The 49606-nt window shown below is 62.8% G+C and carries 53 protein-coding genes, 1 pseudogene and 1 riboswitch; of the genes and pseudogenes, 27 read left to right on the top strand and 27 right to left on the bottom strand.

Going from position 1 to position 49606, the window contains the following annotated elements; all coding sequences use genetic code 11:
• Positions 1-133 precede the first annotated feature (133 nt).
• Entirely contained in the window at positions 134-313 is a 180-nt protein-coding gene (locus tag NKI21_RS26295; RefSeq protein ID WP_023814141.1) for a CsbD family protein, read from the bottom strand.
• 196 nt (positions 314-509) lie between these two features.
• On the opposite strand from NKI21_RS26295, the gene NKI21_RS26290 reads away from it, so the two are divergent.
• The 7 genes from NKI21_RS26290 (at position 510) to NKI21_RS26260 (ending at position 4030) form a co-directional block, all read left to right on the top strand.
• On the top strand, positions 510-1163 hold the full coding sequence (locus tag NKI21_RS26290) for a glutathione S-transferase family protein (RefSeq protein ID WP_023814142.1): 654 nt from the start codon (positions 510-512) through the stop codon (positions 1161-1163).
• Positions 1164-1588: 425 nt separating this feature from the next.
• The gene (locus tag NKI21_RS26285; RefSeq protein ID WP_010915421.1) at positions 1589-1798 is read left to right on the top strand and encodes a cold-shock protein; all 210 of its coding nucleotides are present in this window, start codon (positions 1589-1591) and stop codon (positions 1796-1798) included.
• 365 nt (positions 1799-2163) lie between these two features.
• Positions 2164-2391 (top strand): hypothetical protein, encoded by a 228-nt coding sequence (locus NKI21_RS26280; RefSeq protein WP_013532399.1) that lies wholly within the window; start codon positions 2164-2166, stop codon positions 2389-2391.
• Positions 2391-2798 (top strand): hypothetical protein, encoded by a 408-nt coding sequence (locus NKI21_RS26275; protein ID WP_013532398.1) that lies wholly within the window; start codon positions 2391-2393, stop codon positions 2796-2798. Before NKI21_RS26280 ends, NKI21_RS26275 begins: the two co-directional genes overlap by 1 nt.
• A gap of 1 nt (position 2799) precedes the next feature.
• Positions 2800-2967 (top strand): hypothetical protein, encoded by a 168-nt coding sequence (locus NKI21_RS26270; protein WP_023814145.1) that lies wholly within the window; start codon positions 2800-2802, stop codon positions 2965-2967.
• A 4-nt stretch (positions 2968-2971) separates the two neighbouring features.
• Positions 2972-3337 carry a YkgJ family cysteine cluster protein gene (locus NKI21_RS26265; protein ID WP_023814146.1) on the top strand — a complete coding sequence of 122 codons (366 nt, stop codon included), beginning with the start codon at positions 2972-2974 and terminating at the stop codon, positions 3335-3337.
• 81 nt (positions 3338-3418) lie between these two features.
• Positions 3419-4030 carry a LysE family translocator gene (locus tag NKI21_RS26260; RefSeq protein WP_031213900.1) on the top strand — a complete coding sequence of 204 codons (612 nt, stop codon included), beginning with the start codon at positions 3419-3421 and terminating at the stop codon, positions 4028-4030.
• A 102-nt stretch (positions 4031-4132) separates the two neighbouring features.
• On the opposite strand, the gene NKI21_RS26255 is transcribed toward NKI21_RS26260, so the two are convergent.
• On the bottom strand, positions 4133-4519 hold the full coding sequence (locus NKI21_RS26255; protein WP_023814148.1) for a nuclear transport factor 2 family protein: 387 nt from the start codon (positions 4517-4519) through the stop codon (positions 4133-4135).
• 16 nt (positions 4520-4535) lie between these two features.
• The gene (locus NKI21_RS26250) at positions 4536-4982 is read right to left on the bottom strand and encodes an OsmC family protein (RefSeq protein WP_352868076.1); all 447 of its coding nucleotides are present in this window, start codon (positions 4980-4982) and stop codon (positions 4536-4538) included.
• A 118-nt stretch (positions 4983-5100) separates the two neighbouring features.
• Here NKI21_RS26250 and NKI21_RS26245 point away from each other — a divergent pair, with 118 nt between their 5' ends.
• Positions 5101-5709 carry a TetR/AcrR family transcriptional regulator gene (locus tag NKI21_RS26245; RefSeq protein ID WP_352442935.1) on the top strand — a complete coding sequence of 203 codons (609 nt, stop codon included), beginning with the start codon at positions 5101-5103 and terminating at the stop codon, positions 5707-5709.
• Positions 5710-5791: 82 nt separating this feature from the next.
• Here NKI21_RS26245 and groL read toward each other — a convergent pair whose 3' ends face one another.
• From groL to NKI21_RS26230, 3 genes are all read right to left on the bottom strand, one after another.
• Positions 5792-7447 carry a chaperonin GroEL gene (gene groL, locus NKI21_RS26240; protein WP_127289069.1) on the bottom strand — a complete coding sequence of 552 codons (1656 nt, stop codon included), beginning with the start codon at positions 7445-7447 and terminating at the stop codon, positions 5792-5794.
• A 64-nt stretch (positions 7448-7511) separates the two neighbouring features.
• Positions 7512-7808, bottom strand: a complete 297-nt coding sequence (groES, locus tag NKI21_RS26235; RefSeq protein WP_006203049.1) for a co-chaperone GroES — start codon at positions 7806-7808, stop codon at positions 7512-7514.
• A 233-nt stretch (positions 7809-8041) separates the two neighbouring features.
• Positions 8042-8836 carry a class I SAM-dependent methyltransferase gene (locus NKI21_RS26230; RefSeq protein WP_352868073.1) on the bottom strand — a complete coding sequence of 265 codons (795 nt, stop codon included), beginning with the start codon at positions 8834-8836 and terminating at the stop codon, positions 8042-8044.
• A gap of 72 nt (positions 8837-8908) precedes the next feature.
• On the opposite strand from NKI21_RS26230, the gene NKI21_RS26225 reads away from it, so the two are divergent.
• Positions 8909-9760, top strand: coding sequence for an ATP-grasp domain-containing protein (locus NKI21_RS26225; RefSeq protein WP_023813508.1), 852 nt, complete (start codon positions 8909-8911; stop codon positions 9758-9760).
• A gap of 67 nt (positions 9761-9827) precedes the next feature.
• Here NKI21_RS26225 and NKI21_RS26220 read toward each other — a convergent pair whose 3' ends face one another.
• Positions 9828-10454 carry a TetR/AcrR family transcriptional regulator gene (locus NKI21_RS26220; RefSeq protein ID WP_023813509.1) on the bottom strand — a complete coding sequence of 209 codons (627 nt, stop codon included), beginning with the start codon at positions 10452-10454 and terminating at the stop codon, positions 9828-9830.
• A 123-nt stretch (positions 10455-10577) separates the two neighbouring features.
• On the opposite strand from NKI21_RS26220, the gene NKI21_RS26215 reads away from it, so the two are divergent.
• From NKI21_RS26215 to NKI21_RS26205, 3 genes are read left to right on the top strand one after another with little or no spacing between them, the layout of a single operon-like run.
• Positions 10578-11765, top strand: coding sequence for an MFS transporter (locus NKI21_RS26215; protein WP_023813510.1), 1188 nt, complete (start codon positions 10578-10580; stop codon positions 11763-11765).
• A 13-nt stretch (positions 11766-11778) separates the two neighbouring features.
• The gene (locus NKI21_RS26210; protein ID WP_023813511.1) at positions 11779-13056 is read left to right on the top strand and encodes a D-arabinono-1,4-lactone oxidase; all 1278 of its coding nucleotides are present in this window, start codon (positions 11779-11781) and stop codon (positions 13054-13056) included.
• The gene (locus NKI21_RS26205) at positions 13056-14195 is read left to right on the top strand and encodes a DSD1 family PLP-dependent enzyme (RefSeq protein ID WP_023813512.1); all 1140 of its coding nucleotides are present in this window, start codon (positions 13056-13058) and stop codon (positions 14193-14195) included. Before NKI21_RS26210 ends, NKI21_RS26205 begins: the two co-directional genes overlap by 1 nt.
• A gap of 4 nt (positions 14196-14199) precedes the next feature.
• Here the strand turns inward: NKI21_RS26205 and NKI21_RS26200 are convergent, their stop codons facing one another.
• Positions 14200-15033 carry an AraC family transcriptional regulator gene (locus tag NKI21_RS26200; RefSeq protein WP_352868069.1) on the bottom strand — a complete coding sequence of 278 codons (834 nt, stop codon included), beginning with the start codon at positions 15031-15033 and terminating at the stop codon, positions 14200-14202.
• 293 nt (positions 15034-15326) lie between these two features.
• Positions 15327-15533: riboswitch (cobalamin riboswitch) on the top strand.
• A 162-nt stretch (positions 15534-15695) separates the two neighbouring features.
• Between NKI21_RS26200 and NKI21_RS26195 the strand changes: the two genes are divergently transcribed.
• The 3 genes from NKI21_RS26195 to NKI21_RS26185 all read left to right on the top strand — a co-directional run bounded on the left by NKI21_RS26195 (position 15696) and on the right by NKI21_RS26185 (position 18599).
• Positions 15696-16484: an ABC transporter ATP-binding protein gene (locus NKI21_RS26195; protein ID WP_352442481.1), complete on the top strand. Its 789-nt coding sequence runs from the start codon at positions 15696-15698 to the stop codon at positions 16482-16484.
• Between the two features lie 45 nt (positions 16485-16529).
• Positions 16530-17477, top strand: coding sequence for an ABC transporter substrate-binding protein (locus NKI21_RS26190; protein WP_352442480.1), 948 nt, complete (start codon positions 16530-16532; stop codon positions 17475-17477).
• Positions 17478-17612: 135 nt separating this feature from the next.
• The gene (locus NKI21_RS26185; RefSeq protein WP_352799043.1) at positions 17613-18599 is read left to right on the top strand and encodes a FecCD family ABC transporter permease; all 987 of its coding nucleotides are present in this window, start codon (positions 17613-17615) and stop codon (positions 18597-18599) included.
• A 24-nt stretch (positions 18600-18623) separates the two neighbouring features.
• On the opposite strand, the gene NKI21_RS26180 is transcribed toward NKI21_RS26185, so the two are convergent.
• The 4 genes and pseudogenes from NKI21_RS26180 to NKI21_RS26165 form a co-directional block, all read right to left on the bottom strand.
• Positions 18624-19472 (bottom strand): metal ABC transporter permease, encoded by an 849-nt coding sequence (locus NKI21_RS26180; RefSeq protein ID WP_502895153.1) that lies wholly within the window; start codon positions 19470-19472, stop codon positions 18624-18626.
• The gene (locus NKI21_RS26175; protein ID WP_127267054.1) at positions 19472-20332 is read right to left on the bottom strand and encodes a metal ABC transporter permease; all 861 of its coding nucleotides are present in this window, start codon (positions 20330-20332) and stop codon (positions 19472-19474) included. The genes NKI21_RS26180 and NKI21_RS26175 overlap by 1 nt, the downstream gene beginning before the upstream one ends.
• Positions 20329-21188: pseudogene (locus NKI21_RS26170) on the bottom strand (manganese/iron ABC transporter ATP-binding protein). The gene NKI21_RS26175 and the pseudogene NKI21_RS26170 overlap by 4 nt, the downstream one beginning before the upstream one ends.
• A gap of 77 nt (positions 21189-21265) precedes the next feature.
• Positions 21266-22180, bottom strand: a complete 915-nt coding sequence (locus tag NKI21_RS26165; protein ID WP_502896775.1) for a metal ABC transporter substrate-binding protein — start codon at positions 22178-22180, stop codon at positions 21266-21268.
• Between the two features lie 177 nt (positions 22181-22357).
• Here NKI21_RS26165 and NKI21_RS26160 point away from each other — a divergent pair, with 177 nt between their 5' ends.
• Positions 22358-22786: a Fur family transcriptional regulator gene (locus NKI21_RS26160; protein WP_023813521.1), complete on the top strand. Its 429-nt coding sequence runs from the start codon at positions 22358-22360 to the stop codon at positions 22784-22786.
• Between the two features lie 64 nt (positions 22787-22850).
• On the opposite strand, the gene NKI21_RS26155 is transcribed toward NKI21_RS26160, so the two are convergent.
• The 6 genes from NKI21_RS26155 to NKI21_RS26130 are packed head-to-tail and all read right to left on the bottom strand — an operon-like array spanning position 22851 to position 28647.
• Positions 22851-23786, bottom strand: a complete 936-nt coding sequence (locus tag NKI21_RS26155; protein ID WP_352442479.1) for a phosphatidate cytidylyltransferase — start codon at positions 23784-23786, stop codon at positions 22851-22853.
• Complete coding sequence (locus tag NKI21_RS26150; protein WP_127289051.1) at positions 23786-24448, bottom strand: lysophospholipid acyltransferase family protein; 663 nt, start codon at positions 24446-24448, stop codon at positions 23786-23788. The genes NKI21_RS26155 and NKI21_RS26150 overlap by 1 nt, the downstream gene beginning before the upstream one ends.
• The gene (locus NKI21_RS26145; protein ID WP_352442478.1) at positions 24445-24888 is read right to left on the bottom strand and encodes a hypothetical protein; all 444 of its coding nucleotides are present in this window, start codon (positions 24886-24888) and stop codon (positions 24445-24447) included. Before NKI21_RS26145 ends, NKI21_RS26150 begins: the two co-directional genes overlap by 4 nt.
• A 4-nt stretch (positions 24889-24892) precedes the next feature.
• Positions 24893-26209, bottom strand: coding sequence for a phosphatase PAP2/dual specificity phosphatase family protein (locus NKI21_RS26140; RefSeq protein ID WP_352442477.1), 1317 nt, complete (start codon positions 26207-26209; stop codon positions 24893-24895).
• Between the two features lie 5 nt (positions 26210-26214).
• Positions 26215-27999: a bifunctional alpha/beta hydrolase/class I SAM-dependent methyltransferase gene (locus NKI21_RS26135; RefSeq protein ID WP_502896774.1), complete on the bottom strand. Its 1785-nt coding sequence runs from the start codon at positions 27997-27999 to the stop codon at positions 26215-26217.
• 39 nt (positions 28000-28038) lie between these two features.
• Entirely contained in the window at positions 28039-28647 is a 609-nt protein-coding gene (locus tag NKI21_RS26130) for a CDP-alcohol phosphatidyltransferase family protein (protein ID WP_023813526.1), read from the bottom strand.
• Between the two features lie 213 nt (positions 28648-28860).
• Here NKI21_RS26130 and NKI21_RS26125 point away from each other — a divergent pair, with 213 nt between their 5' ends.
• From NKI21_RS26125 to NKI21_RS26115, 3 genes are all read left to right on the top strand, one after another.
• Positions 28861-29340 carry a MarR family winged helix-turn-helix transcriptional regulator gene (locus NKI21_RS26125; protein ID WP_023813527.1) on the top strand — a complete coding sequence of 160 codons (480 nt, stop codon included), beginning with the start codon at positions 28861-28863 and terminating at the stop codon, positions 29338-29340.
• The gene (locus NKI21_RS26120) at positions 29337-30518 is read left to right on the top strand and encodes an HlyD family secretion protein (RefSeq protein ID WP_352442475.1); all 1182 of its coding nucleotides are present in this window, start codon (positions 29337-29339) and stop codon (positions 30516-30518) included. The genes NKI21_RS26125 and NKI21_RS26120 overlap by 4 nt, the downstream gene beginning before the upstream one ends.
• 301 nt (positions 30519-30819) lie before the next feature.
• The gene (locus NKI21_RS26115) at positions 30820-32352 is read left to right on the top strand and encodes a DHA2 family efflux MFS transporter permease subunit (protein ID WP_023813528.1); all 1533 of its coding nucleotides are present in this window, start codon (positions 30820-30822) and stop codon (positions 32350-32352) included.
• A 9-nt stretch (positions 32353-32361) separates the two neighbouring features.
• Here the strand turns inward: NKI21_RS26115 and NKI21_RS26110 are convergent, their stop codons facing one another.
• Both NKI21_RS26110 and NKI21_RS26105 read right to left on the bottom strand, forming a co-directional pair.
• Positions 32362-32871 carry a CAP domain-containing protein gene (locus tag NKI21_RS26110; protein WP_352442473.1) on the bottom strand — a complete coding sequence of 170 codons (510 nt, stop codon included), beginning with the start codon at positions 32869-32871 and terminating at the stop codon, positions 32362-32364.
• Positions 32872-32930: 59 nt separating this feature from the next.
• Positions 32931-33287, bottom strand: coding sequence for a winged helix-turn-helix transcriptional regulator (locus NKI21_RS26105; RefSeq protein WP_352442472.1), 357 nt, complete (start codon positions 33285-33287; stop codon positions 32931-32933).
• 106 nt (positions 33288-33393) lie between these two features.
• On the opposite strand from NKI21_RS26105, the gene NKI21_RS26100 reads away from it, so the two are divergent.
• A complete protein-coding gene (locus NKI21_RS26100) occupies positions 33394-34110 on the top strand; it encodes a glutathione S-transferase family protein (RefSeq protein ID WP_352442471.1) in 717 nt (238 codons plus the stop codon).
• A 134-nt stretch (positions 34111-34244) separates the two neighbouring features.
• Here NKI21_RS26100 and NKI21_RS26095 read toward each other — a convergent pair whose 3' ends face one another.
• Positions 34245-35468: a TadE/TadG family type IV pilus assembly protein gene (locus tag NKI21_RS26095; protein ID WP_128304793.1), complete on the bottom strand. Its 1224-nt coding sequence runs from the start codon at positions 35466-35468 to the stop codon at positions 34245-34247.
• A 300-nt stretch (positions 35469-35768) separates the two neighbouring features.
• Here NKI21_RS26095 and NKI21_RS26090 point away from each other — a divergent pair, with 300 nt between their 5' ends.
• Positions 35769-36593, top strand: a complete 825-nt coding sequence (locus NKI21_RS26090; RefSeq protein ID WP_023813533.1) for a DUF2189 domain-containing protein — start codon at positions 35769-35771, stop codon at positions 36591-36593.
• A 48-nt stretch (positions 36594-36641) separates the two neighbouring features.
• Here the strand turns inward: NKI21_RS26090 and NKI21_RS26085 are convergent, their stop codons facing one another.
• Positions 36642-37391 carry a CTP synthase C-terminal region-related (seleno)protein gene (locus NKI21_RS26085; RefSeq protein WP_023813534.1) on the bottom strand — a complete coding sequence of 250 codons (750 nt, stop codon included), beginning with the start codon at positions 37389-37391 and terminating at the stop codon, positions 36642-36644.
• A gap of 81 nt (positions 37392-37472) precedes the next feature.
• On the opposite strand from NKI21_RS26085, the gene NKI21_RS26080 reads away from it, so the two are divergent.
• A complete protein-coding gene (locus NKI21_RS26080; protein ID WP_164892996.1) occupies positions 37473-38342 on the top strand; it encodes a LysR family transcriptional regulator in 870 nt (289 codons plus the stop codon).
• Positions 38343-38381: 39 nt separating this feature from the next.
• Here NKI21_RS26080 and NKI21_RS26075 read toward each other — a convergent pair whose 3' ends face one another.
• Together NKI21_RS26075 and NKI21_RS26070 are read right to left on the bottom strand one after the other, a co-directional pair.
• Positions 38382-39014, bottom strand: a complete 633-nt coding sequence (locus NKI21_RS26075) for a LysE family translocator (RefSeq protein ID WP_023813536.1) — start codon at positions 39012-39014, stop codon at positions 38382-38384.
• A gap of 131 nt (positions 39015-39145) precedes the next feature.
• Positions 39146-41131, bottom strand: coding sequence for a TadE/TadG family type IV pilus assembly protein (locus NKI21_RS26070; protein WP_023813537.1), 1986 nt, complete (start codon positions 41129-41131; stop codon positions 39146-39148).
• Between the two features lie 230 nt (positions 41132-41361).
• Between NKI21_RS26070 and NKI21_RS26065 the strand changes: the two genes are divergently transcribed.
• Both NKI21_RS26065 and NKI21_RS26060 read left to right on the top strand, forming a co-directional pair.
• Entirely contained in the window at positions 41362-42222 is an 861-nt protein-coding gene (locus NKI21_RS26065) for a TIGR01459 family HAD-type hydrolase (protein ID WP_023813538.1), read from the top strand.
• A gap of 6 nt (positions 42223-42228) precedes the next feature.
• Positions 42229-43209, top strand: a complete 981-nt coding sequence (locus tag NKI21_RS26060) for a bifunctional riboflavin kinase/FAD synthetase (RefSeq protein ID WP_023813539.1) — start codon at positions 42229-42231, stop codon at positions 43207-43209.
• An 18-nt stretch (positions 43210-43227) separates the two neighbouring features.
• Here NKI21_RS26060 and NKI21_RS26055 read toward each other — a convergent pair whose 3' ends face one another.
• Complete coding sequence (locus tag NKI21_RS26055; protein ID WP_023813540.1) at positions 43228-43782, bottom strand: HdeD family acid-resistance protein; 555 nt, start codon at positions 43780-43782, stop codon at positions 43228-43230.
• A gap of 194 nt (positions 43783-43976) precedes the next feature.
• On the opposite strand from NKI21_RS26055, the gene NKI21_RS26050 reads away from it, so the two are divergent.
• Positions 43977-44783: a MipA/OmpV family protein gene (locus NKI21_RS26050; RefSeq protein ID WP_023813541.1), complete on the top strand. Its 807-nt coding sequence runs from the start codon at positions 43977-43979 to the stop codon at positions 44781-44783.
• On the opposite strand, the gene NKI21_RS26045 is transcribed toward NKI21_RS26050, so the two are convergent.
• Entirely contained in the window at positions 44773-45030 is a 258-nt protein-coding gene (locus NKI21_RS26045) for a hypothetical protein (protein ID WP_127257956.1), read from the bottom strand. The two genes, NKI21_RS26050 and NKI21_RS26045, sit on opposite strands and share 11 nt — an antisense overlap.
• A 43-nt stretch (positions 45031-45073) precedes the next feature.
• Between NKI21_RS26045 and ileS the strand changes: the two genes are divergently transcribed.
• Positions 45074-48067 carry an isoleucine--tRNA ligase gene (gene ileS / locus NKI21_RS26040; protein ID WP_352868061.1) on the top strand — a complete coding sequence of 998 codons (2994 nt, stop codon included), beginning with the start codon at positions 45074-45076 and terminating at the stop codon, positions 48065-48067.
• A 206-nt stretch (positions 48068-48273) separates the two neighbouring features.
• Positions 48274-48954 (top strand): hypothetical protein, encoded by a 681-nt coding sequence (locus NKI21_RS26035; RefSeq protein ID WP_023813543.1) that lies wholly within the window; start codon positions 48274-48276, stop codon positions 48952-48954.
• A 40-nt stretch (positions 48955-48994) separates the two neighbouring features.
• On the opposite strand, the gene NKI21_RS26030 is transcribed toward NKI21_RS26035, so the two are convergent.
• Complete coding sequence (locus NKI21_RS26030) at positions 48995-49444, bottom strand: nucleoside deaminase (protein WP_023813544.1); 450 nt, start codon at positions 49442-49444, stop codon at positions 48995-48997.
• Between the last annotated feature and the right edge of the window lie 162 nt (positions 49445-49606).

Below are 49606 nucleotides of genomic sequence, written 5' to 3'. Positions count from 1 at the left end.
GGGCGATCATGCCCCCGTGTCGTCAAAAAGCTACCAGCCAAATATCCTGTCAGAACACTGAAGGTGCCTAAGTGAACTGCATTAGCCTTCGCGACCGCCTTTCCCTCGATAACAACGCGTTCCTCGATGCGGATCAGAGCGCCTTCCTGACCTTGTCCTTGACGTCGCCATAGGCCTTCTGCACCTTGCCGGCGATCCTGTCGGCCGTGCCTTCGGCCTGGGTCTGCCGGTTGCCGGTTGCCTTGCCGGCGGCTTCCTTGACCGAGCCCTTGACCTGCTTGGCCACGCCCGCGACCTGATCCTTGTTCACCATTTTTGCGCATCTCCCGGGATTTTGAATTCGGGGGAATTCATTTGCGGGTGCTAACGAGCCGATGTCGGTTAGGTTCCAGGCGTCGCCCGGACGGCAGATCAGGTCGCGCGGCCGCCGCCTGGGGCAAGGTCGGTGGGCTAGGCTGTGAACACGCGTTGGCAATGGGATTTTGGAGGCCGTGCGTGCGGGGAGAAAAATGGCAGAATTTACGCTCTATATCGGCAACAAGTGTTTCTCCTCATGGTCGTTGCGGCCATGGGTGGCGATGAGGCATCTGGAGATCCCGTTCGAGGAAGGTTTCGTACGGCTGCGCACGCCTGAAACTTTTGCCAATCTGGCAAAAGTGTCGCCGACCGGTCAGGTGCCGGTGCTGAATCACAACGGCAAGATCGTCTGGGAAACCCTTGCCATCCTTGAATATCTCGCCGACCTGTTTCCCGAGAAAAAGCTCTGGCCCGCCGATATCGACGCCCGTGCGCTGGCGCGTTCGGCCGCGACCGAGATGCATTCCGGCTTTCGCGAGGTTCGCTATGGCTGGCCGATGAATTTGCGTCGGCCGAAGGGCCACAAGCCGCTTGACGCCGAGGGCGAGGCGCAACGCGCCCGCATCGAGGCGCTGTGGCGCGAGTGCCGGGAAAAATACGGCAAGGGCGGCCCGTTCCTGTTCGGCCACTTCACCGTGGCTGATGCCATGTATGCGCCTGTCGTCACCCGTTTCGATACCTATGGCGGCACGCTGGCGCAGGATACGCGCGCCTATGTCGATGCCGTGCTGGCAACGCCGGCGATGCGCCACTGGTATGCCGAGGCGGCCAGGGAGACGTGGCCGGAACCCGGCCCGGACGAATAGGATCCAAACGAAAACGCCCCTCGCACCTTTTATCGTGCGGGGGGCGTCTTTGCCATCAACTGTTATTCGATTGCTCTCATGAACTGCTGATGACACCGAATAAATGCGCGTCTGCGCAGATGGTTCCTGGATGCCGGAAAACTTTTTTCAAGTTGGCGCAAGCGCGCTGTTTGGGGTCCGATTTGCCGTCATGTCAGGTGTTTTGGCCAGGTGGTTTGGGAGAATTCCGCAGCTGTGGCTTTATGCAAATTTGACAGCGCCCCAAAAGAAGCCTATAAGCAAATCGTCGATATTTGTTTGACTGACTTTTGTTATCCGCGCTTTCGAGCGCGCCTTTGACGAACTTCCCACATCAAAAATCGGGACAAACGACGTTGTGCATCCGCATGGCGTCGAACGAATATTTGCCATGGAAAGGGTTCGTCATGAGCACCGGCACAGTTAAATGGTTCAACGCCACCAAAGGTTTTGGTTTTATTCAGCCTGACGACGGCTCGGCCGACGTTTTTGTCCACATCTCGGCCGTAGAGCGCGCCGGCATGCGCGACATCGTCGAGGGCCAGAAGCTCGGCTACGAGATGGTCCGCGACAACAAGTCGGGCAAGATGTCCGCCGACCAGTTGAAGGCGGCCTGAAAAACGAATTCAGCTCTCCCGGTGACCACGGATGTACTGGCACCGGTGAGTGGCGAATTCGGGCGCATGGCCGCGGAGACCTGAGTTTCCACGGCATATCATGTGCATAAGCAGGGCGTTCCCGTGCACCCCCGGTGCATCCTTTTGGATGTCGTCTGGTTGCGCGACGCTCTCATGGAAGGTCAGGCGGTGCCTGGCCTTTTTCATTTTGCGCGCCGTACCGCCGAAAGTGCGCTGCGCGCCGGCCTGGACGTGCTAAGGGACGCTCCAGCAATTTGAATTCGCCGCGCGTATTGCTTTGTGCGTGATCCTGACCGAAGACCCGGTCTCGCTCCATCGGCACAGGCTCCTGACAGGAGAAAGATTTGACCACCAGTTCAAAGACAACCGTCGATCAGGCCGTGTCCCTGTTCAGCAAGACGCAAACCCAGTCGATGTCGCTCAACCGCATCAATTCCGAGCGCGACGCCGTCAGCGAGGCACGCGAAGCCAAGACCGCGCGTCTGCGCGAATTGCGCCTGGAAAAGGAGGCCGACGAGATGGCCGCCGCCGCCGCGCTAGCCGCTTTGCCGAAGCGGGCCGGAAGACGCTGATGGCCACCAAACGCGTACCGCCAACACCGATCGCCGCCGACGCAACCATTGCCGACATGGTCGAAGGCCTCGACAAGCCGGTCGAATTCGTCCGGCGTGTGCTGGAAAAGCTCGAACGCTGCAAGCGTGCCCACGGTGATGCCCAGGTGCGCGTCGGCGTGCGCGGCCGCGCCGAATGCCCGAACTACCTGATCGAATATGTCCGTGAAGACGCCAAGACCCATGAGCGGGTGACTTATCAGGACGCCGCCTACAGCGGCAGCACGCATCGCGAGCTGGCGGCCCATCACATCGAGGCGGTGAAAAACTGGTCGCCCGAGGAAATGAACATCACGGCCGTTTCGGCGCTGATCGGCCGCCTGCGCAATCCGCGCGCCCCATCATCGCGCTTCGCCGACGAGGACTGACATGGCCATAAAATTCTCCTCCAAGGATCAGCCGGCAGCCTCGGGTGCCGCGGCAAAACCGGCTAAGCCAGTTGCCGCGCCGAAGGCCGGCGACGCCATTGAGGCCGCGACCGATCTGTTCAAGTCGCCGGCGGATTCGCCGAAGGGCAAGACGGCTAAGAAGAAATAGCGCCTTGCCGCAAGACGCCGATCGCAACCCCGCCGCGCCAGGGCTGTCCGCCCTGGTGGCGAGCGTTTTGTCGTCGCAACAGGGCACCTTCGATTGCCAAAGCTGCGGTGCCTGCTGTTCCTATTCGGCCGAGTGGCCGCGCTTTTCCACCGAGGATGACGCACAGCTCGACCGTATCCCGGAAAAATATGTCGCATCTGACCTGTCAGGCATGCGCTGCGAGGGCGTGCGCTGCTCGGCGCTGTCCGGCGAGATCGGCAAGTCGACCGCTTGCGGCATCTACGACGTCCGGCCAGACGTCTGTCGCGCCTGCATGCCCGGCGACGAGGAGTGTCTGATGGCACGCCGAGCGCTCGGATTGCCGGTGTAGCCAAGCTCCGATCACCTCCGCTTGTGCGCCGACCCGCAGCCCGATACGTTCCTGGCCGGGTCGGGTGCCGGAGGAACCATCGTGAGCATCGAATTTCTGTTGACGTCGCTGATCGTCGTGGCTTCGCCCGGCACCGGCGTTCTCTACACGCTGAGCGCCGGCCTTTCGCGCGGCGCGCGGGCCAGCGTCATCGCCGCCTTCGGCTGCACGCTCGGCATCATCCCACACATGGCCGCCGCCATCACCGGCCTTGCGGCGCTGCTGCACACCAGCGCCCTCGCTTTCGAGACGCTGAAATATCTCGGCGTCGCCTACCTCCTCTACATGGCCTGGAACACGCTGAAGGAAAATGGCGGCCTCAGCGTCGAGCAGGATGTGACGCCGCGCTCGGCCGGCAAGGTGATTGCCACCGGGATCCTCGCCAACGTGCTCAATCCGAAACTGTCGATCTTCTTCTTCGCTTTCCTGCCGCAATTCGTCAGCACCACCGAGCCCAATGCGCTGTCGAAGATGCTGGAACTGAGTTCCGTCTTCATGCTTTTGACCTTCGTGGTTTTCGTCGGCTACGGCATCTTCGCCGCCTCGATCCGCAGCCACGTCGTCTCGCGGCCAATGGTGTTGACCTGGATGCGCCGGACCTTCGCCGGCGCCTTCGTCATGCTCGGCGCGAAGCTGGCGCTGGCCGATCGGTAGCGCCACGGGGAGCGGTTCAGTCTCGCTGATCCGCTCCTCTAGGTTGCGCTATTCCGGGCGAAAAGCCGACGTTATGCGCTTTCGGGGAATTGCTCGGGCACGCTACCCCTTCACATAGCCCATCGCTTCGACGATCCGCCCGTCGGCCACGCGCATGAGGTTGACGCCGCGCAGCGAATTGCCGTCGGTCATGAAATAGCGCCAGCGGATCGTTGCCCGGTCGCCGGCAACGAAGGTTTCCTCGATATCGAAGCGCGTGCCGGCCTGGGTTGCTATCGCCGCCCAAAGCCCGACGCACGCCGCTTGACCGGCATAACGGGCGCCGTCCGGCGCTGGCACGGTGTTCTCGATCACGCAATCCTCAGCCACCAGCTCGGCGAGTGCCGAAGGATCATGGCGTTGGAATACGTCGTTGTAGCGCCGCATGATCTCGGCCGTCTGCTGGGACAGGTCGTACGCGGCTGCGTCCATGACAAGCTCCTGTGTCATCTTCTTTCTCCTGGCTTCATTGGGCTTTGGTGGCTTCGACGAGTGTTGCCTTGAGGGTGATCTGGGACACGCCGGCAAGGGCCCGCGAGACGAGGCAGCCCGCCTTGGCGGACTGTGCAAGGCGCTCGAATTCATCTTCGGCAAGTCCCGCGACCTCTGCCTCGGTTTCGAGTTCGATGCGGGTGATCGTCGGACCGGTAGCGGTTGCGCCAAGATGCACCTTAGCGACGGTGCTGATGCTTGTCGGAACATGATTGGCGTTGCCCAGTATGGCGCTCAGCGCCATCGAGAAGCAGCCTGCATGCGCTGCGGCGATTAGTTCCTCCGGATTGGTGCCCGGACCGTTCTCGAAACGCGACGGGAAGGAATAGGCGCCTTCGAAGACGCCGCTGCCGAGCCGCAACCGTCCCGAACCTTCCTTCAGCGTCCCCTGCCATTTGGCCGAGGCTTCACGAATTGTCATTGTCGTTCTCCCTTCGCATGGCATTCCTCAGGAATATATAGACTGATCTACATATTATGTAGACCGATTGTCATATTCTGCGCAAGGCCTATAATGATTCCTGCTGACAGAGGTTGACATGGCCAACGACACCCGCACCCGCATACTCGAGACGACTGGGCTGCTGCTCAGGCAGCGCGGCTATCACGGCACCTCGCTCAACGACATATTGAGCGCCAGCGGCGCACCGCGGGGCTCGCTCTATTTTCATTTTCCCGGCGGCAAGGACCAACTGGTCATCGAGGTGACGCGCGCTAGCGTTGCCGACGTGACGGAGAGGCTGGGCGAAGCGCTGGCTGCCGAAAAGAATCCGGCGGTGGCCGTCCATCATATCTACCAGTCGGTGGGGCGCATGCTGGAAGACAACCAGTTTTCGCTCGGCTGTCCGGTCGCGCCTGTCGTGCTGGACTCGCCCACCGACGTGCCGGAACTGGCGGAGTTGTGCCGCTCGGCCTTCGAACAGTGGATAGGCCTGCTGCGGGACGCCTTCGTCAGGGCGGGGGTGCCCGAGCGCCGCGCGCATGCATTGGCACTGCTGGTCGAATCGTCGCTGGAAGGACTGATGGTGATCGCCCGCGCCACCCGCGACCGCGCTCCGATACAGGCCGTGGCCGATGAAGTGGCGGCGCTGATCGAAGCCGCGGTGCTTGCCGGCGAGGTAAAGCAACGCGCGGATGCCGCCGTCTGAGAGGCCACGACGACCGCTGCGCAAAACAAAAAGGGCGGCATCTCTGCCGCCCTTTCCGTATCTGAAGGCTGATAGGGCTGGATTAGAAATCCATACCGCCCATACCGCCCATGCCGCCGCCCATGCCGCCAGGCATGCCGCCGCCGCCAGCCGACTCCTTCTTCGGAGCCTCCGCGATCATGGCTTCGGTGGTGACCAGCAGGCCGGCGACCGAGGCCGCGTCCTGGAGAGCCGTACGGACAACCTTGACCGGATCGACGATACCCATGGCGATCATGTCGCCATATTCGCCGGTCTGGGCGTTGTAGCCGAAGGTCAAGCCCTTGTTCTCAAGGATCTTGCCGGCAACGATCGATGCTTCCGCACCGGCGTTGGCCGCGATCTGGCGGGCCGGAGCCTGCAGCGCACGACGAACGATGTTGATGCCGGCGGCCTGGTCGGCGTTGACGCCGGTGGCCTTGATGTTGGCCGAAGCGCGCAGCAGGGCTACGCCACCACCAGCAACGATGCCTTCTTCGACGGCCGCGCGGGTCGCGTTGAGGGCGTCATCGACGCGATCCTTCTTTTCCTTGACCTCGACTTCCGTCGCGCCGCCGACGCGGATCACCGCAACGCCGCCGGCGAGCTTCGCCAGACGTTCCTGCAGCTTCTCCTTGTCGTAGTCCGAAGTGGTCTCTTCGATCTGCTGCTTGATCTGGGCGACGCGGCCCTGGATCTCGGCCTTCTTGCCGGCGCCGTCGACGATGGTGGTGTTCTCCTTGGAGATCGACACCTTCTTGGCGCGGCCGAGCATGTTGAGGCCGACGTTCTCGAGCTTGATGCCGAGGTCTTCCGAGATGACCTGGCCACCGGTGAGGATGGCGATGTCTTCCAGCATGGCCTTGCGGCGATCACCGAAGCCCGGCGCCTTGACGGCGGCGATCTTCAGGCCGCCACGCAGCTTGTTGACGACCAGCGTGGCCAAAGCCTCGCCTTCGACGTCTTCCGAGATGATGAGCAGCGGCTTCGAGGTCTGCACGACGGCTTCGAGAACCGGCAGCATGGCCTGGAGGTTGGACAGCTTCTTCTCGTGCAGGAGGATGTAGACGTCCTCGAGCTCGGCAACCATCTTGTCGGCGTTGGTGACGAAGTAGGGCGAGAGGTAGCCGCGGTCGAACTGCATGCCTTCGACGACTTCGAGTTCGGTCTCGGCGGTCTTGGCTTCTTCAACCGTGATGACGCCTTCGTTGCCGACCTTCTGCATCGCTTCCGCGATCATCTTGCCGACCGACTCGTCGCCATTGGCCGAGATCGTGCCGACCTGGGCGACTTCCTCGGAGGTCTTGATCTTCTTGGCAGCCTTGCCGAGAGCCGCGACGACTTCGGTCACGGCCAGATCGATGCCGCGCTTCAGGTCCATCGGGTTCATGCCGGCGGCAACGGCCTTGTGGCCTTCCTGGACGATCGACTGTGCCAGAACGGTCGCGGTCGTGGTGCCGTCGCCGGCGATGTCGTTGGTCTTCGAAGCAACTTCGCGGACCATCTGCGCGCCCATGTTCTCGAACTTGTCTTCAAGCTCGATTTCCTTGGCGACGGTGACGCCGTCCTTGGTGATGCGCGGGGCGCCGAACGACTTGTCGATGACGACGTTGCGGCCCTTGGGGCCGAGCGTGACCTTCACCGCGTCGGCGAGGATGTTGACGCCGCGCAGCATGCGCTCGCGGGCATCACGGGAGAATTTTACGTCTTTGGCAGCCATTTTTAGCTCCTGGCAGGGGCTTTGATCGAGCCCGGGAATTCAGTTGACGGGGAAAGGCCTGATATCAGCCGATGATGCCCATGATGTCGGATTCCTTCATGATCAGAAGGTCTTCGCCATTGAGCTTGACTTCGGTGCCCGACCACTTGCCGAACAGGATGCGGTCGCCGGCCTTGACGTCCAGCGGGACCAGCTTGCCAGCTTCGTCACGAGCGCCGGAGCCGACAGCGATGATCTCGCCTTCCTGCGGCTTTTCCTTTGCCGTGTCGGGGATGATGATCCCGCCAGCGGTCTTGGATTCGGATTCGACCCGGCGAACGACCACGCGGTCATGAAGCGGGCGGAACTTCGACTTTGCCATTTTTTCTTCCTCGATGAGAACGGTGAGAAACAGTTCCTCCATCCGGCGGCGCCGGACATATGAGTTAGCACTCACCAATGGAGAGTGCTAACGTGGCGCTGAAATAGGCTGACGGCTTTTGAGAGTCAAGGTGCGCGAAGGCCGCGATGCGAGCGAAATTTTTCTCATGCTGCCGCACGATTTAACAAAGCCTGGGTTGCGCCTGCCCCGGCTCGAGCGCCGTCCTGCTATCTTCAGTGTCTTGGCGCCCGCAGCACCAACAGCGGGCATCGCTCGGCGAGCCCATAGCTCCCGGTCAAAGCGATGCGAACATCACCAAAGAACGCTTCCGCCTCGCTCGCCAATGCAGTCGCCGGCGCGAAGGTGTAGATGGCCGGCGAGTTCCGATAGACATCGATGGTGCCGATGGTGGGCAGGTCCCAGCCCGTGCGAGCCGAAAGCTCTTTGCGGTCAGGAAACAGTGCATCGAACCTTTCCGCGATCGTCCTGACCGGAATGGCATGGTCGGGCGCGTCGCCCGTCGCGGTCATTGCGACGCGCCATTTGAGTTCGTGGAAGGTCGAGACACCGCCCGACAGTGCAAGCGCCCGCACCGCCGCCGGATCGTCCGGTGTTTCGGGACCGGCAAAGAGACGCAGTCCCGCTCGGCCGCCGGTGCGCAGTACGCCGGCGATCGCCGCAAATAGCGCCCGGCGCGCGGTTGAAAGGCCGAGCGCCGACAGGCAGCCATCGCCGATCACCGCATCTATGCTTGCGTCCGACACCGGCAAGTCGAGCCAGTCGCCGTTGATTGCCTTTCGCAACGCGGTGTCGCCTGGCCAGATACCGGCGATCATGTCGGAGGATTCGTCGACGGCCATCATCGTCGTCCCGAGCCCGGCGAGTTCCGGCGTCACGCCGAGCAGAATGACGTGCGCCTTCGAAAGGTCGAGCTCACGCTCATAGGCCTCAACCGCTTCCGCTGGCGGCCGCAACGGTGGCCCGAGCAACTGCCAGTGCCCTCGAACGGCATTCCAATGGTCGGTCATCCACACCCCCAAGCCGGCATTGTATTTGCAGGCATAATGGAGGACGCTGATGAAGCCAAGCTCGGGGGGCGCATGACACGCATCGCGGTTATTACGCATGAGTTCGACAGGTTCGAACGCCGGCGTGGCCTGCTGTTTCGCCGCCGGAGCTCCTATATGCTTTTCGGTTTGCTGGAGGAACTGAAGCGACGCGGTCATTCCGTCCGCATAATCCCCGGAACGTCGGCAAAGCCGGAGGCCGACATCGCGGTGCTGCACGTCGATGCGACTGTGACGCCCCCCGAATATGTCGAATACGCACGCGCTTTTCCCTTTTGCCTGAACATCGGAGCCGCCGACATCTCCAAGCGACGCGTCAGTGGCGCGGTGATCGGCAAGGAGGACGACTGGCAAGGACCGGTCATCGTCAAGAGCAATCTCAACAATCTCGGGATGCGGGAGCAAGCGCTCAACCGGCGATCGCTGCGAGCCGGGAAGCCGAAGCCGTTTCCCGGCGTCGAGCTCATCGAGGGTTATCGCGTCTATGCATCCCTTTCGGATGTTGCGCCGGAGGTCTTCGACCGCAGCGATCTCGTCGTCGAAAAATTCATTCCCGAGCCGGAGGCGGACGGCTTTGGAGCCCGCTTCTGGATATTCTGCGGCGAGCGCGAGCGCTGCACCCGCCATGTCTCGCCGCAGAGCCTCGTCAAGGGCGACGACACGATCCGACGTGAGCCGGTTCCGGTTCCCGACGAGCTTCGCACGTTGAGGCGCCGGCTTGGCTTTGACTACGGAAAGTTCGATTTCGTCATGCATGAGGGCAGGGCGGTGCTGCTTGATGCCAACAAGACGCCCGGTGGCGCCCGCAATCTTTCTGCGTTTCTCGCTGCCGGCAATGCCAATCTTGCCGACGGCTTCGAAGCCCTTGTCCGCCAGGTCGCATAGCGGGCGTTCTGATGCTTGCGATGCCCGACACCTCTCATTCGCGGCAGCTTGCTGACGATCGCCACGGCTACAAAAACAGCCGCAGCTGGGTGTGAATGATAGACCGGTAATCCTCGATGGTCTGGCGGCTTTCCGGTTCGCCCTCGGCGAGCGCCAGGCGCACCACGCCGCCGGCGAGCTGGAAGATCAGCAGAACCATGCGTTCGAACTGCTCGCGCCTCTCGGGCTTGAGCAAGGCGATGACGTGGTCGCAGAACATTTTGGCTTGGTACCGGGTTTCCGCGATGTCGAGGTTCTTGAGCGCCTTGTCGGCCTGGATGGCGTTCTGCAGATCCTGGATGGCCGGATCGCCGGCGACACGGTTGAGATAATCATCGAGCAGCCGGTCAGCGGCCACGATCACATCCTTCGCCTCGTGGATTTCGGCGATGATCGTCGTCAGCCGTGCCCGGCTGACCTCTGAAAACCGTTCATAGAGCATCGCCAGGATCGCCGATTTGTTGGGAAAATAGTGGTAGACGGTGGCGATCGGCCCGCCCGCCAGCATGCCGACCTCCTTCATGGTGACGGCGTCGATACCCTTTTCCCCGATCAGCCGCATGGTCGTCGACAGGATCGCGTCGATGCGCTCGCGGCTGCGTTCCTGCTTGGGCCTGCGCCTCGGCTCGGTCGCCATTCTTTTCAATTCGGTCATGCACCGATCTTTCGCACAGTTTTCAAATTCCGGTTGACAAGAAATATGATCAAGTATCAGTTTCTGAAATACTGACAGGTTGTCAGCTTTTTTGCCGCACGGCAAGGACGTTGGGAGGCGCCTTTGGCTTCGACAGACACCGGCCATGCAGGCAGTGGCGACTGGCTGGTCGGCAATCCGACCGGCTGGCAGCTTGCCTCGGCCCTGTGGATCGGTTCGGTGGGCCTGCTCATCCTCGGGCTGCAGCCCGTGTTGCTCGGCGCCCTTTACACTGAGGGTCATGTCAGCGGCGACGAACTGGCGCTGGTCGCCACCGCCGAGATGATCGCCATTGCCATCGGTTCGGCTGTCGTGGCGATGCTGCTTTCGGCGCACCACATGCGCTGGAAAAGTGCCGTCCTTCTGCTGCTGCTGGCGCTGGCCAATGTGTGGACGGCCTATGCCGCGAGCGCCGGCACGCTGATTGCGGCCCGCGCCCTGGCCGGGCTCGCCGAGGGCGGTCTGGTCGCCATCGCCACCGAACTGATCGCCCGCTCGCGGCGCGCCGAGCGCATCGGCGGCTATTTCGTCACCATGCAGACGCTGGCGCAATGCGCGCTCGCCCTGTTGCTGGCGCTCTATGTAATCCCGGCCGCAGGGTCGGCAGGGGGCTTCATCGTTCTTGCCGTCGTCTGCATCGCGTCTCTGGCGGTCGCCTTCACTGTTCCCGGTGACTATGCCGACCTGCCCAAGGAGGAGAATTTGGCCAATGTGCTGACGGTTCCTTCACTCACCGCGCTGCTGTCGGTCTTCTGCTATTTCATGTTCTTCGGCGCGGTCTGGGCCTTTCTGGAACCGCTTGGCGCACAGTATGGCATCGATGCCCGCACCGTCGGCCTGATCGTCTCGGCCAGCCTCGCCGTACAGGTCCTGGGGGCGATGACGGCGACGGCGTTCGAAGCACGCATCGACTATCGCCTTGCCATCGCGGCGATCGGCGTCGTCGCGCTTGTCAGCTCCCTGGTTCTTGCCAGTAGCCCTGGCCTGACGACGTTCTGGGTCGCTGCCTTGGCTATGGGCTTTATCCTGCTGTTCATCGTGCCCTACCAGATACGTCTGGCGATCACCGCCGACGAGACGCGGACCGCTGTGCTGCTGGTGCCGGCGGCCCAGCTTTTCGGCCTGGCGATCGGACCGATCGCGGCGTCGCTGCTCATCGATGGCAAGGATTTCCGGCCGGTGCCGGAATTCGCCGCCGCCAGCGCGGTGGCCAGCGTGGCGCTGCTCGGTCTGTTCGTCCTTGTGTCACGTCGCCGTCGTGCGGTTGCCTGAGCGGGGAGGTGGGATGTCAAACATTTGGAGCAACTGGTCGGGCTTTGTAAGTGCCGAGCCCAAGCTGATCGCCAGCCCCGGCGATGCCGGTGAGCTCGGTGATCTCGTCCGGACCGCGCCTGGCCCGGTGCGCGTCGCCGGCGCCGGTCATTCCTTCACGCCGCTGGTGAAATCGCGGGGCACGATCCTGTCCCTGGAGAGGCTGGAAGGGCTGGTCTCGCACGATGCGCAAAAACATCAGGCGCGGGTGCGGGCAGGAACCCGGCTCGGCGCGCTGATGGGCATCCTGCAAGGCATCGGCCAGGGCCTGCCCAACATGGGCGATATCGACCGCCAGGCGATCGGCGGCGCGCTGGGCACCGCCACGCACGGCTCGGGACCGACGCTCGGCGCCTATCACACGCAGCTGGAGACAGTGCGGATCGTCGACGGGCTTGGCAAGGTTCGCGACTTCAAGCGGGCAGGGGATCAGGACATGATCCATGCCATCGGCGTCGCACTCGGCGCTTTCGGCGTGCTCACCGAAGTGACGCTGAACAACATCGCGACCTACCGGCTGCGGCGCCGCAAATGGGTGCTGCCGATCACTGAGATGCTGCGGGAGTTCGAGACGATGATGGCCGCGCATCGCTCGGCCGAATTCTACTACATTCCGTTTTCCGGCTACGCGCAGTTCATCGCCAGCGATCTCAGCGGCGCCGCACCCACCGCACGGCCGCCGGAAGAGGACGAGTCGGGTTTGAGGACACTGCGCAGGCTGCGCACTTCACTTGCCTGGCTGCCATCGCTGCGTGGCCGTCTGATCCTGGGCGCCATCGCCAAATTGCCGGCCGAGGACTACGTGCAGGACTGGCTCAACGTCTATGCCAGCGACCGGCAGACCAAGTTCAACGAGATGGAATATCATTTGCCGTTCGAGGAAGGGCCGAAGGCGCTGGCCGAGATCATCGAGCTGACCGAGAAGCGTTTTCCCGAGGTCTATTTCCCGATGGAGGTGCGCACCGTTGCGCCCGACGAATTCTGGCTGTCGCCATTCTACAGGAGGCCGACCTGCTCGATCGCCATCCACCATGACGCGGCGAACGATCCGCTGCCATTCATGCGGGCGGCCGAACCTATCTTCCGCAGATATGGCGGCAGGCCGCATTGGGGCAAGATGCACAGCCTCAAGGCCGCGGAGCTGAAAAAGCTCTACCCGCGCTGGGACGACGCCATGGCGGTGCGCCGCGACATCGATCCGCAAAACCGCTTTGTCTCACCCTACATGGCCGGCCTGTTCGGCATCGAATGATGAGCACCTATTTTTCCACCCTGTCGGATGCGCTGAAGGAAGCCGGCATCTTCCAGCCCTGCCTGCTGCTCGATCGCGACCGGCTGGACAGCAACATTGCCCTGGTGAAAGACAGGCTCGACCCCGGCCTTGCTGTGCGGTTGGTCGACAAATCGCTCGCCTGCCTGCCGCTGCTTGCGCATATCGGCAAGGCGCTCGGCACCAATCATGTCATGACCTTCCATCCGCCGATCAGCGAGGCGGTGCTGAAGGCGTTTCCGGATGCCGATCTGCTGTATGGCAAGCCGATGCCTGTCGATGCGGCAAGGGCTGTGCTTTCGAGGGGCGCGGTCGACTGGTCGCGTGTCTGCTGGCTGATCGACAGCGAGGAGAGACTGGCGGAATATGGCGCCCTCGCTGGCGAACTCGGCATCGGCCTGCGCATCGCTTTCGAGATCGATGTCGGGCTGCATCGCGGCGGGTTCGCCAATCCTGAGGCCTTGTCGAAGGCGTTGAGCGCGTTGCCGGCCCGGCTGCATTGCGAAGGCGTCATGGCCTACGAGGCGCATGCGCCGCTCATTCCCGGCCTTTTCGGCGGACCGGCAAAGGCATTGGCCAAGGCGTCGGCGCAGGCCTCGGCGTTCGTCGCCTGTCTCGGCGCCGACCAGCGCCGTATCCTGAACATCGGCGGTAGCAAGACCGCGCTGCTTCATCATGGCGGCATGGCCAACGAGGTCTCGATGGGCTCCGCCTTCGTGCTGCCCAGCGACTTCGATACGCCAGGACTCGACGGCTTCCAGCCGGCGGCCTTCATCGCCACGCCGATCCTGAAAATGGTCGAGCCGATGCTGCCTGGCCCGCCGGCCGTCACCCGCCTGCTGCAGGCGCTCGGCCGCTTCCCGCGCAAGGGCTGCTATCTCTATGGCGGCAAGTGGATGGCCGAGCCCGTCTTCCCCGAAGGCATGAAGGCGAACGGGCTGCTCGGCCTGTCCTCCAACCAGCAATTCATGGGCTTGCCCGCCGACGCGACCGCAAAACCCGGCGACTACGCGTTTCTAAGGCCGACGCAGAGCGAAGCCGTGCTGCAGCAGTTCGGGTCGATCGCTGTGTTTTCCGGCGGCGGGATAGTCGATCGCTGGCCGGCGCTGCCGATGGCCTGACCGACTACGCCTTCACCGGTATCCAGATCTCCAGCCCGCCATTGCCGCTGCGTGGGTCGAACTCAGGGCCGTAGCGTTCGAATTCCGGCGCATCCGATATCTCGTGGCCGGAAGCCGGCAGCCATTTGTTCCAGATCGTATTGACCGTGCGGCGGATGGTCGAGATGTGTTCGCGGTGGGCAAAGACCGCATATTTCTGCGCCGGCACCCGCACCCGGCTGAATTCCCTCGGCAGGTCGGAAAAATCAGACACTTCGACGCCGGCGATGTAGTCGAAATTGCCGGCATCGTCGCCGTTGACGCAGACGCCATAGGCGACATCGCCGGTCTCGCCCGGAATGTTGCCGATATAGGGGCCGAAGCGCTGCCATTGCATCGGAATGGCGGCGCTGGTTTCGCAGCTGTAGCGTTCGCCGAGGCCGGCGATCAGGAACGGCCGGCTGGTCTCGAAACGCGGTGGTTCGAGATTGGTGAGGAAGGACTGGTCCATCAGGATCGGCTCCACGAGGTCGAGCTTGTCGAGTGTGCCTTGCGCGCGCACCAGTTCCGGCGTGGTGCCGAACTGATCGCGGAAGGCCCGGGTGAACGCCTCATGCGAGTTGTAGCCGGCGTCGAGCGCGACGCTGAGGATGTCGGGCGCCCCGCCGGCCAGCTTGCGCGCCGCCTCGGTCAGCCGGCGTGAGCGCATGTAGCCCATCACCGACCGGCCGGTGGCGGCCCCGAAAGCCCGCGTCACATGAAAACGCGACACCCCGCTGCTTTGCGCGACATCGTCGAGTGTAACAGCCTCCGGCAGATGACTTTCGACGAACCACAGCGCTTTCTCGGTCGAGTTCATTTTGCTCCTCGCATTGGCCAGATCATCCTGCCGTTTCCTGGCGCGGCCAGTTTGATCGAAATTGCGCATCCCGCGCAATCGCACCGATCCCGTCACAGTCGCACCGATATGGCGCAGCGTTGGAGCGCCCCTTGCCGCCGACGAGCCAAATTCGGCAGGCTTCACTTGACAGCGCCAGGCGGCATCCTCTAAATGCGTAATGTTATTACATATCGAGAGCGGGAAATGCATGTTTCCCCTAGCCGGCCCACCACTCCGTCCGAGAAATCCATTGCGAAGCGATTGGGGGAAATCTACGCTGAAGCGGTGATGGTCCCCGAGTCGAAAGGCGAGGGGTGAAAAGGGAACACGGTGAGATCCCCAGGGGTCGAGGCCGTGGCTGCCCCCGCAACTGTAAGCGGCGAGCAAAATCCGTGAATGCCACTGGCCGGCAAGGCTGGGAAGGCAGGATGGCGCAACGACCCGCGAGCCAGGAGACCTGCCATCACTGAGTTGACCGGACGGGGTGTGCCGGGAGGAAACGCGAATCCCGGTCTTGTCGGCCGCTTCGCCAGCTTCCTTCCGTCGCCAGTTTTGGAAAGTGACGGAAAGTTGGACGGCTCTATCGATCATCGCATCATCGTGAGCACGCTTTGCCATCCCGGCAATCTGGCGGGCAGCCGATGCCCGTAGCGCTTCTCGAAGCCCGTGACCTCTGCGCCATGGCGAACGGGCGGGATCTGGTCCAGGCGGTCAGCTTCTCGGTGGCCGCTGGCGATCGCCTAGCCATCATCGGTCCCAACGGCGCCGGCAAGACGACGCTGCTGCGCATGCTGTCGGGCATGCTGCGGCCAAGTTCCGGCGAGGTGAACCTCGGCGGGCGCCGGCTGGACAGGATTTCCGCCGCCGAGCGGGCACTGCATATCGCCGTGGTCGGCCAGACCGACCAGCCCGATCCGCGGCTGGCGGTGATCGACTATGTCGAGCTGGGCCGGGTCCCGCACGCTCGGCTACGGCGCAGGAGCGAGGAGCGTGACATTGTCGTCGATGCGCTGCGCCGGACCGGCCTGCTGCCGCTGCTTGGCCGCACCATCGGCTCGCTGTCGGGCGGCGAGCGCCAGCGCGCCCAACTGGCCCGCGCCATCGCCCAGCAGCCAAAGATCCTGTTCCTCGACGAGCCGACCAACCATCTCGACCCGCGCGCCCGCGGCGAACTGCTCGACCTCGTGGCAGGCTTCGAGATGACGGTGATCGCGGTGCTGCACGATCTGGCGCTGGTGGCACCGTTCGCCACCAGGGTGGCGGTGATGAACCATGCCCGTCTGCAAGCGCTCGCCGCACCGCGCGAAGCGCTGACCCAAAAGCTGATTCGCGAAATTTTCGGCATCGATGTGCTGCGTCTGCGCCATCCGACCGAAGACCGCGAACTGACGGTGTTCGATGTTCCGAACCGTGCCGCGCCGCCATCCTGATTGAAGCCGTCCCATATCGATCATCCCGTCCACAGGAGCAAACCCTTGAAACGCCTTGCTTTTTCGCTTGCCTTCTCGCTGCTGGCCTCGACAGCCCTGGCCTTCCCGGTAACTGTCGACAGCTGCGGCAAGCCGCTGACCTTCGATGCGCCGCCGAAGCGCGCCGTCATCCAGGATCTCAACATGGCCGAGATGGCTTTCGCGCTGAAACTGCAGCCGTCGATCGTCGGCCTGACCGGCATCACCGGATGGTACAAGGTGGGTCCTGAGTTCAAGGCCGAGCAGGGTTCGATCCCGGAACTGGCGCCGAAATATCCGACGCTCGAAAACCTCGTCGCGGTCGAGCCCGATTTTTTCTTCGCCGGCTGGTATTATGGCATGAAGCCGGGTGGTGAAGTGACGCCCGACACGCTTGCTCCGCACGGCATCAAGACGCTGGTGCTGACGGAAAGCTGCGTCCATCTCGACAAGAGCCGCCCCGCCGCCTCGATGGACCTGCTCTATGGCGACGTCGAAAAGCTGGGCACGATCTTCGGCAAGGAGGCCGAAGCTGAGAAGCTTGTCTCCGGCTGGAAGACGCGGCTCGCCGACATCACCGCCAAGGTCGGCGACGCCAAGGGAACGCGGGTCTTCCTCTATGATTCCGGCGAGGACAAGCCGTTCACCGCAGGCAAATTCGCCATCCCCAGCGCCATGATATCAGCCGCCGGCGGCGACAACATTATGGCCGACATGGACACCAGTTGGGGCAATACGGACTGGGAAACGGTGGCGTCGCGCAATCCGCAATTCCTCATCCTGCTCGATTACCAGGATGGCGGTGGCTACAGGAAACTGCTCGATTTCCTGAAGGCGCATCCGGCCATGAAGGAGACCGACGCGGTCAAGAACGAGCGCTTCGTCGCGCTGCGCTATGCCGAACTTACTCCCGGCCCGGCCAACATCGAAGCGATCGACAAGATCGCCAAGGCCATGCATCCGGAAGCGTTTTGATGCCTGTCGCCCAAAAGTGCGCAGCGGTTTTGGGGCAACGACATGCATGAACAAGAGATCCTGGAAGTGCGTCGCACGCGTCCTGACAGACGCGACGCATTTCCAGGCTTGCGCCATCCGGCATTTGCACTGGCCATGCTGGCGGGCGCGGCGGCGATCGCCGCTCTCGCTCTGCTGTCGATCGCCTATGGTTCGACACTGATCCCGCTGACCGATGTTGTTGCCGCGCTTGGTCGTGTAATCGGCTTCAGCGGGCACGACGTGGCAGGACCGGTCGGCAAGATCGTCGTCGACCTGCGGCTGCCGCGCACGATCCTGGCCATCTGCGTCGGCGTCGGTCTCGGCGTCGTCGGTGCGCTGCTGCAGACGGTGACCCGCAACGACCTTGCCGACCCGTTCCTGTTCGGCCTGTCGTCGGGCGCCGCCGCGGGTGCGGTTTCCGTTATCACCGTCTTCGGCGACAGTTTCGGCATCTGGACATTGCCGGTCGCGGCCTTCACCGGCGGCATATTGGCTGCCGGCGTCGTCCTGCTGCTGGTGGCGCGGGTGAGGGGGCAAGGCCCGGAGCGGCTGATCCTTGCCGGCCTTGCCGTGTCCTTCATGTTCACCGCCTTGACCAACTATCTTGTCTTTGCCGGCGATCAGCGCGCCGCCCACTCCGTGCTGTTCTGGACCATGGGCGGCCTTGGCCTGGCGCGCTGGGACAACATCTGGCTCGGCGCACTGGGTGCGGGGACCATTCTGGCTTACGCGCTGTGGAACCACCGCCGGCTCGATGCTTTCCTGGCCGGTGAAAATGCCGCCGAAAGCCTTGGCGTGCCGGTGGCGCGCATGCGCCGGATGACCTTTCTCGTCGCCGCCTTCTCGACGGCTATCCTTGTCTCGGTCGCTGGCGTCATCGGCTTCGTCGGGCTGATGATCCCGCATCTGTCACGGCCGCTGGCGGGCCCCTTGCACCTGCGCCTGGTTGCCAGCTGTGCCGTGTTTGGCGCGGTGCTTTTGCTGGCCAGCGACCTTCTGGCCCGAACGCTGCTGCCGCCGCAGGAACTGCCGATCGGCATCATCACCAGCTCGGTCGGCGCGTTCTTCGTCGTCACCATGCTGATCCGCAACCGGCTTTGAGTGCGGCCTGGGTCAGGGCCGCGATTACTCTCCCGAAATGCCCAGTTGCACCCGTTGCTTTGGGCGCTTCGACTGGAACAGGGCAAGCAAAAAAACGCCGGCCTGAACGACGACGATCGTCGGGCCGGTGGCTGCGTCGATGTGATAGCTGAGGATCGTTCCCACGACGCTCGACCCGATGGCGGCCGCGGCGGCAATGGCGAGCATGCGCTCAAAGCTCTTCGTCAAAAGAAAGCCGATCGCTCCCGGCGCGATCAGCATGGCGATGACAAGGATGATCCCGACAGCCTTCAGCGAGGCCACGATGGTCAACGCGAGCAGCGTCAGCAGCCCGAAATGCAGCAGGTTGACGGGCAGGCCGATCGCGCGCGCATGGGCCGGATCGAAACAATAAAGCAGCAGATCCTTGCGTTTTGCCAGAACGATGAGGATCGCCGGCACGACGATGACCGCCGCCTCGATCACGTCGCGCCACTGGACGCCGAGCATGTTGCCGAACAGGATATGATTGAGATGCTGGTCGGTCTCGACTTTGACGAACAGCACCAGGCCAAACGCGAACATGCCTGAGAAGACGATGCCCATGACTGCGTCCTCCTTGATCCGGCTGTGCTGCTTGAGGTAGCCCGTCGCCAGCGCGCAGCCAAGTCCTGCCACGAAGGCGCCGAAGGCAAGCGGGATCCCGGCGATATAGGCGAGCACGATACCCGGAAGCACGGCATGCGAAACGGCGTCGCCCATCAGCGACCAGCCCTTCAGGACGAGATAGCAGGACAACACTGCGCAAATGGCGCCGACCAGAACGGCGACGGCGAGACCGCGACGCATGAATTCGTGACTGAGCGGTTCGGCGATCCAGGACCAGATCGTCATCATGACGCGACCTGCGATGCGGCACGTGCCGCCCGGCGTGCGGCGAGCCGCCCATGTTTGGGTGCGAAGACGAAGGCAGTCAGAAAGACCACGGTCTGCAGCACCACGATCAGTCCGCCAGTCGCGCCATCGAGAAAGAAGCTGAGATAGGCGCCAACCGCGCTCGTCGCCGCGCCGATCGCCATCGCGAGCAGGATCATGACGCCGAACCGATCGGTAAGCAGGTAGGCGGTGGCGCCAGGCGTTACCACCATCGCGATCACGAGGATCGCGCCGACGGTCTGGAGCGCGGCGACGATGCAGGCGCTGAGCAGCACGAAGAACAGGACCCGCAGCCGCCACGGATTCAGGCCGACGCCGCGCGCATGGTTCTCGTCGAAGAACACCAGCATCATATCCTTCCATCGAAGCCCCAGTACAGCCAGCGAAACCGCTGCGATGAGGATGACCTGGGTTACATCCTCGTCGGAGATTGCGAGGATGTTGCCGAGTACGATGGACTGGATGTTTACGGAGGTCGGACTGATCGACGCAATCAGCAGCCCGCCAGCGAACAGCGTTGTAAAGACAAGGCCGATCACGGCGTCCTCGCGAAGTTGCGTCACGCGCCGCACCAAGGTGATGCCGAGTGCGGCGATGAGGCCGGAGGCGAATGCGCCGGCGGCATAGGGAAGGGCCAGCATGTAGGCGGCCGCAACGCCCGGCACCACCGAGTGGGCAAGCGCGTCGCCCATCAGGGCCCAGCCCTTTAGTATGAGATAGCAGGACAGGAACGCGCAGACCATGCCGACCAGGGCGCTGACCCAGATGGCCTTGGCCATGTAGTTGTAGGTGAAGGGTTCCAGCAGGATGTCGATCACGGGGCTGGCGATCCGCTGTCGGGCTTCATCATCTTCTCTTGATCCCGCTCGCCGTAAAGCACCAGAGGACGCTCGTCATCGGTCAGCACGGTCAGGTGGCGAGCGTCGGGGTCGTCATGAAGATCGGCGCCGCCGAGGCGCAGATGCCTCAGCACGCCGCCAAAAGCTTTCGCAACATTGGCTTGCGTAAACGTTGTCTCTGTTGGTCCGAAGGCCAGCACCGTCTTGTTGAAGATGACGACATGGTCGCAGAAATTGACTATGCTGCGAGATTGTGCGTCGACACCAACATCAGCTTGCCGTCGTCGCGCATCGACCGAAGGAGATCGATGATCGCTGCTTCGGTCTGAACGTCGACGCCGGTGAACGGCTCGTCGAGCAGGATGATTTCGCCGCCCTGCGCCAGAGCGCGCGCCAGGAACACACGCTTCTTCTGGCCGCCGCTCAGTTCGCCGATCTGGCGCTTGCGAAAATCGGTCATGCCGACCCGTTCCAGTGCCGCGTCGACCGCCATGCGATCGGCTCTGCCTGGGATACGCAGAAAATTCATGTGGCCGTAGCGGCCCATCATGACGACATCTTCCACCAGCACCGGAAAGTTCCAGTCGACATCCTCGCTCTGCGGCACATACGCGACTAGGCCGCGCTTCAGCGCTGCGTGGACGGGCAATCCGGCGATAAGCACTGTTCCGGTCGACGGCGTCAGGAAGCCCATCAGCGCCTTGAACAGCGTCGATTTGCCGGAGCCGTTGACGCCGACCAGCGCGCAGATGGTGGAGGCGCCGAGCCTGAAAGAGGCGGAGTGTACGGCCGTGACCCCGCTTGAATAGCTGACGGTGACGTCGTCCACGTCGATGGAGGCAACGACCCGGCCGCTACCGGTCGATGTTCGATCATGGCTGCTGTCCGGAGCGAGCGCGGTGCGAACCCCGGTCACCCGCCGAACCCCTGGACGATCGTCTCGACGGTGGTTTCGAGAAGCTTCAGATAGGTCGGAACCAGGCCGTCTTCCTCGCTCAGCGAATCGACGTAGAGAACGCCTCCATAGGTGGCTCCGGTTTCGCGCGCGACTTGCTTGGCCGCCTTGTCGGAAATGGTGCTTTCGCTGAACACCACCGGAATCTTGTTCTCGCGCACCAGGTCGATCAGCTTGCGCGCCTGTTGCGGGGTGCCTTGCTGGTCGGCGTTGATCGGCCACAGATAGGCTTCGCGCAGGTCGAAGTCGCGTGCCAGGTAGCTGAAAGCGCCTTCGCTTGTAACCAGCCAGCGTTGGTCCGTTGGGATCGCCGACAGGCGCTTGCGCATGGGCTCGTCGATTGCCTTGATCTTTTCCGAATAGGCGGCGGCATTGGCGGCATAGACCGGGGCGTTTGCCGGATCCGCCTTGGACAGCGCCTTGCGGATGTTCTCGACATAGATGAGGGCGTTCTTCGGCGACATCCACGCATGCGGATTGGGCTTGCCTTCGTAAGGTCCCTCCTTGATCCCCATCGGCTCTATGCCCTCCGTGACGACGGCACTCGGCACGTTCTTCACGTTGTCGAAGAATTTCTCGAACCAGCGTTCGAGGTTCATGCCGTTCCAGAGCACGAGGTCGGCCGATTGCGCCCTCACCACGTCGAGCGGCGTCGGCTGATAATCGTGGATTTCAGCGCCGGGCTTGGTCACCGACTCTACGATTGCCGCGGTCCCGGCCACGTTTTGCGCGATATCCTGGATGATCGTGAACGTCGTCACGACGCGCAGAACCTTCCCTGCCGAAGGCTGAGTCTCCTGTGCCATGACCGGAACGAGGCTCGCCATCGTCGCAAAACCGATGGCCACAAGGCCGCCAAGCGCCCGCAGCATCGTCCTGCGGGTTGGGGAAGCAGAAACAGTCATCGGATGCCTTTCGACTGGAGTTGATCGTCGCCCATGCGCTGCTCACGTCATGCTAATGCAAGTGATTTGCATCTGATATTGCAGTTGCAACTGATTTGCAAGTAGCTAATTGCAGTCGCGTGGCAACGCGGCTAAGTATGACGGATGAAAGCGGACAACGACCTTTTCGAGCGATTCCGGAGCAATTTGAAAGCCGCCGGTGTCCGGATGACCGAACAACGCAAGGTGATCTTGCGGCTGCTGGCGGATGCGCACGACCATCCGGACGCGAACGAATTGTATTCTCGTGCCCACCAGATCGACGGCAGCATTTCCTTGTCGACCGTCTACCGGACGTTGCGGCTCCTGGAGGAGAAAGGCGCCATCCAGCGTCATGCCTTCGACGAGGGCCGCGCCCGGTTCGAAAACGCGGACCGTGAACATCACGACCATCTCATCGACCTCGACACCGGTCAGGTGATCGAGTTCCGTTCCGACAAAATCGAGAAACTGCAGGCCGAGATAGCGTCGGAGCTTGGCTTCGAAATCGTCCGCCACAAGCTGGAACTGTATGTCAGGAAACGCGCTAAATAGCGTGGTTTCTGGTCGTCACCATGCTCATCCGCAACCGCTTTGAGCGCGGCAACAGATCGCCGGATCACACGGTCCAGAAATAGCGCACGATGTGGAAGAACACCGGGGCGGCGAAGACCAGGCTGTCGGTGCGGTCCATCATGCCGCCATGGCCTTCGATCAGATGACCCCAGTCCTTGACGCCCTGGTCGCGCTTGATGGCCGAGGCGACCAGCCCGCCGAGGAATCCCATCGAGCAGGCGACGAAGGCCACGGCTGCCGCCTGCTGCGGCGAAAACGGAGTCACGAACGACAACAGCGCGCCGAGCAGGCTCGCCGACACCAGTCCGCCGATCAGGCCTTCCCAGGTTTTCGACGGCGAGACGTTCGGCGAGAAACGGTGTTTTCCAAACAGCTTGCCGAAGATGTACTGCAGCACGTCGCTGCCTTGCACGACGATGATCAGGAAGGCGATCAGCAGCAGGGTGCGGCCTTCGAAGCCCGGCACCTCGAGTGTCAGCAGGGCAGGGACATGGCTGACGCAATAGACCGAGATCATCACCGCCCATTGCTGCGCGGCGATCCGCTCGAGGAAGCGTTCGGTGTCGCCATGCAGCGCCGTTATGGCCGGCATCAGCAGGAAGCAATAGACCGGAATGAAGATGACGAAGAGACCGTACCAGGCGGTCCACACCAGCCAGTATTGAAACGGGATGATGATGCCGAACATGCCAAGCAGCACCCAATGGTCGCTGCGGCGGGTGTGCGTCAGCGTCACGAATTCGCGCAGCGCGGCGAAGGAGATCAGAGCGAACAGAATGGTCATTCCGTAACGCCCGAAGAAGAAGGCGACCGTCATCAGCGCCACCATCACCCACCAGGCGTTGATGCGCTGGGTGAGATTGACCAGCGTCGAACTGAGCGGCTTCGGCGCTCGCGCCGAAAGTAGGGTGGCGACGATGCTGGCGGTGGTCAAAACCGCCAGCAGGCCGATGATCAGGATGGAGATTTCGTGGCGCATCAATCGTCTCGCTCGGGACGCGGGTTGAGCGCCAGAAGCGCGGCGTGGGCGCGTTCGAGGAAGGCGCGGCGTTCTTCGCCCGGACCGATCGCCACCGGCGCGCCGAAGACGACGCGGCACAGCAGCGGCACCGGCAGGAACTGGCCCTTGGGCAGCACGCGCGACATGTTCTCGATCCAGCACGGGATCAGCTCGACCTCAGGCCGCGCCGTCGACAGATTGTAGAGCCCGGAGCGGAATGCCAGCAGCGGCTCTTCGGTCATGTTGCGTGTGCCTTCGGGAAACAGGATCAGCGAGTGCCCCTGGTCGAGAACCGACAGCATGATCTCGATCGGATTTTCCTCAGGTCTCGTCCACTGCCGGTTGATCAGCACCGACGACAGCATGTCCTGCGCGATGAAGCGGCGCAGCCGCGACTTCCCCCAATATTCGCCTGCGGCAACAGCATGGGTGATCGCGCGCTCCCTTTCGCTGAGGCAGGCCGACAAAAGGATGAAGTCGCCATGGCTGGTGTGGTTGGCGAAATAGATGCGCTGGCGGTCGGAGGGCAGGCTGCCGTTCCAGATCGGCCGCACCCCGGTTACCATCCGGGCCAGCGCCGACAGGCCGACGGAGGTTACCGTCTGCAGCAAGGTGAAGGTCTTGAGCGAAAGCCTGTTCATCGCGGCGCCCAAAACCCTGCCGCCAGAAGTGCTGCGGCAAACAGAGCCAGGGCGGCACGCTGCTTGAGCAGCAGACGACGCGTGCCGGCCATGCGGTCATCAAGCGAACGTGTCGCGGACGGGGCCGTTTTCAGGCGCATGCGCGCCAGCATGTCGTCCACTGCGGCACCGCCGGAAGCTTCGTCATCATGGCTGGCCATGATCCGGAACAGCAGCGCGTCAAACGCCAGCAGTGTCGACAGCATCAGCACCGCCACCGCGCTCGCGGCGGTGATCGACAAAGCAACGGCCGCGGGCAAGTTTTCGAAAGCGCCGCGCGTCGAGGCAGCCAGCGGCGCAAGGATATTCGCGGCCACCACGATTGCGGCCGGCCACTCTGCCTGCCGCATCAGCATGCCGGCGAAGCGGTCGGTGCGGTCCTGATAGGCATTGCCGGTCATGACGCTACCGGATCCGTGGCTCTGCAAGATGAACCGGCCGGCCGAGGGCCGCGAGCATCTCGCGGGCGAGCGTCGACGTTTTGGCCCTGCCGGTCACCACCAGCCATTCGGCGACGACGCCGGCGCTGCGCTGGAAGCCGAGCGCGCAGCACACCAGCACGGTGCCATCCCGGCGCGCGCTTTCCAGCGCGCCGGCTGCCTGTTGCTGTACCGACACGGGCGGCGGCAACAGGTCGATCATCGGAAAGCTGATCCAGCGGCAATCGGCTGCCGCCGGTCTTTCGAGTTCGGCGGCGAGGTCGATGACCGTGCCGAAGCTGTTGGCTTCGCGTGTAGTGGGAAAGCGCCCGAGAAAGACGCCGTCGGCAATCGCCACTTGAGGAGCGAGATTGCGCGTCCAGGCCCATATGTTTGCCCTGGCGCCGAGGCGGTAAGGCAAGAGCAGGACACGGCTTGCGAGCGTGATGCTGCCATCGACGGATTTCTGGAACACTTTTTCGCCTGCCCCTGCATAGGCGAGGGCGACGATGGCCAGCGCCAGCGCCGGCCAAAGCAGGAACAGCGCGACAGCGCAAACGAATGCACCGAGCGCGACGCCCGCCAGCGCGAGCACGGCGCCCAGCGCATAGAACCGCGCCAGCCGCCGCGCTTGCACATCGCTGGTTAGCCGGAAGCCTGAAAACGGCAACGCGCCGCTGCGCGGAAACAGCCACAACGCAAAGAGCCCGAGCAGCGCGCCGGTCGGGATGTCGATGAAATGATGCTGCCAGGTCGTCAGCACCGAGGCGCCGATCAGGAAGCACCAGCCGTGCCAGAGCGCCAGGAGAAAACCGCCGAGCCGACGGCGCCAATGATCCCAGATGATCACCAGAAGGGCGATGTGCAGCGAGGGCGCCTGGTTGAACGGCTTGTCGAAACCGCCGAGCACGGCAAACAGGAAGCCGGGCAGGCCGGTCGTCGCCGGTCGCACGAATGTCGCGGTCAGCGGGAACAGGATGAAGCAGGCAACGGCGACGATTTGCGCGGTGAGATAACGCCCGGCCAGGCGGTCCACCCCTTGCCTGTCGTTGTTGAGCAGCAGCGACAGGCCGTAGAACAGGTTGATCGACCAATAGGGCACGATGGTCCAGGCGACGAACGGGATGCCGTGCTCCCACGAGAACACGATGCTGCCGACATCGTCGCGCCGCGAGGCCAGCCAGTTGGCGAAGCCGTAGCTGAGATAGAAGAACGGCGCCAGCAAGGCCAGCCAGAGCGCCGCCCTGACGACCACCCGTCCATAAGGCTCGGCGCGCGCGGTGGGTGCAGGCGATGAGACCATGCTGTTCAGCGGCGCCGCGCGACCGAGACGGTGAAGATGCCCCATTGGTCGATGCGCTGGTCGAGCTTTTCGAAACCGGCGGCTTCGACGAGCTGGTCCATCTCGCCTTGCGTACGACGCCGCATGACCCATGCCTCGCCGCCGCGATGCGAGGTCAGGCTGCGTGCGATCATCTCGAGCTGCGGATGCCAGGGCTGGTTGGTGTAGAGCAGCAGGCTGCCCGGCTGCATGGCGCTGGCCAAACCACCAAGCGAGCGGGCGATCATCGCATTGTCGGAGAACAGCTCGTAGAGGCCGGAAACGATGGCGAGGTCGGGGGCCGGATCGACGTTGGCGAGCATGTCGGCATCGAAGGCATCGGCGCGCTGGAACGAGACATCAGCCGGCAATTGCCGCTCAGCGATCAGCTTGCGGCCAAGCTGCACGTTGAGGTCGGAATAATCCTGCAGGCGAACGCTCGCTGGCTGGTCGGGGCTCTTCGCGATGGCATCGAGAACATAGCGGCCATGGCCGGCGGCGATGTCGAGAATGTGCGCCGGCCGACCAGCGGCCTTGAGCGTCGCCAGGCAAGAGCCGATGAGCTCTTCGAGATGCAGCTTGCGCTGGCGGATGCCGCGCCAGCCGATGGCTTCCAGGAAAATGCGGTCGACGACGCGGCCAAGAGGTGTAAGACCCCGCGCGTCGTTCTCGTAGACGTAATCCAGCGTCGAGCCGGAATCGAAGCCGGTGGCGATGCCGGTCTTCATGCCCTGCGAGACCCAGGCGCCCATGCGGATGGAGGCACGGCTGAATGCCCAATAGAGACCTTTGGGCGACAACAGATCGAGCGGCGAGGCAAGCCTGTCGGCCTCGTCGCGGGTGTAGCCCGCAATATCCGCCTGCTTCAGGTCGACCGGCGCGTCCGGTGCCGCGAACTGCCTGGCCAGGAACGGCCGGATCAGCTCGAGGGCCTGCGCCCGGTCGCGTTCGCCCAGCGTGTCGTGAAAGAAGCCCGGCAGCACATGGCGTTCCTTGGCGCGGCTGCCGAGATTGACGAAGAACTCGTGCTGCGGGCCGTGGCGCACCACCCAGTCGCTGCCCGAAAGCAGAAGCTGGGTCGGCACGCGGATGGCGCGGGCGTCAGCGACGATGCGTGCGGCATGCTGGTAGAGTTCGACCAGGATGTTGGAAGCGATCGGCCGCGTGATCAGCGGATCGCTCTCGAAGGAGGCGATGCGCACGGGATCATGGGTCAGGAATTTCGCCTTGACGTAGGAATTGACGAAAAAGCGGCCCTTGATCTTCTGCCAGAGTGCGATGCCTTCCTTGGCGAAGGGCACGTAGAGTTTCACCGAGAAGGCCGGTGAGGCCAGCACCATGGCGCGCAACTTCGGCGCATAGTCATGCACCCAGGCGGCGGCAAGCACAGCGCCGAAGGATTGCGCGATCAGCGCGATATCCCCAGTGGCGAAGCCATCCCTGGCGGCAATCTCGCGCATGAAGCAGTCGATGTCGCGCACCAGGGCCGAGAAGGAAGGGGCATAGCCGCGCTCGCCGGACGAACGGCCATTGCCGCGGGCATCCCAGGCATAGAAGGCGTGGTCCGGCATCCGCAATTCGTCGACGAGATGGGCCATGCGGCCGCCATGCTCGTGGCCGCGATGGAACAGCACCACCGCGCCTTTGGCATCGGCCGAAGCCGCAGGCCAGAATCGGTAGAAGATCTCCGCCCCGTCATGGCTGCGGAAGACCCGCTCCTGCGCTTGCCGCGCAAAGCTTTGCGTGGCCGCGGCGGCGATCGGTTCGTGCATCATGGTCTTTCCCTCTGGCGGCATGGCGAGCCTCGATGCTCAGCTGGCGCTGCCAATAAGGCCGGCGCGTATCCGGTTTATGGCGGTCAGCAGCGAAAGCGTTGCCATGGCCGGAAACACAAACGGTGCTATCGATGCCGGCCAGAGCCCGGCGGCGCACAGCACGGCGACCACACCGAGCGCCAGCGCTCTGTCGCTCTTGCCGAATGGCCCGGCATAGTTGCGTCCGATCTTGGCGGCGATGCCGAGCACGCCGGCGAATTCGGTCAGCACGGCCGATATCGCGAAGGCGACGACGCCCCATGCGCCAAATTCCGGAAAGACGGCAAAAGGAAGAATCAGTGCGAGGTCCGAAACGACGTCGCACAACTCGTTCAGATACATGCCGAGCGTCGACGCCTGCCCATGTTCCCGTGCCAGCATGCCATCCACGGCATTCAGCGCCATGCGCACGAACATCACCACGGGGATAAGCAACAGCAGCCAGCGCCATTCGTGCAGGATCGCGATGGCCGCGCCGGCGGTTATCGACATCACGGCCGCCAGGATGGTTATGCTGTTTGCGGTGACCCCGATTGCCGCCAGCCGATTGACCAGCGGCCGCAGCCGTCCCTGGAAGGCCGGCTTGAGAGCGTAGAGCGTCGGCATTTTCGTGATCCCCCGATCCTGACCAACGGCTGTACATCAATATGTCAGACCCGACCAGCATGACGTGGCGGAGCGGCGAAGCCGGCTGGCATGGCGACAGGCGCTCACCAATCGGTAACCATGCCTGCATCGCATGACTGTCGTGCATATCTGCCGGCTTCTTATGCAACGCGGCATCTTGAATAGTGAGCACGCTTATTATATATCCCGCTCATGGTTTCCGATGGCATCGACAGATTGGGCTTCTTGATTCACGACGTGCAGCGCCTGATGCGCAAGCGCTTCGAGGCGAGGGCCAGTGGCTTGGGGCTTTCTTCGGCGCAATGGCGGCTTCTGGTCCGCGTTGCCAAGGAAGACGGCGTCGCGCAGGCACGGCTGGCCGAACTTCTCGAAATCGAGCCGATCAGCGTTTCGCGCCTGGTCGACCGCATGGAGGAGGGAGGCTGGATCGAGCGTCGTGCCGACGCCGCCGATCGTCGCGTCCGCATGATCTTCCTGACGCCCAAGGCGAGCGACGCCTACGCCGTGATCAAGAGCATTGCCGGGGAAGTCTATGAGGAATCGCTGGTCGGCGTGAAGCCGGAAGCCCGTCGCGTCCTCGTCGAAGGGCTCGAGGCGATGGTCCGCAACCTGACCGACGACGAGACGCCGTCCATTGAAAAAGTGAAGAATACAGAAGGCGCAGCAGCATGAACGCGGTAGCCAAGATAGACAAGAACACGACCGAACTGGAGATGGAAGCGCCGGCGCAGCCGGCCGCGGCCCCGGTGGCGGTTGCTCCCCCAGTGCAGCCGGCCCCGGCGCCGGTGAAGAAAAAGCGCCGGCTGGGCCGCTTCCTGCTGATGGTCGCGCTGCCCGCGGCACTCGCTGTCGGGGGCGGCTACGTCTGGGTCACCGGCGGCCGCTACCAGGAGACCGAGAACGCCAACCTGCAGCAGGCCAAGGTGTCGATCGCTTCCGACACGGCAGGCCGCATCGTCAAGGTCGACATCTTCGATAACCAGCTGGTCAAACAGGATGACGAGCTGTTTGCCATCGACCCCGAGCCATACCGGATCGCGCTGGCGCAGGCCGACGCGGCGGTGGCGGGCGCGCGTCTCAATGTCGAGCAGCTGCGCGCGGCCTATGGCCAGTCGATGGCTCAGCAGAAGTCCGATGCCAGCCAGGTCGTCTTCGCCCAGTCGCAGTTCGACCGCGCCGCCGATCTTGCCCAGAAGGGCATCAACGCCAAATCGTCGCTGGACGAGGCCAAGAACGATCTCGACAAGGCCAAGCAGCAGCTGGCCGTTGCCGAGCAAGGCATCATCAGCGCCAAGGCAGCCCTTGGCGGCAATCCCGACATCGAGACCGACAAGCACCCGACCGTGATGGCCGCGCTCGCCGCGCGCGACAAGGCGGCCTACGACCTGGCGCAGACCACGGTCAAGGCGCCGGCGGACGGCATCGTCAGCCAGGCCTCGTCGTTCAAGGTCGGCCAGTATGTCGGTTCCGGCACGCCGCTGTTTTCGCTGGTCGAGACCGGCGACACCTGGATCGATGCCAATTTCAAGGAAACGCAGCTCACCCACATGAAGCCCGGCCAGAAGGCCGAGATCGTGGTCGACACCTATCCAGGGCGCACCTTCGAGGCGACGGTCAAGGCGATCGGCGCCGGCACGGGAGCCGAGTTCTCGCTGCTGCCAGCCCAGAATGCCACCGGCAACTGGGTCAAGGTCACGCAGCGCATCCCGGTTCGTCTCGAATTGACCGATGCGGACGCCAAGATGGCGTTGCGCACCGGCATGAGCGCCACCGTTACCGTCGACACCGGCGTGGCGCGTGGCCTGCCTTCGATCTTCGGTCACGCCACGGCTGGCGAGGCCGCGCAGTAACGTCAGAATGCCGCAGGACCAGCGGCGGAGGTGAATAGCAGGATTGGTCTGATGGGAGGAGCTGGAGGATCAGCGTTTGGGCGCGCCGCGTAGCGGCCTGGCCGAAATCTGAAATCTCCGACGCGGACCCGTCGGTCCTCATGTTTCCGGGCGGCAGGCATCCGCTCATCAGAGACTTTCAGTCGATGTAACCCCCACATCGACAATCGCGTCCCACCGCGACGAGGGTCTCTCAACGGAAGGCGTTGCCGCCCGGAAACCCCTTGTACACGTTTTTGTTACCTGCTGGAAGTTTCATGCCATGAGCACGCCCGAACCCTTCAAAGAAGTGCCGCATCGCGGCCTGATCACGGTCGCGCTCATGCTGGCGACGATCATGCAGGCGCTCGACACGACGATCGCCAACGTCGCGCTGCCGACCATGACCGGCGATCTCGGCGCCTCACCCGACAACATCAACTGGGTGCTGACCTCCTACATCGTTGCCGCCGCCATCATGACGCCGGTCACCGGCTGGCTGGCCGATCGCTTCGGCCGCAAGGAACTGTTCCTGGGGGCGGTTGTCGGTTTCACCGTGTTTTCGATGCTGTGCGGTATCGCCTGGAGCCTGGAGAGCATAGTGTTCTTCCGGCTGATGCAAGGCGTGTTCGGCGCCGCCATCGTGCCACTGTCGCAAACCTTCCTGCTCGACATCAACCCCAGGGAGCGCCACGGCCAGGCAATGGCCATCTGGGGCGCTGGCATCATGCTGGGGCCAATCCTGGGTCCGACGCTCGGCGGCTGGCTGACCGAAAATTTCAACTGGCGCTGGGTGTTCTTCATCAACCTGCCGGTCGGCATCATCGCCTTCCTCGGTATGGCCGCCTATCTGCCGGCGGTTGCCCGGCGAGTGCGCAGCTTCGATTTCTTCGGCTTCGCCATGTTATCGCTCGGTGTCGGTGCGCTGCAGTTGCTGCTTGACCGCGGCGGCGAGGTCGACTGGTTTTCCTCGGTCGAGATCTGGATCGAGCTTGCTCTTTCGATCACCGGATTCTGGGTGTTCATCATCCACACGCTGACGGCGGAACGTCCTTTCATCGATCCCAAGATCTTCCTCGACCGCAATTTCGTGACCGGGCTGGCATTCATCTTCGTCATGGGCGTGCTGATCCTGGCCTCGATGTCGCTGCTGCCGCCGATGCTGTCGACCATCTTCGGCTATCCGACCGTCACCATCGGTGTCGTGTTGGGGCCGCGCGGTGTCGGCACCATGATTTCGATGCTTGTCGTCGGGCGGCTCATGAGCAGGATCGACGCCAGGATTCTTGTCGTCATCGGCTTTCTGCTCACGGCGCAATCGCTCTACACCATGTCCAGCTTCACGCCACAGATGGACAATTGGCTGATCCTCAGCTCCGGCGTCATCCAGGGCCTGGGGATGGGAATGGTGTTCGTGCCGCTGTCGACCGTCGCCTTCGCCACGCTTGACGTGCGCTTCCGCACCGATGCCACGGCTTTGTTCAGCCTGGTGCGCAATCTTGGCTCATCCATCGGCGTGTCGGTCGTGACGGTTCTGATGGTGCGCAACACGCAGGTCAACCACACCGAGCTTTCGGCCTTCATCAACCCGTTCAATCCGAATCTGTGGGCGGTCTCTCCAGCCGCCGCGAGCGGCGATCCTATGGCGCTCTCACAGGTCGATCGCATGGTCAATCTCCAGGCGATGATGATCTCCTACGTCAACGACTTCAAAATGCTCATGGTGATGACGCTGCTTGCCATTCCGTTTGTTTTCCTGCTGCGCAAGCCGAAGCAGGCGCCTGCCGGCGGCGCGCCGGCAGCGCATATGGACTAGCTTTCCATCCTATTTTCCGAGCACCAGGCTCCAGTAACGGAGCTTGCTGTCGCCGCCGTCGCGCACATAGGCAAGGCCGAAGCGGGTGAAGCGCGGGTCGAGCATGTTGCGGCGATGGCGGGGCGAATGCACCCAGATGTCGAACAGCTTCTCAAGATCGAAACGGCCCTCGGCGATGTTCTCCGCCGCGGCACCGGAAATTCGATTGTCCCTGACGCGCGAGGCGAAATCCTTGCCCCAGCCGGTGGTGTGGCTCATGCGGCGGCGCTGCGCCATGTAGCCGGCCTGCTGCAGGGCGGCCTGTTCGAGCTGCCGGTCGGGGACCATCGGCGCCAGCCCGGCCGAGGCGCGGATACTGGCCAGCGTGCCGGTGGCGGAGGAGGAGACCCCGGCGCCTTCGCCGGTTGGCAGTGAAACAGTGCTGCAGGCGGCGAGTCCCGCTAGGGCGGCGAGGCCGGTCAACACCATGCGCCTGTTCAGATTCGGCATCGGGTAGGTTTCGATTTTCGCTATGGTCATGCCCCTGAGATAACGTCGATCATGGCTTTTGCCGGGCAGGGCGGCGAAAATCGAAGATGTTAGGCGGCAGTATCGAGATCTGCGTCCGAGGAACCGCGCATCCGGTCGTCTTCCGTATGCACCCACCACGAGCCCAGCGCGTCGATGAGCGGTACAAGCTTGCGGCCAGGGGCCGTGAGGTCATAGTCGACCCGCAGCGGATAGCCCGAGCGGGCCGTTCGCCTCACGATACCGGCGTCCTCGAGCTTGCGCAGTTCCAGAGCCAGAATGCGGTGCGACACGGTGGGGTTGTCGCGTCTCAGGTCACTGAACCGCTTGGTCCCGTCCTTCAGATAATAGAGCAGCAGCGTGGGCCAGCGGCCGCTGAGCACGCGCATGGTCTCTTCGATCGGGCAGCGTGAGACGACGTCTTTCATGGGCGGATCCTGGTTACAGAATTGTGCGTAATTTACATGGGACGACCAGCGTTTAGGGTCAAGTTTCGCTGCGCGGCGTGATCTCCTCAATCACGGAAGAAAACAAATGGAACCTATCCTGCTTTATGGCTTCCCGGCGGGAAGCTCGATGGGGCTCGTCGCTGCCTTCGAACGCGTCGGGCAACCCTATCGCCTGTGCCGCGTCGACATGCTCACCGAGATGAAAAACGATGCCTATGCCAGCATCAACGACCGTCAGGAAACGCCGGTGCTGATCACCGACGAAGGCCGGGTGCTCACCGAGACAATGGCCATCGCCGCATGGCTCGAAGCCCGCGACACACAGCGTCGCATCAGCTTCGAACCGCGCACGCCGCAAGCCGACCGCATGCACCAGTTGATGGCCTTCGTGAACACCGGTTTCACCGCCGCCTTCAGCCCGCTCTGGGTGGCATTGGAAATGGCGGCGGATGAACCCGCGCTGAAGGCGACCTTGCGGGAGTTCGGCCGCAAGGCCGTTGCGGAACGTCATGATCGGCTCGAGGCGATGATCGCCGGTACGGATTTCCTGGTCGGCGACGGGCTGACTCTTGCCGATACCACGCTGATCGGCGTGGCACGCTGGGCGGAATTTCACCAGGCGATCGACGGCGCTGCCTATCCCAAGCTGGCCGGATTGCGCCTTCGCATCGAAGCCGATCCGGCCGTGCGTTATGCCCTGGCTGTCGAGGATGGCGAACAACCCGCCGGTTCTGGCGCCTGCCTTGGCCACGTCCCCCTGACTGAGGTGATCGATCGCTTCGCTGCACCGGCGCAATCGTAGCGATACCCCATTTTCAACCAGGATGTGCCTTTGTGAGAGGCACTGATCTGCCGGAGTGCGGTCGCCGCACTCCGGCATTGTTAAACGCGACCGCCATTTTTCTCAACGCGACCGCTTGGGCCGCCTGTCGTTTCTCATTTCACCAGAGTGATCATCCGATCGGCATACATTGTGCGATTTCCAAGCGCCGCCGCGCAGTCCGACTTGACGGACGAGTTTCCGGTCATCTGTATCGTATTGCCGACAAGCCTGAGACAGTTGCCCTGGGCGCTCATATCAGAGTTGCCGGCGTAGGAAATGGGCGCGTCCGGCGCGTAGATAAAACCGCTGATCACGGAATTTGCGCCGCCATTCAATGTCAGAGCAGACGTGTTGCCGTGATCCTGAAAAATGGTGATACCGGCATAAGGGCCGCTGGTGGGCGGGGAAAGGTTCACCTTCTCATTGGCATTTATGTAGATCTGAGCGCTTTCCATGAGAAATATGGTCACGCCCTGGCCAGTCAGGCTGCCGTTTCCCCCTGGCTTTATGGTGGTGCCGCGCATGATGTAGACGCCCGGATTAAGCGTGATGTTTCCCGACAATGTCTTGTCGCAATAAGTGCCTGGCGACAGCGTGTAGGTTTTGCCGTTCGGGACCGGCAAACACAATGTGTAAGGGGGAGGAACGACGTCGGCCAGCGGATCAAAGGATGCGTACCGATGTTCGTGCGGCGTTCCGCAGGCGAGACTGGCGCTGGGTGGCAACAGCCCGCTGGTGCCGCCGACAGTTGAGACACAGCCCGCTGAAACCAGGGCGGAGCCGCCCCTGTTCACGGAATCGGGGGCGTCCGAGTTCGCCGCGATCACACAATTGTCCATCGAGACGTTGGTCGAGCCCTGCAGGTTCACGGCGGCGGACGCATGCGGATCGAGCGCCAGCACGCAGGCCTGCGCGCCAGGTTTTATCTTGACCGAGGCCGAGCGGTAGGCCTGCCAGGGGGCCGAGGCGCTGATGAAGCTTGGGCGGCTTATGCTGGACGACAGCGAGATAAAGTAGGCGCTTGGGCTGCCGCTTGCCGTTGCCGCGAAAGCGGAGACGCTGCCCAGATATTCCTGCTGGTCGGCCACGCTCATATTGGCGGCGAAGAATTGCAGCCCAAGCTGCTGGACATCGCCGGCCGCCATATCGGGAGAGAACTTCGTGCCGATGGCGAGCCCCGCCGCGTCAAGCGAGTTCTGTAGTTGCGAGGCGTCATGGCTCGTGCCGATCAGATCAACGGCGCCGGCCAAACCAATCATTATCGGCAGCATCCCGATGGCGGTCGTTATGGCAAAGTTGCCACGCTCCGAAGACCAAAAGCCTTTCAATGCGAACATAGTTCCTCGCCGAACTTCGTAAAGCTCAGGTGATACGCCAAAGATCCCTACGAGCAATTTAAGTAAATGCTAAAATGCGTAAATGCTAAAATGCAGCACAATGATTGGTCAAAATGAAGGACCGCCAAGGTACGCCATATGAGAGGCCATACGGAGAGTTGAACACTACGAGGAGTTGCTCCCCAGGCAATTGACGCGGCGACAATCGCCGCCAACTCTGCTATCGTGCCTCTCGTTCTTGAAGTGGCAGCTCTGGCGGCCATCCTGGCGGTGACCGCCCCGACACACGGGAGGAAGGTTATGGCCGGCTTTCATGTCATGGCGGACGCACGTGGAATGCATGTGCAGCCAACGGTGCGCCGCATCACCACGTCGGACCTTTGGGATGCGCTGCGCCTCGGCGTCGAGGATTTCTGGGCAAAACCTTCGCACTATGTGTTCCTGTGCTTGATCTATCCCATCGTCGGCCTGATCCTGACGCAGTGGACGTCCGGGGCCAACGCCATCCAGCTCATCTATCCCCTGATGTCGGGTTTCGCGCTGGTCGGGCCCTTTGCGGCGCTCGGCCTTTACGAGATCAGCCGCCGGCGCGAACTCGGCATGAACACCTCCTGGCGGCACGCGTTTGATGTGCGGCGCTCGTCCGCGGTTCCGTCGATCGCCGTCATCGGGATCATGCTGGTGGCGCTGTTCCTGTTATGGCTCTACACCGCGCAATCGATCTACACCGGCCTGTTCGGCGACCAGCCGCCGGCCTCGATCGGTGGCTTCATCCGCGACGTGCTGACCACCAGCAAGGGCTGGACGCTGATCCTTGCCGGCAATGCCGCGGGCTTTGTCTTTGCCGTAATCGTGCTGGCCACCACCGTGGTTGCCTTCCCGCTGCTGCTCGACCGTGACGTCGGCGCCGTTTCGGCGATCGAGACCTCGGCCCGGGCGGTAATGGCCAACCCGCTGCAGATGGCGCTGTGGGGCTTGCTGGTCGCCGTGCTTCTGGTGATCGGTTCCATCCCGCTGTTTGCCGGGCTAGCCGTCGTCATGCCGGTGCTCGGCCATGCCACCTGGCATCTCTACCGCAAGGTGGTCGAGCCCGAGCGGGCGCAGCAGACAAGGCGGCCGATGTAGGGTGCGCTGTCGCTAACTTCTTGCAATCACTCAACGACGATAGGCCGTTCAGCGATTGAGCTGGGAAACATCACCGCCCCAAAACGCGGCGCGCGGTCTTGACCGGGCGCTTTCCAGGAAGGCGACAATGATTGGATGCGGGTGCTGCTTTGTCGACGTCAGCTGCGGCACGAAGAGCGTGGCAAGGTAGAATGGGTGGGATGGCAGCAGGAGGACGCGAGCCTCGCCATTCGAATCCCTGCCGACAATGTGAAAGCCGCCGGCGTCCAGTTCTTTCTGGTAGGCTGGATTGATGCCGAAGTTGCAATAGTAGCGCTCTTTCGTGTTCGTTTGTCCATAAATCCGCGCTGCCCGGCTCCCTCGCGTCAGAAATACGTCCATGGTTTGCCCAACGAGTGAACAGGTCAGCTGTGTGACGAACAGGGTGGAAGCATAGGGATCGTATTCCGCATGCTCGGCGTCCTGGAAACCCAGCACGTTGCGGGCATATTCGACGACCATATGCTGGCAACCGCCGCAGGTTCCCAAAGCAGGAATTTCGTTTTCCCTGGCATGCCGGATGGCATTCAGAGCGCCATTCATGCTCCTGTACGGGCTGCCTGGAGCGATCCAGATCGCATCAAAAGGTGCCAGCTTGTCGCTGACCCCGGTGATCAGTTCTTCGGTCGAAATCCACTGGTGTTCGTACTGGATACCGAGCGTGGACCCGGCATGATCCAGCGCTTCGTCCATCTTGGCGTGTGGTTCGAAAGATGGCGTGTATTCACCGATCAGCGCCAATGCGAGTCGTTGTGTCATGAGAGCTCCTATGAATTGAAGTGAGCTTCCAGATGCGTTATCGGAGATGCATAAGTAAAATGCATTCGGATGATATCTATCATGACTATCACTAATATCACTCTCGCTCAGCTGCGGGTCCTGACCATGATTGTCGAAGACGCGAGCTTTTCGACGGCCGCTACGCGGATCGGCATGACGCAGTCGGGCGCAAGCCAGGCGATGAGAAGCCTTGAAGGCGTTCTTGGAGTGAAGCTTCTGGTTCGCGGCAAGAACGGGGTGTTTCCGACGGAAATTGGACAAGCAGTGCTTCAGGATGCGCGAGAGGCCGTTCTGGCCATCGAGCGAATCCAGCAAAGGAGCGCCGCAGCTTCAGGCGCTCAGACCGGGCGGTTGCGCATTGGAAGCGTGGCAAGCGCGGTAGAGCGTTTGCTGCCGCAAATACTTGCCCGCTTCCAGCGGCTTTTCCCCGGCGTCGAACTGGTTTTGCTGGAAGGAACCGATCATGAGGTTCTGGAATGGGTTGAAACAGCAGTCGTTGACGTCGGCCTGACCTCCGAACAATCAGCCGAAACTGTCGGGGATGTAGTCCTGGAGGATGATTTCGTCTTTCTTGCTGCTTGCGACCACCCGCTAGCAGCGACGGCGCGCGTCAAATTGTGCGACCTGGCCGACGAGAATTTCATCATGTCGGGCTCTGGTTGCGAGCCGGTCATCCGTCAGCTCTTCGCATCCGTGAACATCTCGCCTAAGGTTGTCCTTACGGTTCGCGATACGGCTGCCCTGGTGGAAATGGTGTCGCAGGGGATCGGTGTGACACTGATGCCTGAGCTTTCCACTCCGGAAGGAGACGCTCGCGTGTGTCGAATTCCCATTGTTCCTTGTGTTCAGAGGCGGCTGCTCGTTGTCAGTCTTGCAAGGGCCAATCGTTCGCCAGCCGCGGAGAAATTCGTGCAGCTGCTGGCGCCCTGACGTTTCTAGCTCAGCTCGCGATCATCGTCCAAGGCGAATTCAGCGCTGCGCCTCTGTCGCCATCTTCAGCGCAAGTGCCGCCAGCACGGTGCCCATCATCCAGCGCTGGATGACCAGCCACAAAGGCCGTCCGGCGAGAAAGGTGGCGATCGAGCCGGCCGTCACCGCGATGACGGCATTGACGCTGAGACTGATCGAAATCTGCGTCGCGCCGAGCACCAGTAGCTGCGACAGGACGTGGCCTTTGCCGGGGCTGATGAACTGCGGCAACAGCGACAGATAGAGCACGGCCACCTTCGGATTGAGCAGATTCGTCATCAGGCCCATGGCGAAAAGCTTGCGCGGCCTGTCCCTCGGCAATTCGCGCACTTCGAACGGCGAGCGTCCGCCCGGCTTCACCGCCTGCCAGGCCAGCCACAGGAGATAGAGCACGCCGGCAAAGCGCAGCGCGTCATAGGCGTAGGGCACGGCGAGCAGCAGCGCGGTGATGCCGAACGCCGCCGCCAGCACATAGAAGACAAAGCCGAGTGCCACGCCGCCAAGCGAGATGAGCCCCGCCTTCGGCCCCTGCGACAGGGAACGCGAGATCAGATAGATCATGTTGGGGCCAGGCGTCAGCACCATGCCGAGGCAGACCAGCGCGAAGGCGAGATGATTGGCCGTTTCGGGCATCTGTTCTTCCCCAGCGCGCCGCGAATGGATGCACGATCCGGCAGGCGGCCAACATGTGCCTGTCCCGGCAGGCGCGCGCAAGTGCATGGCGGCGCCAGCCGTTGTTCCAGCTAGCCGCCGGTGCCTACGGATCAGCCGACGACGCGCAGGTTCGACAGTTCGTTGCCGATTTCCTTGAAATCGTTCGACAAGCTGGCGCCGGTGGCGTTCCAGAACAGTTTTGCCGGCTTGCTCGCGTCCGTTGGATCCTTGCGGAAGCGCGAGTTCGACGAGCAGGATTTCAGCGCCTCGATCGCCTGCTGGTCGGCGATTTTAGTCGTCGACAGATCGAGCGCCACAGTCATCACCATGATGTTGGCTGCCTTGGCGTTGTTGCAAAGCGTCGCCATCTGCTCGTTGAGCGCGTTGGTATAATTGCCGTTAGAATAATCGAATTGGCCAATGGTGCTCGATGTGCCCATGAACAGGCGGCCCACCGACGTGCCGTTGTAGCCGGGTTTGAGATAGCCGAAGGACGCATAGGTCGACTTCGAATCGGCGGGGTCGGAATAGCCGAGCGAGGAAGGCGTGTAGTAGGTGTTGGCGCCGTCGGTCAGCACGATCACGACCTTGTCGTTGCCCCTCTCGGTTTCCGGGCGTCCTTGCGTGAAGGGCTCGCCGCTCGAAACCACGCGCCATCCCCAGGCGATGCCTTCGGGAACATTGGTGCCGCCATCGGGCTTCATCAGGTCGATCGCGGCCTTGATCGCCGTGAGCCCAGTGGCAACGCTGACATCGGTCAGCGGCGTGATCGGGTTGGTGGAGCAGCTGTAGTTCGGCCCGTTGCCGGCGGCCAGCGCCGGCGCATTGATCGGCCGCGGCTGGAAATATTTGGCCATGTTGCGCAACCGGGATTGGCCGGTGCTGCTTGTCGGGTCGTCATTCCACCAGCTGTTGATAGCGCCATAGGCCGTCGGCGCGGCCTCATCCGGATCCTGAGTGATCTTCCAATGGTTGCCGGGTTCGTCAGGGGCGAACATCGGCACGAACATCGTCGCCGGATCGCCAATCCCTATGCCGGTGTTCGCAGAGCCGCCGGAAGGCGCCGCGTCGTTGACATTGTAGGGATAGGGCCTGGCCTCGACGCAACCCTGCCAACTGGCGAACGGGCCATAGGAATCGATGTAGTCGTATTCGTCGTGGTCGCGTTTGCAGGTGTTGTTCGAGTTGTATTCGTCGCAAACCACGCGCTTGCTGTTGGTGACACGCTCATGGTTGGTGACGACCTTCATGTCTCGGTAGAGCGAAAACCGGGTCAGCATCTGGCCTTCGCCGGTACCCCATCCGGTGCCGCGCTTGTACCAGATACCGTTGGTCTGCTGGGCGTATTTGTCGACCGCGTTCAGCGTCGACCAGTCGAAATTCTCGTTCGATACCGGCGACAGTCCTTCGGTGTCCATCCAGGACGCGTTACCGTTGCCGGGTCCGACATTGACCGAGGCGGCAAACGGCACGAGGCCGAACTGCACCGGCCTGTCGACCTGCTTGATCATCGCCGCCTGCTGGGCCAGCGTGTCGACCAGCTGTTTGGCCGCGGTCTTGAGAAGGTCGATCCGCGTTTGCCCCGAGCCCGTTCCGGTCTTGGTCATCGACCCGGAATTGTCGAGCACCAGGGCGACTTCAAGAGTGTTCTTCAGCCGCACTTCCGAGGAGACGTTGAAGCTGATCTTCTGGTTGGCGTCGGTTTCGGATTTGCCGACGAGCTGACCGAAGACCGGATAGAAATAGGGCTTGTAGTCAAGCCGCGCGCTCATCTTGAGCAAGCCCCCGCCGGCGGTGTTGCTTGGCAAGGTGACGCTGAGCGTCGTGTTGGCAGGGTTGATCTTGTTGAGGTTGGCATTGAAGAAATCGAGCGCATAGGCTCTCAACTGGTCGTCGGTAGCACCTTCCGTCAGCCGGCGCGCCGTGGCGAAGTTTGCGGCATCGAGCGCATTCGAAACCGCCTGTTTTTCGCGGCTCATCTCGGTGAAGTCGACGGCCATCGCCAGGGCGCCCATGAGCGGAACCATCGCGACGACGGTCATAAGAGCATAGTTGCCGCGTTGGTCGCGGCAGAACTGACGCCAAAGTCCATGCATGTCTTGCAGCGGCCCCCGCCGGCGGATTCTCGATCAATGCCAGCTTTCCACAAAACGCTGAAGGCCGTGTTTGGGAAATCGCTCGATTGCCGGGGCAGCGCTTCACCAACCGCTAACCAATCGTGCCTGGCGAAAGCTGATGACAGGCCGGGGCGGTTCGGCTAATCCGAACCGGCTGCGGCGAACCGTCGGTCGCGGCGATCGCAACGATCATGACTGAAGGAAACGGCATGGCGGATTCGCCTGAAATCATCAGCTCGCTCGAAGACGTGTCGAAGGCCTATTCGGCAATCCTGTGCGACGTCTGGGGCGTGGTGCACAATGGTGAAACGCATTTCCCGGCGGCGGCCTCGGCATTGGCAAGGGCTCGAGAGGCGAAAATCCCCGTCGTCCTCATCACCAATTCGCCGCGCAGAAGTGCCGATGTCGTGGCGCAGATGAACGCGATCGGTGTTCCACCGTCAGCCTACGACCGGGTGGTTACCTCAGGCGACGTGACGCGGGATCTGATCGCCGAAGGGCCGCGCAAGATTTTCCATATCGGCGCCGACCGGGACTTCACCCTCTATGAAGGTCTCGACGTCGAGCTTGTCGAGGAGTTCGAGGCGTCCGGCATCGTCTGCACCGGCCTGTTCGACGACGAGGTCGAAAACCCCGAGGATTACACGGAGCTCCTGCGGCGGCTGCGCGCCCGGAACCTGCCTTTCATCTGCGCAAATCCCGACATCGTGGTCGAGCGCGGCGAACGCATCATATGGTGTGCCGGCGCGCTGGCGCGTGACTACGCCCAGCTCGGCGGCCGCACATTGATCGCTGGAAAACCTTACGCGCCGATCTACAATCTCGCGATGAAAGAGGTCGCCGAGATTCTTGGCCAGCCGGTCGAGCGCGGCCAGGTGCTGGCCATCGGCGACGGCATGATGACCGATGTGAAGGGCGCCGCCGACAATGGCTTCGATGTTCTTTATGTCTCCGGCGGCATCCATGCCCGCGACTATGGCGATGCCCTGTACCCGGACCCGGCAAGACTGGCGGCGTTCCTGGAAAAGCATGGCTATGGTCCGGTGGCCGTCATTCCCAGACTTCGGTAGGTGACGATGGCAGCCTTCCAACGCATCCTGGCAACCGCGCCGCTTCCCGCCGACCTGCGCGGCGGCGTGGTGGCGATCGGCAATTTCGATGGCGTCCATCGCGGCCATCAGGCGGTGCTCGAGCGGGCCTCTGCCGAGGCCGGACGGCGTGGAGTGCCGGCCCTGGTGCTGACATTCGAACCGCATCCGCGCAAGATCTTCAGGCCTGATATCCCGTTGTTCGTGCTGACGCCGCCGCCGATGAAGGCGAGGCTCCTGTCGCTGCTGGGCTTTGCCGCGCTGGTCGAACAGCCGTTCACGCGCGACTTCGCCTCGCTGTCGGCGGAAGCGTTCGTGACGGATGTGCTGGAAACGAACCTTGGCATTACCCACGCCGTGACCGGGTTCGATTTCCACTTCGGCAAGGATCGTCAAGGCGGCCCGGCCTACCTGATGGCGGCCGGCGAACGTCATGGCTTCGGCGTCACGCTCGTCGACGCCTTCCGGGACGAGGGCGCCGAGGTGGTGTCGTCCAGCCGCATCCGCGGATTGCTGGGCGAGGGCGAGGTGGCTGAAGCCGCCGGTCTGCTCGGCTACCGCTTCACCGTCGAAAGCGAGGTGGTCGGCGGACAGCAGCTTGGCCGCACCCTTGGCTTTCCAACCGCGAATATGAGGCTGTCGGCTGAAGCCGCACTCAAGGAGGGCATCTATGCCGTCCGCTTCCGCCGCGCCGACGGCACGCTTCACGACGGCGTCGCCAGCTTCGGCCGTCGCCCGACGGTCGACGACAATGGCGCGCCGCTGCTTGAAACCTTCGTCTTCGACTTCTCCGAAGACCTCTATGGCGAGGTCTGTCAGGTTTCCTTCTTCGGTTTCCTGCGCCCGGAGGTGAAGTTCGAAGGGCTCGATGCGCTGGTCGCGCAGATGAAGCGCGATGAAGCCGAGGCACGCGCGCTGCTTGCCGGCGTCAAGCCGCTCTCCGATCTCGACGCGGCCATGGCTTTTTGAGTCCAGGCGTGATCCCGGCTATTTTTTCAGCGCGAGGCCGACGGCGATGAAGGTCCAGCCCTGGAAGATCAGATCGATCGCAAGGAACAGACCGAGCACCCACAGGCTGTTGACCGGCCAGCCCATGGCGATGATCAGACCTGCAAGGGCGCTGATGACACCGGCGGCGACGATCCAGCCCCAGCCGCGTTCCGGCCGATGGCTGTAGCCGACCCAGGCCCTGAGCACCCCTGACGCGACCAGCGCGATCGCCAGCAGGAACGTCAGCACCGCCGAGGCAAGCAACGGATTGCCGAAAGCGAAGAAGCCGGCAACGGCGTACAGCAGTCCGCTGAGCAGCCAGTAGAAGAAGCGGCTCCAGGTCTTGACGCCGAACGCATGCACGATCTCGATGATGCCCGCCATCAGCATCAGCCATCCCACGACGTAGACGGAAGCCACCGTGGCGACGAACAGATTGGCAAAGGCAATGCCGCCGAAGATGAGCAGCAGCACACCGAGCGCGACAAACCATCCCCATTTTGTCCGTGTCTGTTCGATCGCGATTTTCAAGGCGTCGCCATGCAGGGTCATTGTCGCGGTCTCCATCGAGGGCTGCGGAATACTGCGAATGGAAGGTAATCCGGGCGCGGGCCAACGTCCAGTCGATGACCGGCAGCCGGATCGCGGCAAAGCGCGAGCGTATGTCTCGGGTTTAAATCAAATTTTACCAAACGGCCGTCAAAGCTGTCGTCGGTAACCGTGTGTGTTGTGTTAGTGGAGTGGCCATGAGTCCGGTCGGAAGAATCTCTCTGGTGTTGGCCGCTGCGATGCTGGGTGGCGCGGGCGTTGCCAATGCGGGCGAGGGCAGCTGGCTGTCCGGCGACTGGTATCTGACCGTTGGCGCCACTGGCATGGTGGCGCCGAATTTCGAGGGCGGCAAGAAGTACCTGCTCAGCGCCTCGCCGATCATTTCGCTGGGCAAGGCCGGACCTGCCGCCCGCTTTGTCTCGCGCAACGACAACATCTCGCTGGCGCTGGTCGATGATGGCGGTGTCCGCGCCGGCCTGACCGGCAAGTTCCTGTTTTCCCGCGACGATGACAACGCCGATGAGCTGAAGGGCCTCGATCCGGTGCGCTGGGGCGGCGAAGTCGGCGGCTTCTTCGAATTCTATCCGACGGACTGGCTGCGCGCCCGCGCCGAGCTGCGCCACGGCATTCGCGCCCACAACGGCTTTGTCGCCGACATCGCCGCCGACGCCTTTTACGACGTGACGCCGACCGTCAGGATTTCGGGAGGACCGCGTGTTTCCTTCGCCTCAGGCAACTATTTCGACGCCTATTATGGCGTCAACGCGCAGGAAGCGGTGGCCTCGGGCTTGAGCGAATACCATCCCGGTGGCGGGTTGAAATCGACCGGCCTCGGCGGCGCTATCACCTGGAAGGTGACCGAGCCGATGACTGCCAGCCTGTTTGGCGAATATTCGCGCCTGATGGGACCGGCGGCCGATTCCAGCCTGGTCAAGGAGCGTGGCGACCGCAACCAGTTTATGATTGGCGTGTCGACCACCTACCGCTTCGATTTCACGATGTAGGTGAATCGAACGAGAGACGCTTTATTCCTGCGTCTATCTCCGCTAAAAGCCCACCAATGACGAGCTTTTCGCGCCTTCGCGTGCTGACGATACGAATTACCGGCCCGGTGTTCCGGGCGGCCTGAGGGTCGCCGGAACCGCCGGGAATTCTGCGCGCGGCCTCTCGCGCTTTTTCCAGATCATCAGGCATGTCGCCCAAAAGTGGCCCCGGTTTTGGGAAAACGACATGCGCAAAAGTATAGTTCAACGCCCGAGCTCTTTTGCCGCCGGGCAATGCACATGGCAGACCAATGACCGATACAACTGAAACGATCGACTATTCCAAGACGCTTTACCTGCCGCGGACGGATTTCCCGATGCGTGCCGGCTTGCCGGAGAAGGAGCCGCTGCTGGTCAAGCGCTGGCAGGACATGGACCTCTACCGCAAGCTGCGCGAGAGCGCTGCCGGCCGCACGAAATACGTGCTGCATGACGGCCCGCCCTACGCCAACGGCAACATCCATATCGGCCATGCGCTGAACAAGATCCTCAAGGACGTCATCACCCGCTCGTTCCAGATGCGCGGTTACGACTCGAACTATGTGCCCGGCTGGGACTGTCACGGCCTGCCGATCGAATGGAAGATCGAGGAGCAGTACCGCGCCAAGGGCAAGAACAAGGACGAGGTGCCGGTCAACGAATTCCGCAAGGAATGCCGTGAGTTCGCCGCAGGTTGGATCACGGTGCAGGGGGCCGAGTTCCAGCGCCTCGGCGTCATCGGCGACTTCGAGAATCCCTATACGACGATGGCTTTCCATGCCGAGTCGCGGATCGCCGGCGAGCTTTTGAAATTCGCCATGTCGGGCCAGCTCTACCGCGGCTCCAAGCCGGTGATGTGGAGCGTGGTCGAGCGTACGGCGCTGGCCGAGGCCGAGATCGAGTACCACGACTATGAGAGCGACACGATCTGGGTGAAGTTTCCGATCCAGTCTGCTGATGGGGATACGATTTTACACGTCGAGGACGAAGGTGGTGAGCGAACTGGCAGGAAAATTGTCGTAAAGCCGCCGCACAGTTTGTCCCATGCTTCAGTTGTCATCTGGACGACAACGCCTTGGACGATCCCGGGTAACCGGGCGGTAGCCTATTCGCCACGCATTGCCTACGGACTTTACGAGATCGTGGCAGCCGAAAATGACTTTGGCCCTCAGCCCGGTGAGAAGCTGGTCTTTGCCGACGCGCTTGCCGATGAAAGCGCAGCCAAAGCCAAGGTGAATTTTAAGCGACTTCGCACCGTGACAAGCGAGGAACTTGCCAACGTAACGTTAGATCATCCGTTTTTTGCGTTAAACGGAGGGTATCATTTCGATGTGCCCATGCTCGTCGGCGACCATGTCACCGACGATGCCGGCACCGGCTTCGTCCACACCGCGCCCGGTCACGGCCGCGAGGACTTTGACGCCTGGATGGACGCGGCGGTGGATCTGCGCGCACGCGGCATCGATCCCGACATCCCGTTCACCGTCGACGATGGCGGCTTCTTCACCAAGGACGCGCCGGGGTTCGGCCCCGACCGCGAGGGTGGACCGGCACGCGTCATCGATGACAATGGCAAGAAGGGCAACGCCAACCAGGCCGTCATCGACGAGTTGATCAAACGCAACGCGCTGTTCGCGCGTGGCCGGCTGAAGCACAGCTACCCTCACTCCTGGCGGTCCAAGAAACCGATCATCTTCCGCAACACGCCGCAATGGTTCGTCTACATGGACAAGGACCTCGGCGATGGCTCGACGTTGCGCAGCCGGGCGCTCAAGGCCATCGACGACACCCGCTTCGTGCCCGCCGCAGGCCAGAACCGCATCCGCGCCATGATCGAGGAGCGCCCGGACTGGGTGCTGTCGCGCCAGCGCGCCTGGGGCGTGCCGATCGCCGTGTTCGCCGATGCCGACGGCAATGTGCTGAAGGACGAGGCGGTCAACCAGCGCATCATGGACGCCTTCGAGCAGGAAGGCGCCGACGCCTGGTTCGCGGCTGATGCCAAGGAGCGTTTCCTTGGCAATCACGACGCTTCGAAGTGGAAGCAGGTGATGGACATCCTCGACGTCTGGTTCGATTCGGGCTCGACGCATGCCTTCACGCTGGAGGATCGTCCTGACCTGAAATGGCCAGCCGACGTCTATCTCGAAGGCTCCGACCAGCATCGCGGCTGGTTCCATTCGTCGCTGCTGGAGAGCTGCGGCACCAGGGGCAGGGCGCCTTACGACACCGTCGTCACCCATGGCTTCACCATGGACGAGGATGGCCGCAAGATGTCGAAGTCGCTCGGCAACACCGTCGTGCCGCAGGACGTCATCAAGCAGTCGGGCGCCGACATACTGCGTCTGTGGGTGGTGACGACCGACTACTGGGAGGACCAGCGGCTCGGCAAGAACGTGCTGCAGACCAACATCGACGCCTACCGCAAGCTGCGCAACACCATCCGCTGGATGCTGGGTACGCTTGCCCATGACGATGGCGAAGAGGTGCCGATGGAGAAAATGCCGGAGCTGGAGCGGCTGATGCTGCACCGGCTGGCCGAGCTCGATGAGGTCGTGCGTTCGGGCTACGACGCCTTTGAATTCAAGCGCATCACCCGCATGCTGCTCGATTTCATGGTGGTCGAGCTGTCGGCGTTCTATTTCGACATCCGCAAGGATGCGCTCTACTGCGACGCGCCGTCGAGCCTGAAGCGCAAGGCTTCGGTGCAGGTGGTGCGCCATCTCTTCGATTGCCTGGTGAAATGGCTGGCGCCGATGCTGCCTTTCACCACGGAGGAGGCCTGGCTTGACCGTCATCCCGACGCCGTCTCGGTGCATCTCGACCAGTTCCCGCAAATCCCGGCGGACTGGAAGAACGAGGCGCTGGCGGAAAAGTGGCGCCAGGTGCGGCAAGTGCGGCGCGTCGTCACCGGCGCGCTGGAGATCGCGCGCGCCCAGAAGGTGATCGGATCGTCGCTGGAAGCGGTGCCGGTCGTCACAATCAACGACGCAGCGCTCGAAGCGGCGATTTCAGATGTCGACATGGCCGAGATGGCGATCACCAGCGATCTGGTCATCGCTCATGGCGAGGCACCGGCTGGTGCCTTCGCGATCGACGACGTCAAGGGTGTCGCCGTGGTGGTCGAGAAGGCCGAGGATCGTGGCCTGTTAAAATGTGCACGCTCCTGGCGCTACACCGCCGATGTCGGCCAGGATCCGGAATTCCCGGATGTTTCGGCTAGGGATGCGGCGGTGCTGCATGAATTGAAGACGCTTGGCCGACTTTAACGGTTAGTCGGCTGGATCGGTGCACAAATGCCACGCCGGGCGGGCGAAAACCGCCCGCGCGTTGCCCTTAACGAGTGGTTGAGGTAAACACGCGAAACTCCGGAAGACAAATTGTCGCCGGATTTCCGTCGCAAGTGCTTGGACGATGGGGACCGGCCACAAGGCCGGCGGCAATCGAGAGGCTGTCTAGAGTGGGACTTTTTGGCATGACCGAGAGATATAACGCGCGCTTGGCGCTGCTGGCGCCGCTTGTCGCGTCGGGCCTCGCTTTGTCCGGCTGCATGGGCTCTCCGACCTACGGCACCGACAAGACCGCCGGCGAACAGCTGGCCGGCGATATTTCAGGTGCCTTTTCATTCGCGCCGAAGCGCAAGGAACAGATCGACTACAAGCCGCGTCCGACGCTTGTGAAGCCGGCGCCAGGCCAGAAGGAAGCGCTGCCGGCCCCGCAGGACAGCATCGAGACGGCGAGCGCCGAATGGCCCGAATCGCCCGAGCAGCGCCGCGCCCGCCTGCGCGCCGACGCCACCGCCCATCAGAACGACCCGGCTTACCAGTCGGAGATCGTCGACGACGTGCAGACCGATCCGGCCTCGGTGAAGAGGGCAATGGCGGAATCAGGCTCGAGCCACCCGCCGGCATGGACACCGGCCGATTCCGACAAGGGTCGCGCCGCCGAGATCCAGCGCCGCCTTGCCGACAGCAAGCAGGGCGATCCGAACACCCGCAAATATCTGAGCGAGCCTCCAGTGCAGTATCGTGTCGCGGCCGGCACGGCGCCGCAGAACGAGCTTGGCGAGGACGAGTACAAGAAGGAACGCCGTCTCAAGAAAGAGGCGGAAGGCAAGAAGGGCAGCGGCTGGTTCGACTGGATGCCGTCCCTGTAAAAACCGCTTCTTTCTTATTTCTTGCCGAAGGGCGCCCGGCTCAGCCGCGCCGTTCCCGGAAAAATCCTTTGAGCAACAAGGCCGCCTCGGTCTCGCCCATGCCTGGATAGATGTCGGGCCTGTGGTGGCAGGTTGGCGATGCGAAGAAGCGCACGCCATTGACCACCGCGCCGCCCTTGTCGTCGGCGGCACCGAAATAAAGCCGGCGCAGCCGGGCGAAGGAAATTGCGCCGGCGCACATGGCGCAAGGTTCCAGCGTCACATAGAGATCATGGCCGGTCAGCCGCTCGGCCGACAGTTTGCGGCAAGCTTCGCGGATGACCAGCATCTCGGCATGCGCGGTCGGGTCGGCAAGTTCGCGTGTGCGGTTGCCGGCGCTGGCGACAACACCAGCGCCATTGGCGATGACGGCGCCGACCGGCACTTCGCCTCGCAAGGCGGCAGCCTCGGCCTCCTTCAGCGCCAGCGCCATGAAATCGGGCCGCTTCACGCGATTTCCACTCTGATTATCTCCTCGCCACCTGACGGTGATCCTGTTATGGAGCGCAGGACCTCGAAAATCGGGACTCGGTTTTCGAAAATGATCATGCGCCACATCAAAAGTGCTACAGCGTTCGTTGCGCGCCCGAAAGGATGCGCCACGCTGTAGCAG

This window comes from Mesorhizobium sp. M0715, from assembly GCF_040320355.1.
GTDB lineage: Bacteria > Pseudomonadota > Alphaproteobacteria > Rhizobiales > Rhizobiaceae > Mesorhizobium.
This window is presented reverse-complemented; position numbering and strand designations above follow the sequence as displayed.

Excerpts from the sequence above, each read along its gene's own strand:
- NKI21_RS26150 (WP_127289051.1), bottom strand. The coding sequence starts at position 24,448 with ATGAACAGGCTTTCGCTCAAGACCTTCACCTTGCTGCAGACGGTAACC.
- NKI21_RS26095 (WP_128304793.1), bottom strand. The coding sequence starts at position 35,468 with ATGTTCGCATTGAAAGGCTTTTGGTCTTCGGAGCGTGGCAACTTTGCC.
- ileS (WP_352868061.1), top strand. The coding sequence starts at position 45,074 with ATGACCGATACAACTGAAACGATCGACTATTCCAAGACGCTTTACCTG.
- NKI21_RS26200 (WP_352868069.1), bottom strand. The coding sequence starts at position 15,033 with ATGAACTCGACCGAGAAAGCGCTGTGGTTCGTCGAAAGTCATCTGCCG.
- NKI21_RS26145 (WP_352442478.1), bottom strand. The coding sequence starts at position 24,888 with ATGACCGGCAATGCCTATCAGGACCGCACCGACCGCTTCGCCGGCATG.
- NKI21_RS26275 (WP_013532398.1), top strand. The coding sequence starts at position 2,391 with ATGGCCACCAAACGCGTACCGCCAACACCGATCGCCGCCGACGCAACC.
- NKI21_RS26090 (WP_023813533.1), top strand. The coding sequence starts at position 35,769 with ATGGCCGGCTTTCATGTCATGGCGGACGCACGTGGAATGCATGTGCAG.
- NKI21_RS26155 (WP_352442479.1), bottom strand. The coding sequence starts at position 23,786 with ATGCGCCACGAAATCTCCATCCTGATCATCGGCCTGCTGGCGGTTTTG.
- NKI21_RS26285 (WP_010915421.1), top strand. The coding sequence starts at position 1,589 with ATGAGCACCGGCACAGTTAAATGGTTCAACGCCACCAAAGGTTTTGGT.
- NKI21_RS26105 (WP_352442472.1), bottom strand. The coding sequence starts at position 33,287 with ATGAAAGACGTCGTCTCACGCTGCCCGATCGAAGAGACCATGCGCGTG.
- NKI21_RS26270 (WP_023814145.1), top strand. The coding sequence starts at position 2,800 with ATGGCCATAAAATTCTCCTCCAAGGATCAGCCGGCAGCCTCGGGTGCC.
- NKI21_RS26210 (WP_023813511.1), top strand. The coding sequence starts at position 11,779 with ATGTCAAACATTTGGAGCAACTGGTCGGGCTTTGTAAGTGCCGAGCCC.
- NKI21_RS26225 (WP_023813508.1), top strand. The coding sequence starts at position 8,909 with ATGACACGCATCGCGGTTATTACGCATGAGTTCGACAGGTTCGAACGC.
- groES (WP_006203049.1), bottom strand. The coding sequence starts at position 7,808 with ATGGCAAAGTCGAAGTTCCGCCCGCTTCATGACCGCGTGGTCGTTCGC.
- NKI21_RS26205 (WP_023813512.1), top strand. The coding sequence starts at position 13,056 with ATGAGCACCTATTTTTCCACCCTGTCGGATGCGCTGAAGGAAGCCGGC.
- NKI21_RS26135 (WP_502896774.1), bottom strand. The coding sequence starts at position 27,999 with ATGCACGAACCGATCGCCGCCGCGGCCACGCAAAGCTTTGCGCGGCAA.
- NKI21_RS26125 (WP_023813527.1), top strand. The coding sequence starts at position 28,861 with ATGGTTTCCGATGGCATCGACAGATTGGGCTTCTTGATTCACGACGTG.
- NKI21_RS26130 (WP_023813526.1), bottom strand. The coding sequence starts at position 28,647 with ATGCCGACGCTCTACGCTCTCAAGCCGGCCTTCCAGGGACGGCTGCGG.
- NKI21_RS26110 (WP_352442473.1), bottom strand. The coding sequence starts at position 32,871 with ATGACCATAGCGAAAATCGAAACCTACCCGATGCCGAATCTGAACAGG.
- NKI21_RS26255 (WP_023814148.1), bottom strand. The coding sequence starts at position 4,519 with ATGACACAGGAGCTTGTCATGGACGCAGCCGCGTACGACCTGTCCCAG.
- NKI21_RS26180 (WP_502895153.1), bottom strand. The coding sequence starts at position 19,472 with ATGACGATCTGGTCCTGGATCGCCGAACCGCTCAGTCACGAATTCATG.
- NKI21_RS26195 (WP_352442481.1), top strand. The coding sequence starts at position 15,696 with ATGCCCGTAGCGCTTCTCGAAGCCCGTGACCTCTGCGCCATGGCGAAC.
- NKI21_RS26220 (WP_023813509.1), bottom strand. The coding sequence starts at position 10,454 with ATGACCGAATTGAAAAGAATGGCGACCGAGCCGAGGCGCAGGCCCAAG.
- NKI21_RS26165 (WP_502896775.1), bottom strand. The coding sequence starts at position 22,180 with ATGCTGCGGGCGCTTGGCGGCCTTGTGGCCATCGGTTTTGCGACGATG.
- NKI21_RS26290 (WP_023814142.1), top strand. The coding sequence starts at position 510 with ATGGCAGAATTTACGCTCTATATCGGCAACAAGTGTTTCTCCTCATGG.
- NKI21_RS26080 (WP_164892996.1), top strand. The coding sequence starts at position 37,473 with ATGACTATCACTAATATCACTCTCGCTCAGCTGCGGGTCCTGACCATG.
- NKI21_RS26245 (WP_352442935.1), top strand. The coding sequence starts at position 5,101 with ATGGCCAACGACACCCGCACCCGCATACTCGAGACGACTGGGCTGCTG.
- NKI21_RS26065 (WP_023813538.1), top strand. The coding sequence starts at position 41,362 with ATGGCGGATTCGCCTGAAATCATCAGCTCGCTCGAAGACGTGTCGAAG.
- NKI21_RS26250 (WP_352868076.1), bottom strand. The coding sequence starts at position 4,982 with ATGACAATTCGTGAAGCCTCGGCCAAATGGCAGGGGACGCTGAAGGAA.
- NKI21_RS26115 (WP_023813528.1), top strand. The coding sequence starts at position 30,820 with ATGAGCACGCCCGAACCCTTCAAAGAAGTGCCGCATCGCGGCCTGATC.
- NKI21_RS26100 (WP_352442471.1), top strand. The coding sequence starts at position 33,394 with ATGGAACCTATCCTGCTTTATGGCTTCCCGGCGGGAAGCTCGATGGGG.
- NKI21_RS26185 (WP_352799043.1), top strand. The coding sequence starts at position 17,613 with ATGCTGGCGGGCGCGGCGGCGATCGCCGCTCTCGCTCTGCTGTCGATC.
- NKI21_RS26085 (WP_023813534.1), bottom strand. The coding sequence starts at position 37,391 with ATGACACAACGACTCGCATTGGCGCTGATCGGTGAATACACGCCATCT.
- NKI21_RS26060 (WP_023813539.1), top strand. The coding sequence starts at position 42,229 with ATGGCAGCCTTCCAACGCATCCTGGCAACCGCGCCGCTTCCCGCCGAC.
- NKI21_RS26070 (WP_023813537.1), bottom strand. The coding sequence starts at position 41,131 with ATGCATGGACTTTGGCGTCAGTTCTGCCGCGACCAACGCGGCAACTAT.
- NKI21_RS26050 (WP_023813541.1), top strand. The coding sequence starts at position 43,977 with ATGAGTCCGGTCGGAAGAATCTCTCTGGTGTTGGCCGCTGCGATGCTG.
- NKI21_RS26120 (WP_352442475.1), top strand. The coding sequence starts at position 29,337 with ATGAACGCGGTAGCCAAGATAGACAAGAACACGACCGAACTGGAGATG.
- groL (WP_127289069.1), bottom strand. The coding sequence starts at position 7,447 with ATGGCTGCCAAAGACGTAAAATTCTCCCGTGATGCCCGCGAGCGCATG.
- NKI21_RS26140 (WP_352442477.1), bottom strand. The coding sequence starts at position 26,209 with ATGGTCTCATCGCCTGCACCCACCGCGCGCGCCGAGCCTTATGGACGG.
- NKI21_RS26230 (WP_352868073.1), bottom strand. The coding sequence starts at position 8,836 with ATGACCGACCATTGGAATGCCGTTCGAGGGCACTGGCAGTTGCTCGGG.
- NKI21_RS26075 (WP_023813536.1), bottom strand. The coding sequence starts at position 39,014 with ATGCCCGAAACGGCCAATCATCTCGCCTTCGCGCTGGTCTGCCTCGGC.
- NKI21_RS26160 (WP_023813521.1), top strand. The coding sequence starts at position 22,358 with ATGAAAGCGGACAACGACCTTTTCGAGCGATTCCGGAGCAATTTGAAA.
- NKI21_RS26035 (WP_023813543.1), top strand. The coding sequence starts at position 48,274 with ATGACCGAGAGATATAACGCGCGCTTGGCGCTGCTGGCGCCGCTTGTC.
- NKI21_RS26055 (WP_023813540.1), bottom strand. The coding sequence starts at position 43,782 with ATGACCCTGCATGGCGACGCCTTGAAAATCGCGATCGAACAGACACGG.
- NKI21_RS26295 (WP_023814141.1), bottom strand. The coding sequence starts at position 313 with ATGGTGAACAAGGATCAGGTCGCGGGCGTGGCCAAGCAGGTCAAGGGC.